Consider the following 57,671-nt stretch of genomic DNA (forward strand, 5'->3'; position numbering starts at 1 on the left):
TGCCCACCCGGATCTGCTTGAAGAGCACGGGGCCCGGGGAGTCCAGTTTGATGACCAGGGCCACCAGGGGCAGCAGCGGCGAGACCAGGACGATCCCGATCAGGGACAGGACGATGTCGCCGATGCGCTTGAAGAAGCGGCGCAGCCCCATCATCTTGAACCCCTTGGAGAAGATGAACCAGCTCGGGGTGATGTTTTCGAGCATGAGCTTCCCGTTGACGCGCTCGTAGAACTCGGGGGCGTCCAGGACCTCCATGCCGCTGAGCTTGCAGTTCAGGATCTCCTGCAGGGGGAAGGCCCCGCGGCGCTCGGTCAGGGAAATGACCACCTTGCTGGCCTTGGCCTTCTTGGCCCGCTCGAGGATCTCGCGGGTGGGGTTGTCCACCTGGGCCTCGGGATCGGACCACTGGCCGGGCACGCACTCGATGAAGTCGCGGAACTGGTAGCGGCCGCCAGAGGCCAGGGCCAGCCCCTTCATCTCCTCGGCCAGCTTGCCGTTGCCCACAATGACCACACGGTGCACCATGCCGGGGATCTTCTGCCAGTTCCTGGAGAGCACGATCCAGCTCGACTGGAACAGCCCGAACAGGCATAGGACCAGGAGGACCATCTCTTCCAGACGCATGAACAGGCCGGTCTGCCAGTAGACCAGAAAGGCCACGTTGGTCGCCAGGATCAGGCTGATGAACAGGCTGGGATATCCGTCCGTCTTGTCGCCCTTGGTGGCGTACAGGGTCATGTGCACGATGCAGGACGAGACCAGAACCACGGCGACCAGGGCCGCCAGGTCGTAGTAACGCCCGCGGAAAACCGTCAGGACCTCGCTGAAGTCGTTAAAAAACAGCAGCGAGCCGAAAACGAGCGCCAATGCCAGGGACAGGAAGTCCTTGAATACTCTAAGCGATGCTATTGCTACCATGATCGTCTCTCCCTCTTGATCAAGCGCACCTATTCGCCGTCAATAGACTTAAGCAGTTTGCGGGCGTCCGTGCTCATTTCGCACTGGGGGCAGTCGGCCACGGCCGTCAGCTTGGCCTTGGCCCGCTCCCTGTCGCCCGCCTTGTAATAGGCGTAACCGAGATGATAATTGATGTTCTGGTCCTCGGGCTGCGCCGACGCCGCCTTTTCGAGGACGGTGACGGCGGTGTCCGCCTTGCCGTTCACGGCCAGGGCGTAGCCGAAGGTATCCATGATCGAGGGGTTCCACGGGGCCTGCAGATAGGCCTTGTAGGCCAGGCGCAACGCCTCGGGGGCCGTCTTGGGATTCTCCACGTAGATCATGGCCAGGTTGTTCAGTGCCGGGATGTATCTGTCGTTCAGTTCCAGCGCCCTGTTGTAGCTGGTGGTCGCCTTGTCCCTGCGGCCGGTCGTCAGGTAGACGTCGCCCTGCATGGCGTGGGCCTGGAAGGATTTCTCATCGCTCTTGATGACCGAGTCGAAATAGGCCAGGGCCTTGGGGTAGTCGCCCAGGCTGGAGTAATAGCGGCCGAGTTGCAGCAGCAGGACCGGTTCGGGGCCGCACTTGGCCACGCCCTCGTCCAGGGCCTTGCCCCAGTCGCCGGTCCGCCCGGCGTTCATGTTCACGTCGGCCAGGATCAGGTACCCGCCCGGATTCTTGGGGTTGAATTCGCACATCTGGCGGGCCGCGGCCACGGCCTTGTCGTATTCCTTCATGAGCACGTAGGTCCGGGTGCGCAGGCTGAGCCCCGCCTCGCGGTTGATCTTTTCGATCTCGTTGCTCATGGTCAGCACATCTTCGTACCGCTTCAGGGCAAAAAGGATGTCGGCCTTCTGCTGGACCAGCCTGATGTTGTTGGCGGACTGGGCCAGTCCTTCATTCACGACGGCCAGCGCGCCTTCGTCATCACCGGCCTTCCGGAGACTGCCCGCATACGCCATGTAGGCGGCATCATCGCCGGACTTGATCGCTTCCTGGTAGACCGAGGCGGATTCCGCACCCTTGCCGAGGGTATCCAGGACCACCGCCTTGGCCAGCAGGGCCCTCATGTACCCGGGGCGCTGGGCGAGAAGGGCGTCGTACTCGGCCAGAGCGCTCTCGGTGTCCCTTTCGGCCAGATCCATGGACGCGAGCATCATATACGGGGCCGGGTTCTTTTCATCCAGGGAGCGGGCTTTGCCCAGGTACTCCCGCGCATCGGCGGAGTTCTTGTCCAGGAGGGCCATGCGGGCCAGTGAGACATACAGCGGCACGTCGTCCCTGGTATCCTTGAGGCCATCCTTCAGGACCTTAAGGGCCAGGTCCTTGTCTCCGTTGCGCAGATAGAAGCTGGACAGCACGAGACGGGGACGGATGCTGTCGGGAGCCGCGTTCATGGCGCCCTTGAGCGCCTCCTCGGTCTCGCCCATCTCGCCCTGCTCGTAGTACAACGCACCCATCTTGATGAAGGCGTTGGCGAAATTCGGGTTCTTATCCGTGATTTCCTTCAGCTCGCTGAGGGCCTTGCCCGGATCGCCCTTGGCGGTGTAGGCGTCGCCCAGAATAACCCGGGCCAGGACGTTGTTGGAGTCGACCTCGATGATCTTCTGGGCCTCGGCGATGGATTCGTTGAAGCGCCTCTGCTGGAAGAGGATAAGGCTGATCATCTCGCGGGCCTTGAGAAACCGGTCGGACCGGTCGGCGGCCACGCGCAGCTGGGAAATGGCGGTTTCCAGGTCGCCCATGCCGTAGTAGCTCATGCCGAGGTAGAAATAGCCTTCGACATCGGGCTGGATGGACACGGCTTCCTGGAAGGCGTTGACGGCCGCCTGATAGTCCTTCTTGGCATAGCTGACCATTCCCGTGAGCATCTTGCCGAACGGCATCTTGGGAGCACCGGACTGGAGTTCCTTGGCCAGGGCCAGAACGCCGTCGTAGTTGCCGTCGGCCATGAGCGTCTTGGCGTAGAGATACTTGGCGTAGCCGTCGGTGGGATGGGCCTTGACCAGGGCCTTCATGGTGTCGCGATACGTCTCCTGGTCGTTCTGCATGCCGGCGAGCTTGGCCTTGAAATACAGCCCTTCGCGATTGGTCGGGGAGGCGGCAAGCAGGTTGTCCACGAGTTCCTTGGCCCTACCCGGATTGTCTTGGGCCAGGGACAACTGCGCCAGGGCCAGTTCGGCCTCTTCCTGGTTGGGGTCCAGGGCCAGCGCCTTCTCGAACATGGCCTTGGCCTCGGCCTCCTTGCCCTGCGCCCATTCGGCACGGCCGAGCAGGCTGAACCCCTCGGCGGACTTGGGTTCCTTTTCCGTATACGCGGCCAGAGCCTCGGCGGCCCCCGCGTAGTCCTGGCTGAACAGCTTCAGGCGGCCCGTCTCGAGCAGCAATTCGGCGTCATAGGGGTTCTGTCGGGCGTACTTCTCGAAGCTCTTTTCGGCCTGGTCCAGTTTTCCCGTTCTCAGGTAGGCCTTGCCCAGGGCGAAGCGCGCCTCCATCTTTTCCGGAGACTGCTCGAGCAGTGTCTTGAAGATGACGATGGCCCCCTGATAATTCTTCTCCTGCATATAGCGCTGGCCTTCGGCCATGAGATCGGCTTCGGAGTTCTGTCCGCACGCGGGCAGCGCGCCGGCCAGGAAGAGTAGGAAAAATATGGATGCGACTCGAGCTTTCACAACAGCCTCCAGAGAGATGTCAATTGTCGTTCGCGGCCAGCAGTTCGGCCGCCAGGACGACCAGTATTGCGATAACCATGCCAAGTCACATTATAATGAGTATCATTCAGAAATTATTGACAGTATACTGTAAAACCCTCTCTCGAATAGGTGTTTGCATACGCCTTTTGTCCGGGAAACCCGGACACGATTACAATGGCAATCGGCCTCGAATTATTCCTGCTTGTTCCTGAAGCCGGGAGCACCTTGGACACCGCTTCGGGCGAAGGGCAACAACGGCCCATCGGTATCCCGACTTCCATGTTGGAGTTTTCCACAGCCTGCCCGATGGCGGATCATTTTTTCTACGGAAAAGGCCGAAACGCTTCATGCGCCGCAAGCCTCCCCAAAGTGGGGTCTGGCACCCCGCACCGAGCCCGTATTTTCACTATTTTCTCTATATTTTTTCTAAATATTAATAATCTGAATCTCTGCCGCTATAAACATCAAGCATATCAATATCAGTTCTTATTCCGATTTTTCCGGATTTCTCGGACAACCGTGCTCCGAGCATATATGAACGGCCCGGCCCGCATGTTGACATTGTGTTAAAATGCTGCGCCGGGCCATGGCGACGAGCCCCCTCGGCTCCCCGTAACTTCTTTGCGGCGCTGAGGAAGACAAAGAGCCGGTAACTTGATACGGATAGGGCTATATTCCAGAAGAGCGACCTTGAATGATATACCGCATAGCCAGACAAAATCTCTTTCACGACAGGGTGCGCCTGTGCGTGACCCTGACCGGTATCGTCTTTGCCGTGGTCCTGATCACGGTGGAGATCGGGCTCTTTCTCGGCTTCACCCGGACCATTTCGGCGGTCATCGACAATTCCGGCGCGGACGTGTGGGTCACTTCCCGGGGGGTCAAGAATTTCGACATCGCTCTGCCCTTGAAGGAGCGCAAGTATTACGAGGTTCTCTCCCTGCCCGAGGTCGGGGACGCGGCCAAGTTCATCATCCGGTTCGCGGACTGGAAAAAACCGGACGGGCTTCAGGAGTCCATCGAGATCATCGGCTACGAGACCGACAAGGACATGGGCGGCCCGTGGAACTTCGTGCGCGGCTCGGGCAAGATGCTCGACCTGCGGGACGCCATCGTCATCGACCAATTGTACATGGAGAAACTCGGCGTGACCCGGCTGGGCGAGCAGGTGGAGATCAACAGGAAAAAGGCGCGGGTGGCGGCCCTGACCCAGGGGATCCGGTCATTCACCACCTCTCCCTACGTGTTCGCCTCCCTGGACGCCGCCCGGAGCTATACCATTCTGGAGCCGGGCGAGTTCACCTACCTGCTGGTCCGGGGCAAGGACGGGGAGACCCCGGGACGCCTCAAAAAGGCCATTTCCAACAGGGTGGACAACGTGGACGTGTACACCACTCCGGAATTCAGCGCCAAGACCCAGCGCTACTGGATGTTCAACACCGGGGCGGGCACCGGGCTGCTCATCGCGGCCTTCCTCGGCCTGGTGGTCGGCATGGTCATCGTGGCCCAGACACTGTACGCCACCACCCTCGACCACATCGCCGAGTTCGCCACCCTCAAGGCCATGGGCGCGCCCAACAGCTACATATATTCGATCATCATCGTCCAGGCGACCATCTCCGCCCTGCTCGGCTACTCGCTCGGCATCCTGGCGGCCAGCATCATCTCGGACATGAGCGGTTTTTCGGCCATGGTCATCGTCCTCCCCTGGGGGCTCAAGCTGGCCATGCTCGGCCTGACCCTGTCCATGTGCATCGTGTCCGCGATCATCTCCATCCGCAAGGTCATGCGCCTCGATCCGGCGCTGGTCTTCAAGGGCAGATAGCATGCCGGATTCCCGAACCGTCATACGCATAAAAGGCGTCTCCAAGCATTTCGGCACCGGGGACAACCTGACCTACGCCCTGAGGGACATCTCGCTTTCGGTGGACCGGGGCGAGGTGCTGATGCTCATGGGCCCGTCCGGCAGCGGCAAGACCACCCTGCTCTCCATCATGGGGTGCATCCTGCGGCCCGACGCGGGGACCCTGGCCATCGACGGGATCGAGGCCACCGGGCTGAGCGACCGCAAGCTTGGTCAACTCCGTCTCGAGCACCTGGGATTCATTTTCCAGGAGTACAACCTCTTTCCGACTCTGTCCGTGGCGGACAACATCCTCGTGGCCCTGCACCTGCGGGGCATCACGGGCGCGGAGGCCCGCAAGCGCGCGCTGGCCGCCCTGGAATCCGTGGGGCTGGAAGCCAAGGCCGACTCCATGCCCGAGACCATGAGCGGCGGCCAGAAGCAGCGGCTGGCCATCGCCCGCGCCCTGGCCGGACGGCCGAGCATCATCCTGGCGGACGAACCCACCGCCGCGCTGGATTCCGCCAACGGAAAAATGATAGTGGAACTCATGACCGGACTGGCTCATGAGCGGAACCATTGCGTGGTCATGGTCACCCATGACCCGCGCACCATCGGCTACGCGGACCGGATGCTGACCATCGAGGACGGCGCCCTGGCCCCGAACGCAACCACGCCTACCGCCGGCGGATAGAAGCATGAAAACCGTTATCGCCATCATCGTCATCATCCTGGGAGCGGCCATGTTCGTCCATTGGCGGTACCCGCAATGGCTCGACGACTATCTGCCCGCCACGGACCGGCGGACCGAGACCTTCGGACAGATGCCGGAGATCGACAGGCAGTCCCCCTGGGTGGCCGGATTCGGCAAGGTGGAGCCCGTCTCCCAGAACCGCCGCCTGGCCTTCGAGATCAGCGGCCTGCTGGACCAGGTCCCGGTCAAGGAAGGCGACGCGGTGAAGCAGGGACAGGTGGTGGCCCGGCTCAGGAACGACGAATACGCGGCCCGGCTCGAAGCGGCCCGGTCCGATGCCCAGGCCCTGAAGGCGCAATACGACAAACTCATGGCCGGAGCGCGACAGGAGGAAAAGACCGAGACCCTGTCCGTGGTCCAGCGGACCAAGTCGGTCATGGAGAACGCCCGCGTGGAGATGAAACGGCGCAAGGAGCTGCTCGCCCAGAACCTCATCGCCAAGGAAGAGGTGGACCGCACCGAGACCGAATACCTGGTGGCCGAAAAGGAGTATGAAGAGGCCCGCCAGCGCTATCTGGTGATGAAGAACTTCTCGCGCAAGGAAGACATCGCCGCGGCCTGGGCGCAATACGAAGCGGCCGTGCAGCGGGCCGTGGACATGCAATCCCAGCTGGAGAAGACCCGACTCAGAAGCCCGGTGGACGGCAGGGTCCTGCGCGTGCACCGCCAGCCCGGCGAAAACGTGTCCATATTTTTCGAGTGCCCGGTGCTGACCGTGGCGGACATCAGCCGCTACCAGATCCGGGCCGAGATCAACGAGAAGTACGCCGCCCTCCTCGAACCGGGCCAGGAGGCGTACTTCACCTCGGAGGCCTTCGGCAGCCTCCGTTTCAAGGGCAGGATCGAACGGGTCGGCAGCATGACCGGCCCCAAGACCGTGACCCTCGACCTGCCGCAGGAAAAGGCCGACACAAAGGTCCTCGAGGCGATCATAGCCCTGGACGACCAGGACGGCCTGGTCACCGGGCTGACCGGAGACGTCTTCATCCTCACCAGCGAAAACTCCGGCCTGGTCAGAAACCAGGTAGGGGCCGGCGCAACCGACTAATAAAAATGAAACAGAGCAATTACGACCTGCTGGCGCGGGTCATTCCCTTCGGCCTGTACATGGCCTTCGTGGCCGTACTGGAGATCCCGAGCCTGCTCGGGAACGAACCATTGTCCCCGGCCTTCATCCTCGGCCTGTATCCGGTCAAGATCGCCCTGGTCTGCGCCGCGCTTGCGGCGTTCAGGAAATCCTACACCGACCTGGACTGGGGCTCGCTGCGCCAGGCGAGACCCACCGCCCTCAGCGTCGTCACCGGTGTCGCCGTCTTCATCCTGTGGATCAACCTGGACCTGCCGTGGGCCGTTCAGGGCGAACTGACCCCGTACGATCCCACCCAGGCCGCGCCGGGCTGGGCGTATGCGCTCATATTCGCGCGGGTGGCGGGCGCGGTCCTTGTCGTGCCGATCATGGAGGAGCTGTTCTGGCGCTCCTTCCTGGTCCGCTACCTGATCGACCGGAACTTCATGGCGGTCCGTGCCGGAACCTTCACCCTGTTCACCTTTACGGCCACGGCCGTGCTGTTCGGCCTGGAGCATCAGCTCTACCTCGCCGGCATCCTGGCGGGCCTGGCGTACAACGCCATCTACCGGAAAACGGCAAGCCTGATCCAGTGCGTCCTCAGCCACGCGGTGACCAACGGCCTGTTGGCCGCCTACGTTTTAACCACTCAGAACTGGCGGTTCTGGTAGGCCGAAAAACTGTAAAAACCACCCCAAAAACCTGTCGGAACCCTTAACACATTCCCCCTTCCGCCCAGCTCTTTCGATGCAAAATAACGCGAATTCAAATAGTTATAGTTTGGCACGTCTACTGCAACAAACAGGGCAACTTTGAACCTAATACCAAAAGGGGCCCGTTATGAAGAAGTTGTTTATGTATTTTGCACTGGCGCTGGCCGTGCTCGCCATGCCCGCCATGGCCCAGGCCGCCAACATCTACGGATGGACGCTGGATCTCTCCGCCTACGGTGGAAGCACTATCTCCGACATCGACCAGCTCAGTGTCTATGGACAGGGCTTGATCGACCAGAGCTACGGCGGTAACGGTCAGCTTGACGCTGGCGATCCCTTCAGCGTCAATTCTCTCCTCTACACCGTCGGTTATACCGACGGCAACGGCGTCTACTACAACAATCCCAATTGGGGCGGCGGGAACGAACTCTTCTTCGCCTCGGACAATCTTAAGGGTATCATCACTAACGTGGCTCCCGATGGGAGCTTCAACTACCAGTACCAGAGCGGTGACATCACCATGTACTTCGGCAACAGCAATGACCTTGCCGGATCGACCGCGCTTGCCAAGATGTCCCTGTCTTGGGGGCTGGGCGATTCCACCAGTGAGAACAATGGCGGCGCGGCCCTGGCTGGTCAGACCGACCTGGGCATCAAGATCCTTACGACGGTTCTCGCCAATGGGCTGATTTGGTTCGACAAGGCGGATTACCCGGAACTGGCTGGCGACTACCCCTGGCTGTCCACTTTCTTCACCTTTGACCTCTACAACAACCTGAACCCCAACATTAACCCGCCGAACCCGGATTTCGGCGCCGACGGCTTCACTGCTACCGTCACCACCGGTGGCGACATCACCCTGGTGGCCACTCCGGAACCGTCCACCTTCCTGATCCTCGGCTTCGGCCTGCTCGGCCTGGTCGGCTTCCGCAGGAAGTTCAGGAAGTAAGCAGTAAGTCTTACAACCCCCGATACGGTATCAAGCGGGTGTGGCGAAAGCCGCACCCGCTTCATACTTTTGGCGGCCTGACAGGCCGCCGCTTTCACGTCCAGCGCCTCTGCCCTGCTTCCCCTTGCCCGCGCCCACACGGCGAGTGTTTCTATATCCGACATCAACGGCACCTACCTGAATGGCCGCCCACCACGCCGATATTGCGTGTAACGAGAACCGGGCCAAGCGTTTTATGCATGAAAGGACACGAGCGCACGCTAAAAAACATGAGCGGCCAAGGCGAAAACGCCCCGGCCGCAGCGGAAGAACGGTGCCGGAATCCCCGGCTAGATACGGAAGGATTCCACGGGACGGCGGTAGGTGCCGAAGTGGATGGGCTTGCCGAATCCGGCCCGGAAGAGCATGACCGGCCCCTGGGCCCAGGCCTTGGGGAAGAGTTCGGCCAGGCTGGCCCAGACCGTGCCGAGCATCTCCCGATGCCTGGCGGAAAAGGCCTCGGGCCCTTCCAGCAGCCAGCGCAACCGGAAGAGCGTGACCGCGGTCATGGGCTGCATACGCAGATTGTAATGGGTCAGGGTCAGCCAGACCCGCTGCAGGGCGCGGCCGCCCCGGAGGAAGTCCGCGATGCCGGTGCCGGGCACGACCAGGAGACCGGCCCCGCCGCTATGGCGGATGCCCTTGGCGGCGATGGACGCGCCCACCCGGCTCGCGCCGAAGACATTGGCCACCCGCATGGTCTTCCAGGACTTGGTCGCCTTGAGGAACAATTCGCCCCCCAACCCCGCCTCCAGGTTCTTGAGCGGCAGGCCGTCGCGGGTCTCTTTGGCCGCCTCGGGCGTGAACCGGACCATCTTGACCAGGTGCTCATGCAGGTCCCGGCGCTCCATGCGGATGCGGTCGGCAAGAAAAATGGCGTCGGCCAGCTTGTTCAGCCGCTCCGGCGTGTTGATCCAATCGAGATTGCCGCCCGCTTCTGCCCCCACCACGGCGAGACGGTTGAATATCCCGGCCGGGATCTGCCGCTTGCGGTACGGTTTGCGGTTGGTATGCCGCCGCCAGAGGGCGTCCACCAGGATGTCCTCGCGCGGGGTCCCGGCCCGCGTAAGTTCGATGGCGGCAGCCAGGTCGGGACTGTCGGGGGTCGGGCCGAGGGCGACGGTCGGCGTCAATCCGCAGGCTTTTGCCGCGATGGCGATGTTCTCCACGGCCGCGCCCGAGGCGATGGCCGTGGCCAGGTTGCCCACATTGAAAAAGGAATCATCGGCCGCAAGGTCCATGCGCACTTCCACGCCATGGTCCCCGGCCTTGAAACGCCACGGCTGGACGTTGTCGCCGGACGGCGCCTGGACGCCCGCCTTGAGCAGGTAGTCGTACACCGGCCGCAGACTCTCCCCCTCGGCGGGCAGCTTGGGCGCGGCCACGGGCTCGCAGCCCACGCGCTTGGCCCGCTTGAGCATCACGTTTTCGAAGAGCCAGGCCTTGAGCCGCTGGCCGCAGGACTTGTTGCCCTTGCGCAGCCTGCCCCGGCAGACCTTCCGCAGATAAGGATCGAACTGGATGTAATACGGGGCCGGATGGACGCCCTTGCGCCCGAGCAGCAGCCGCACCACCTCGGTGGCGGCCAGGGCCGAACACATCTGGCAGCCGATGATCGTGGACGGGCCCTTGCCCAGGTCGAAATCGACCACCGAGGAGTCCATGTACCGGGCGTGGGAGGCCTTGGGCGCAAGCCCCATGGCGAAATGAAGGTATTTGCGGGTCTCCTCCATGTTGTCCGTGATGTCGAAATACTCGTCGAACGACATGCCGCCCGGCGTGAAGACCAGCAGGGCCGAACTGAAGCCCAGCGGCCCGGCGGTGATGACCGGGATGCCCAGTTCCTTGGCGCGGTTGAAAAGCATGCGCCGGACGTCGAAGACGAAAAAGTCCAGGCCGTCCACAACCACATCCACGTCCTTGAGGAACGCGTCCACGTTGTCCGCGTTCAGCCCTTCGGGGAACTTGGCGACCTCGATGTAGGGATTGACCGAGAGCGCCTCCCCGGCCATGACGTCGAGCTTGGACTTGCCGAAATGCTGGACCCGCGCCCCGAACTGGCGGTTCATGTTGGCGGGCTCGAAGGAGTCCATGTCGGACAGGTGGAATTTGCCGACCCCCAGGCGGGCCAGGGTGACGACGTGCACGCCGCCCACGCCGCCCAGGCCGGGCACGGCCACCCGCGCGTTGATGAGCCGGTCCATGTCCGCGGCGTCCAGGAAGCCGATGGTTCGGGAAAACGCCTCTTCGTTGTAGGCGTAAATGTCCCCGAGCCCCCACTGTTCGGCTATGGCCCTCAGAGCGGCTGCCTGATCCGTGTCGGCCATGGCTACACCGTCACCGGGTATCTCATCTGGATGTCTTCCGCGCTGTACAGGGCCTTGTGGTACAACGTCTCGACGTACTGCAGTTGCTCGCTGTCGAGGCTGTCCAGGATCTCGGGGCGGACCTGGAAGAAATACCGCGCCGCGTCGTAATCCAGGGGGATGTTCCGCGCGCCGCTGAATTTCATGTACTTGTCGACCCCGGCGTTGTGGATGCGCCGGAAGAAGGTATACAGATCGGTCTCGAACTCCTGGTCCCTGAACGTCTCTTCCAACTTTTCCCAAAAAATGTCGTAATTGATGCGCAACCCCACGGCCGGCGCGCCCACCGGAGCGTAGAACCGCTCCTCGGCGAACTCCTCGAACATGAAGATGGCCTTGTAGAAGGTGACGTGCTTGGGATTGACCATGATCAGGATGTCGTTGACCTTCGCCTCAAGGGCATACTGAAAATACGCTTTGCCCAGGAACATGAGCAGGTTGTGCCAACGCCCTTCGCTGGGGGTGGCCAGGGCGCAGATCTCCGCGACCTTGCGGCCCTGGGCGCGCAGTTCGTCGATCTCCGGCTTGTACAGCGAATCCATGGGCAGGCCGAAGAGCTCGGAATCCTCCACCTGTGTCAGGGTGGAGATGACGTCCTTGTAGCTCTTGAAAGTGAAGACGCAGGTGGTGGGCAGCAGGCTGTGGATGCCGTAGTGGAGTTGCGCCGGATGGGGCTTGGTGATGTACCCCACCAGGTCGTATTCCTTGTAGACGATATTGAACGCCTGCCGGTACTCGTCCAGAGTCTCGGCGATCTTGATGGCGGGCTTGTCGATATCGTCCAGCTTGTTCTTGGTCAGGGACGATCGCCTGATGCGGATCGTCCTCCGCTTTTCGATAGCCTTGACTCGCTCTTCGCGGCTCACCTGCTCAGCCACGGCCTTCCTCCTGTCTCAATGTATCGGATTGCACATTGCCGCGCGGATGCAGTGTTCACAATGACGGCACCGCACCGCAAACACCCCGTGGGCGTCTGAAAACATACTGCCAGATTCGGGTACGATTGGCTACCCGCACACATCCGTTTTACAATAAAAATACGTGATGTGCGAAGCCGTTTGAACAAATAATAACATGCGGAAAAAGCGATATATGAACAGGGATGCATCCATGGACAAGATATTTCTTGTCCAACGCCCACTTCAGCACAATGCTCGGCTTGAAAACGCAGTGAATCCGGGCAATAGCGATATCGCGCCGCCGAGTTCCCCGGACGGTTTCAAAAGACATCCTGTTTCGCTCACAGGGCACCTGCCGGCATGAGGCTTGTTTCGCCTCTTCCCGTCTGGCGACAGGACCGTTTCAATTGGTGTATCGGGGCAGACTGCCCCTGCCTTTTCGGCAACGAGCACATGCCTTGCGGCTTAGGGTCCCGCTTGCGAGGCAAAAGGCCGGTCAATCTCCACGGAACCAAGTTCCGAAAGCCTCGTGAACCGTTTCGAGCCCGGCCCCGTCAATCCTGCTCGGCTTCGGAGGCTTCGGCTTCCACCGGCCTCATGCTTATGTATTTATGCACTATCCAGCTTCCGACGGTGGTTAAATAGACGACGTATACCCAAGTGTAACGCATCATATTGTGCCCCGTCAGCCCCGCCACAAACAGAATAATGATCAATTGCTTAATCCCGACACCCGTCTTGGATACAAAATCCATGACGCGCACCTCGTTATCAAGTTCCGGGTGCCGACCGTATAGTACAGCCAACTTGCGTCCGGTTTTTGCAATCCAATTCGAGCGGAAGTAGCACAGGGAAAAAAGCAATGCGAACGGGATGGTACCCAGCAACCCGGTATCGGATAAAAGCTGTGCCACAAGATTATGCGATTGCAGTCCCTTAACACCATCCGGCCATGTAAATATCAGGTTATCCGGCCCGACCCCCATCAACGGATGTTCCTGCCAGACCCTTATACCCTGCTTAAAGCCCAATATCCGGCCTTCGGCCGACTCGTGCGCACTGCGGGCATTCGGCGCCACGCTGGGGTCGATCAGAGAATAATAGCGGTCACGCATCTCTTGAGGGATCACGTTCCAGACGACGAAAAACATCACGACAGCCAGCATGATGTACATGAACTTCCTTTTGCTTTTCCCGAAAAGCAAAAAAAAGAAGACGAAACATTGAACCAATCCGCTCCGCGACCCGGTCTGAAAAAGGCAGAAAAGGGATGCCGGAACATAGGCATATAAAACATAACGCATTTTTTTCGATATTACATCGGTCCGAAGAAGCACCCAAAGCATGGGGTAGGACAGGACCAATGTGGACGAAAACGAATTTGACTGCCCATAGGTATTGTCAAATCCTATCATCCTCGTCATTCCCATGGTGTATTGGAATCTGCCGCCCAGGAACTCCCTGAGCGACAAGAATACGTACAGCGCCGTGATGAGCGCCATTAATTCAATCATTTTCATATATCCGCGCTCATCATGAATGGCGAATATCATCATGATGAACACGATACACTCAGTCGTATATGTATAGACTGCGTTGTATGAATTGCTGAAGTCTATTCCGAACAGAGCACAAATCCACAGAGCCGAAAAATACAGCAGGAAAAGGACTACAATTGAATCAAGTTTTATCTTTTTACGGGGGAATATGGCGAAAGCCACAAGCACAATAATGAGATAAAATCTCTCAATGTGTAAATCACCAAGAAAAGTGAAGTGCTCATATGGACGAACGATAAGAAGAAAAAGACTGCCTGCCAGCAAGTATAGCATTATTCCAACCACATATGATCACACGTTTCAGATCGGAGAAGGAAGACCTCTATCCAACCGTCGGCTTCTGCATTCAATTCCGTTGCCGCGGTCAACGCACAAACAAATCGCAACATTGAATCAATCTCAAAGTGCGGCATTGGTTTTCCGAATAGCATAAGCCTACCTCCACGACAAACACCAACATCTGGATGAGATGTGTCGAATCGGCAAACCCGGCAAGGAGAAAGACATACCGCGATGTCCAACGACGAGAGTCCGCCCGGAAATCACTCCGGCGGCATCACCCGAATCATTTCCCGGCAAGCATTCGCATCGGTGTCTTGATCAATATCTTGGCCAGCTCCAGGACCTGCTCCATGTTCACTCCATATCTACAACTCTTGAAGACCTGACGGACGGCGGCAACCATCTGTCCTTCCTGCCGATGATAATAGGCGGCGAGCAGGTGCCTGTCGCGTAGCTGGCTATGGATTATCCCGGCCGCACTATTCGTCAGGCCATCATATCGGCTGCATTCTTCAAACACTTTGATCTGCGTGGAGAGCATGGCCAAGGCTTTGCCCGTGGCCGGGTCCGTCAGGCTGCCGGGCTGCCGGTAGTACACGCCTGTCTTTTCTCTGCTGAATGCGCACTGCAACCCTTGATCACGAAAAAGGTGAATGGCGAACAAGCGGTCTTCCGCCCATCGGTAGGCCTCATTGAAAAGCAACCCGTTGACGCTATCCCTGCGCATGAGAGCCGCCTGGAGATGGAAAAAACCTTCGCCGAGCAGGGCCTCATGCAGGTCGTCCATGACCCGGAAGAAGCCGTCTTCGATGGGCTCGGTCCTGAAATTCGGTATGGCTTTTCGGGTCGAGAACCAGTCGCCCAGCACCTCTTTGGTCTGGTAGTCGACGATGTCGAAGTTGAAAAACGCCATATCGAAATCCCGGCGTTTCTCAAGGAAGGACACTCCGCTCTCGAGGTGGTTGGGCAGCCAGACGTCGTCCGCGTCCAGAAAGGCGATGTACTCCCCGGTGGCGCGCTTCAGGCAGGTGTTGCGCCCGCCGCCCGGCCCCTTCGCCCCAGTGTTTTCGAGCAGGACGATCTGCGGGTGACGTTGCGCCAGGCGGGCCACCGTCTCTCTCGTCCCATCGGTCGAACGGTCGTCGGCGACCAATATCTCAAGGTCGTAGTCCCCGTCCTGCGCGAGGATGCTCGCGATCGCGTCGGGAATGACCTTCTCGGCGTTGTACGCCGGCATGACTACCGAAACTTTTACCGTCATATGCAACCGTTGCCGCCGAGGCGGCCGCCATGCGCATCCAAGCCGACATCGCGCCACAAAGCCCTGCGCCGCACAGACGCCACGGCTTTCAGGCCGCAGGATGATCACTTAAAACGCCCCCGGGCCGTAGCAAAACCTCCGCCTGCACGGGTCCTACAACATATCAAATACGCTAACGATATTCCGCTATACTGACAACAATAAAAACAGGAGGATCGCATCGGCCGTACCGCCGGAGCCGACCGGGCGCGCCGGATGCAATCCTCTCCACTGCCCAAAAGAAAACGGCGGCCCGGGACGTGGCGCCCCGATCCGCCGTTCAGATCCTCAGAGTCTCCAGGCCTTAGGTCCAGATCTTTTCAGGCATGTAGGGATGGGTGCCTTCGATGACCTCGAGGCCGGATTTGGCCTGGATCTTGGTGATCACGTCGTCGGCGTGGGTACAGTGGTCGGACAGGCAGGGGCCGATATGGATCTTGGTGGGCTGCTCGCTCAGGGGCACGTTCCAGAGCTTGACCTGGGCCAGCCGCTGGACGACGGACGCGCCCGGACAGCCGCCGCAGTTGAGGATGCCCAGGACCTCGGCCTCCTGGTCCTTGTAGCGCTCGAACTGGCCCTCGCGCCGGTTGAAGGCCACCAGGCAGCGGGAACAGCCGATGCAGACGTCGTCCATGGTATTGCGGCATCCGATGATGAGAATCTTTTCCATGCGAACCTCCGGTGTGTAGTTGTTCCTCCTCCTTGTTTCATTTGAACGTGTGCGTCAATATTCATACTATATTAGGGAATGAATGCCGCGCGGCGGCAGCACCCGTCATCGCCGCCTGTAAGCCGACCGCCGCGAGCGGTCCGTACTCCCGGCCCCGGCACCCCTGTAGGACGTTGGCGGGAAATCCTCGCCCACGTCATGAGGGCGGAAAAAAATCATCGGCACGGTCATGCCGACGCGACCTTCCCGGCCTGCGAAAAGCATTGCGGCGAGAGGCTTTTATCGCTCCTTTTTTTAATGATGCACAGATGTTGCACAAGCTTGAAAGGAGCCGCAAGTTGTGATGGACTGCTCAGCATGTCGGTGCTAGGTTGCATCCCCCGGCAAGATTGGAGGTCTTTCAATGTTCAGTTTCTTCACCAACTACAAAAAAGCGGCCATGAAATTTCTTTCCCAACACCAGGTCGGCCAGCGCCTCTTCTCCACCGGAGACGGCGGCCGCAAAATGCGCTTTTTGCGTGAAAAGGGCTACGTGATCTCCGAGCGCGTCTCGGAGAACCGTTGGGTCCACGAGATCGTGAAAAAGCCCTAGTTCCGCAAACTTCCGGCGGGCGGGCCCGACCTGCCGGCCGGACCCGCCACCTCCCGACCCAGCACCGCCGCTCCATCGGCCTGCCGCCCCTCCTCCCTGAGACAGGGAATTCTGCGCCCGTGCCCGGGCCGACCCCATTTTCCACTTTTTTCCGAGTCATTATCGCACATGTGAATTTCCTCGCAAACCCTTTGCCAGTTCTGGCTTGGGCCCCTCTCCTGAGAACGACTTTCAAATAACCTACCCAACAAGTTCCCATGTCTTTTTAATATATTACAAGGCTTCTGAGAACTGTTCCCACATCATAGTTTCTGCTTGACGTATACATGACATCTAACATACCGGGCAGGTAGGTATTAAAACCTCGTGACTGAGTAGGTATTTTAACCCACTCAACCAGGAGGAGTTTGAGACCGGATTTTCGCGCGGCGCAAGAAGCCGCGTTTGGGGGGCCGGAGGTGCCCGGAAACGGGACCAGGGGAACGGGCCGATGAGGCCGGTTCATTGCCATCAACGCTTTTGAGAAAGGGATCGACACATGGCAAACGGTAAACGGATACTGCGATTGACTGCCATCGTGATCGCGCTGGCCGGCGTGCTCGGCTTCCAGTTGGAAGCCATGGGCATGTTCGACACGGCGAGCGAGGCCGCCGGGCGACCGGACGTGATCATGATCGACACCATCGCCAAGCTGGAGTCACTTGAACAACCTGCGGCCGTGTTCCGGCACGACCTGCACACCAAGGCCCTGAAGGATCAGGGCATGAGCTGCGAATCCTGCCACAAGAAGGACGCCAAGGGGAACGTGACCCTGGCCTTCGACCGGCTGGAGGGCCAGGACCGGGCCGGCATGTCCGCGTCCGAACTCAAGGACATGTACCACAACGGCTGCATCTCCTGCCACGTTCAGAGCGAGGAGAAGGGGTTCAAGACCGGCCCCAAGGCCGGCGAATGTCGCAGCTGTCACCAGGAGCGGCCCGAGGCCGCCGACCGGGTCCCGGCGGGCATGGACAACATGCTCCACTTCGTCCACTGGGATTCCAAGGTCATCCCGGCCGACGCGGGCAAGGACACCAACTGCGGCGCCTGCCACAAGAAGGCGGGCGAAGAGGACAGCTGGCGTTTCTCCGAAGCGGCCAAGACCGAGCCCCTCAAGGACGTCTTTCACAGCCAGTGCGTGACCTGCCATGAGAGCCTGATCGAGAAGAAGGCCGACCGCTCCGGCCCGGTGCAGTGCGCCGGTTGCCACGGCGAAAAGGAAACCGCCGAGCGCGCGGTGGAGATGGCCAAGAACCTCAAGGCCATGGGCGGCACCCTGCCGCGCCTGCCGCGCAAGCAGCCCGACGCCGCGCTGATGTTCCACGGCGAACCCGGCAAGGTCGAAACCATCGTCGCCTTTGACCACAAGTCCCACGAGGCCGTGTCCGACAGCTGTCTGACCTGCCACGTGGACGGCGTGAACGCGCCGGTGGACAAAAGCTACGTGGCCATGCACGACGTCACCGTCGACACCTCCTGCGTGGGCTGCCACGTCAAGGAGCAGGCCAAGCCCGAGTGCGCAGGCTGCCACGCTGCCCGGTCCACGGTCAAACAGCCCGCCGAGGCCACCTGCGCCAGCTGCCACACCAAGGTCGGCGCCGACCTCGAGCCCGCCCTGACCGCCGAGGCTCCCAAGGAGATGAAGCAGGCCATCGCCCAGCGGTTCGTCGACGCCCGCGCGGGCAAGCAGCCCGAAACCGTGGCCATCGACGACATCCCCGAGTTCGTGACCATCGGCTCCATCTCCGACAAGTACCAGCCGAGCAAGATGCCGCACCGCAAGATCGTGCTCAAGCTCATGGACGGCATGAAGGACAACCGGCTGGCCACGGCCTTCCACACCGCGCCCAAGGCCATGTGTTCCGGCTGCCATCACAACAGCCCGGCCTCGGCCACGCCCAAGTGCAGCAGCTGCCACACCAAGACGGACGGCAACCGCCCGGGCCTCAAGGCCGCCTACCACGCCCAGTGCATGGATTGTCACAAGCAAATGAAGCTCGAAAAGCCCGCCTCCACCAACTGTGTCGCGTGCCACGAGAAGAAAACCAACTAGCCGAAGGAGCCTATGATGTTACGCAGAACCTTCCTCGGATTGTTGGGTGCCGCGGGCGCGAGCGCAGCGCTGGTCAAGCCGACCCAGGCCGGAAACAAGCACTTCGGCCCGCACCCCGACACCCACGGCGTGCTCTTTGACGCCACCCGCTGTATCGGCTGCCGCAAGTGCGAGCAGGCCTGCAACGAGGTCAACGAGCTGCCCGCACCCGATAAACCGTTCGACGATCTGACCGTGCTCGACACCGAGCGCCGGACCGACGAAAAGACCTTCACCGTGGTCAACAAGTACCAGACCGCGCTGAGCCCGGTCTTCCGCAAGCAGCAGTGCAACCACTGCCTGGAACCGGCCTGCGCCTCCGCGTGCTTTGTCCGGGCCTTCAAGAAGCAGCCCAACGGCGCGGTGACCTACGACGCCTCGGTCTGCGTCGGCTGCCGCTACTGCATGGTGGCCTGCCCGTTCTCGATTCCGGCCTACGAATACGACGAGCCGCTGACCCCCCGGGTCCGCAAGTGCACCATGTGCTATCCCCGCCTGCTGGAGGGCAAGCTCCCCGGCTGCGTGGAGAAATGTCCCAAGGAGGCCCTGGTCTTCGGCAAGCGCGACGAGCTGATCAAGATCGCCCGCCAGCGCATCGCCCAGTTCCCGGACAAGTACGTGGACCACATCTACGGCGAACACGAGATGGGCGGCACCAGCTGGATGTACCTGTCCGGCGTGCCCTTCAGCCAGATCGGCATGCGCGAGGACCTGGGCACCACGTCGGCCCCCGAGCTGACCGCCGGTCCCCTGGCCGCCGTGCCCATCGTGGTCGGCCTGTGGCCCGTGCTGCTGGGCGGCATCTACGCCGTGAGCAAGCGCAACGCCAAGGTCGCCAACGACGAACGCGTCAAGGCGGTCAAGGACGCCCTGAAACGGGCTGGCGAAGAGGCCGAGAAGAAGCTTCACGAGGAGCTGGGCAAGGCCGAGCAGGCCAGCCAGCGGCGCATCGAGGTCGAGGTCAAAAAGGCCGTCGAAGAGGCGCTCGCTCCCAAGGAAGAGGACGCCGGAACCAACGAGGAGGAGTCCTAGATGTCTGTCGAAACCACTGCGGTGGCGAAGAAATCCCTCTTCACCCCGTTCAATCTTATCGCAACGGTCATTCTCATCGCCGGGCTGGTGGTCACGGTGATGCGCTTCACCGGCGGCCTGGGCGCCGTCACCAACCTTGACCAGAACAACCCGTGGGGCATCTGGATCGGCTTCGACCTGATGTGCGGCGTCGCTCTGGCCGCGGGCGGATACACCACCTCCGCCGCCTGTTACCTCTTCGGACTGAAAAAATACCACGCCGGGGTCCGCCCGGCCATCCTGACCGCCTTTCTGGGCTATGCCCTGGTGGTCTTCGCCCTGGGCTACGACGTCGGCCGTCCCTGGCGGCTGCCCTACCCCATCTTCGTCCAGCAGGGCACCACGTCCCTGCTCTTCGAAGTGGGTCTGTGCGTCATGCTCTACCTGACCGTGCTGTTCATCGAGTTCACGCCCGCCCTGTTCGAGTGGCTGGGCCTGAAGAAGATCCGCAACATCGTGGTCAAGATGACCCTGGCCCTGACCATCCTGGGCGTGGTCCTGTCCACGCTGCACCAGTCTTCCCTGGGCGCGCTGTTCACCATCGCCCCCTCGAAGCTGCACCCGCTGTGGTACTCCCAGTACCTCCCGGTGTTCTTCTTCGTGTCGAGCATCTGCGCGGGCATGTCCATGGTCATCTTCGAGGGCACCCTCTCCCACAAGCCCATGCACCACTTGATGGACAAGGAGTACCTGGACAACCACGACGGCCTGATCCTGGGTTTCGGCAAGGCCGCTTCCCTCGTGCTGTTCGGGTACTTCGCCATCAAGCTCATCGGCCTGGCCTACGACAACAACTGGCACTACCTGACCACCGGCTTCGGAGCGTGGTACCTGGTCGAGATGCTCGGTTTCGTGGCCCTGCCGTCCTTCCTGTACGCCGTGGGCGTGCGGGACAAGAATCTGACCGTGATCCGCTGGGCCGCAGGACTGACCGTGCTCGGCATCATCGTCAACCGGTTCAACATCTCCATGGTCGCCTTCAACTGGCAGCTCCCGGCCGCGCAGCGGTACTTCCCGAGCTGGGGCGAGATCACCATCTCCCTGTTCGTGGTGACCATCGGCGTGCTGGTCTTCCGGTTCATCTCCACCAGGATGCCCATCTTCTACGAGCATCCCGACTACAAGGGCGAACACTAGGAGGTTGCCATGGAATTCTACACTCTCCAAGACTACTACACGTTCACCAAAGGGACCGTGTACCTGATCATGGGCGGCATCCTCGTGGCGGCGACCCTGTACTGGCGCTTCCTGATGGGCGGCAACAAAAAGGACGACTAGCCGCTAAGGCCATCGTTTCCAATTTAACGATATGACTATCAAGGAGAAGCGGAAATGTACGATTTCCTGACCGGGCCCATGCTCTGGCTGACGTTCATCGTCAGTTTCGGCGGCCTGCTCGTTCGCGCCGTGATGTATGTCAAGGGCCTCAGCTGGCAGCTCGACCGCGTGGCGTACCGTCCCAATATGAAATACGGAATCAGGGGGGGCGTGCGCTCCATCCTGGCCTTCATCATCCCGTTCAAGGCCCGGCTGTGGCGGACCCGCCCCGGCTTCACCCTCATCTTCTTCGCCTTCCACATCGGGCTGCTGGTCACCCCGATCTTCCTGGAAGCGCACAACGTGATGCTCCAGAACGCCTTCGGCTTCAGCCTGCCCGCCCTGCCCACCGGGATGGCCGACGGACTGGCCTGGGTCTGCCTGGTGGGCGGCCTGTTCCTGATCCTGCGGCGCATCGCCTTCCCCGAGGTGCGGATCATCACCACCTTCTACGACTACCTGCTGCTGGTCATCTCGGTGATGCCGTTCATCACCGGCCTGATCGCCCGGTACGAGATGGGGGACTACAACTTCTGGCTGGCCGCCCACATCCTGAGCGGCGAAATCTGGCTCCTGGCCCTGCCCTTCACCAAGCTCAGCCACGTGGTGCTGTTCTTCATGTCCCGCATGCAGCTGGGCATGGACTACGGCATCAAGCGCGGCGGCATGAAGGGCTCGGACATGGCCTGGTAACCGGGCTTTAGCCTACATTACGGAGAACCGAAATGCCTGAAGGTAAATTCTGCAATAAGACGCCGATCACCACCGACGAACAGCTCAAGGCGACGCTCGGTGACAAGGGCGGCAAGCAATACTACGAAGAGATGAACCATCTGGACGTGGACTCGGACAAGCTCTGGGCCACCATCCAGAAGACCATGAAGTCCAGGACCAAGACCTGGCTCGAGATCTGCGCCCACTGCGGCCTGTGCGCCGAGTCCTGCTTCCTGTACCAGGTCAACGGCCGGGTGCCCGAACAGGTCCCGTCCTACAAGATCCAGTCCACCCTCGGGGTGATGGTCAAGAAGAAGGGCAAGGTGGACAACGAGTTCATGCAGATGTGCATGGAGACCGCCTGGTCCAAGTGCACCTGCTGCAACCGCTGCGGCATGTACTGTCCCCACGGCATCGACATGGGCGTCATGTTCAGCTACCTGCGCGGCCTGCTCTACTCCCAGGGCTTCGTGCCGTGGGAGCTGAAGATCGGCTCCGGCATGCACCGCGTGTACCGCGCCCAGATGGACGTGACCACCGAGGACTGGGTCGAGACCTGCGAGTGGATGGCCGAGGAGAACGAAGAGGATTGGCCGGGTCTTGAGATCCCCGTCGACAAGGAAGGCGCGGACATCATGTACACCTGCAACGCCCGCGAGCCCAAGCACTACCCCGAGGACATCGCCGAGGCGGCCATCCTCTTCCACGTGGCGGGCGAGAACTGGACCGTGCCCTCGGAAGGCTGGGAGCAGACCTCCCTGTCCATGTTCGCGGGCGACTGGGAATGCTGCAAGGACAACGTCCTGAACGTCTACTCCGCGCTGGAGCGCCTCAAGCCCAAACGGGCCATCGGCACCGAGTGCGGCCACGCGCACCGCGCCACGGTCATCGAAGGTCCCTACTGGGCGGGCCGCCCCGACGGGCAGCCGCCGGTCCCCTACATCCACTACGTGGAGTGGCTGGCCGAGGCCCTGCGCGAAGGCAAGCTCAAGATCGATCCCGCCAAGCGTATCAAGGAGCCGGTCACCCTGCAGGACTCCTGCAACTACGTGCGCAACCAGGGTCTCAAGGACGTCACCCGCGAGATCATCAGCTACATCGTGGAACCCGGCTACTTCGTGGAGATGGCCCCGAACAAGGAGCACAACTACTGCTGCGGCGGCGGTGGCGGATTCAACGGCATCGGCAAGTACCGCGAACAGCGCAACGTGGCCCTGCTCAAGAAGAAGGAGCAGATCCTGGCCACCGGCTGCAAGCTGGTCATCGCGCCCTGCCACAACTGCTGGGACGCCATCCGCGACCTGGAGGAAGAGTACGAGATCGGCATCCGCTGGTCCTTCCTCAAGCCGCTGGTCATCGGTATGCTCGACGTGCCCAAGCATCTGCTGCCCCCCGAGGAATAAACCGGAGACCGTGTAACCAAAGGACGAGGTGATCTATGTTCAAGAAGATTCTACTGGCGACCAGCGGTGCTCCGTCCACCTTCGGCGCCGCGCGGGTGGCCTTCGACATGGCCAAACGCTACGGAGCCGAGGTGGTGGTGTTCAACGTCATGGGCGTGCCCACCAAGGCCTTTTCCCAGGTGGTCAACGACGTGCGCACCGGTGAGGAGATCGAGGTCGACGACGAATACCGCGCCTGGGTCGAAGAGGAGCTCAAGTCCACCTTCGAGAAGCAGATCGAGTCGGTCGAGTTCGCCAAGATCGTGACCACCACGGGCGTGCCCAGCCGCGAGATCCTGCGCGCAGCACGGGCCGAGGACGCCGACCTGATCGTCATGGGCGCGAGCTCCGGCGATTCGAGCGCCTACCGCAAGGGCTACCCCGGCTCCACGCTCCAGCGCGTGGCCAAGGCCGCCCGCTGCCCGGTCATGACCGTACACCGCGAGACCGCCTCCTACTGGGGCGGATTCGGCAACATCGTGTTCGCCACCGACTTCTCCAAGCAGGCGGAGAACGCCTTCAAGTTCGCCCTCAACTCGGCCAGGGAGCTGGGTTGCGACCTGACCCTGTTCCATGCCCTGGACATCAGCGGCAAGGTTCTGGACCAGAACGCCATCGAGGACAAGCTCATCGCGGCCCGGGCCCGCATCCGCGAGACCTACGTGCCGCTCATGGGCGACTTCAAGGACTTCGACATCGAGGTCTGGGAAGGCGTGCCCTACGTGGAAATAGTCAAGATCGCCCGCGAGCGGTCCGCCGACCTCATCGTTCTGGCGCACCACTCCCGCGAGCTCGATCCGGAGCTGGCGTCCATCGGTTCCACCCTGGAGCAGGTCATCCTGCGCGCCGGGTGCCCGGTGGTCAGCGTGAGCAAGCCGGACAAGGTTTAGAACAGAAGAGCGGCGCGCCCGGCGGGTGCCGGGCGCGCCTTGAAGAATATAAATGCCGCAGTCGGCCTTGGCGGGAGCGACTGCGGCAAATCAAGAATCAAACGCATTGATTCGTGAGTACCAGGAGGAACGTTATGTCCAAGAAGATTCTCATAGTCGACGACGACCAGGAAATCCGTTCGTATCTGTCCGAACTGCTCGGCGACAACGGGTATGAAACCGTGACCGCCAATGACGGCGCCGAGGCCGTGGAGATCGCCAAGGCCGAAAAGCCCGATCTCATCACCCTGGACCTGGAAATGCCCAATGAATGGGGCCCGAGGTTCTACCGCAAGATCAGCCAGGACGACGCACTCAAGCGCACTCCGGTGGTGGTCATCAGCGGACTCAACGCGATCAAGTACGCTATTCCCAAGGCGATCGCAAGCCTTACCAAGCCTTTTGAGCCTGCCCAGCTGCTGAAGATCGTCAAGGACGCCATCGGTTAGCAGCCCGACGGGTTGGTTTTTACCGGCCCGCGGATCGGTTGCGGTTCGCGGGCCGAATTTTCCGACTTGAACTCGCGCGCGGGTTGAGTATACGTTGCAGGCGTTGCGGGGTAACCCCGCCACTTGAAACCAGGTTGAGCTCATGCCAAAGAAAATCATGGTGGTGGACGACGATCCGGATATCGTCGATTACCTCATCAGCGTATTCGAAGACCACGGATACGACACCTGCCGCGCTTCCGACGGGATTTCAGCCTATGAGGTGGCCATGGCCGAAAAGCCGGACCTCATCACGCTGGACATCGAAATGCCCCACGAGTGGGGGCCTCGGTTCTACCGTCGGCTTACCAGTGAAGAGGAGTTCTCCGACATTCCGGTGATCGTCATCTCCGGGCTTTCGGGAATCCATCTGGCCATTCGGCGGGCCGTGGCGACCATCAAGAAGCCCTTCGACCCGGCGGATGTGATCCAGATCGTACGAGAGGCACTGGGCGAATAGCCCGGTCCGCAATCCTGGACTGAGGAGAGCCCCCGCAGGGAAGCGGCCGCCCGGGGCGGTCGGCGGCGAGACTCTCCCGGAGGGTGTGATGGATTTCAAACGACTGTTGCTCGTGGACGACGAGGAAGGCGTACGCCGGTTCCTCGGCCTCTCGCTGATGGACCTGGGCTATGAAGTGGAAACCGCCGCCAACGGCCGGGAGGCCCTGGAGGTCTTCGACGCCTTCAGGCCCAACATCGTCTTCACCGACATCAAGATGCCCGTCATGGACGGCATCGACCTGCTCAAGGCCATCAAGGAGCGCTCCCCGGACACCGAAGTGGTCATGATCACCGGCCACGGGGACATGGACCTGGCCATCGAATCCCTCAAGTTCGACGCCTCGGACTTCATCACCAAACCGATCAACAACGACGTTCTCGAGGTCTCGCTGGAACGCGCCCGCGAACGCTACAGCATGAAGCTGCAGCTGCGCGAGTACACCGAGAACCTGGAGAAGCTGGTCCAGGAAAAGACCGACCGCATCGTGGAGCTGGAGCGCCAGAACGCCGCCTGCCAGGTGGTCCAGGGGTTGTCCTCGGCCCTGTCCGACGCGGCCCAGGAGGTCGAGACCGGCTACGGCGTGTTCAACGAGCTGCCCTGCCTGGTGTCCATCCACAACCGCTACCTCGAGATCGTGGCCCACAACCGCCTGTTCGAGGAGCGCCTCGGCAACCAGGTGGGCAACAACAGCTTCGACATCTATTCCGACCGCACCTCGCCGGGCAACGCCTGCCCGGTGCAGCGCACCTTCGAAACCGGCAAGGGCCAGCGCAGCAAGGAGAATTTTCTGACCAAAGACGGCGAGGAGATACCGGTCACGGTGTACACTGCGCCGCTGCCCAACAAGGACGGCGAGATCGAGCTGGTCCTGGACATCTCCGTGGACATGACCGAGCTCAAGCGCCTCCAGGACGAACTGTATACCACCCAGTACAAGTACCAGCGCCTGTTCGACGAGGCCCCCTGCTACATCACCGTGCAGGACGCGGACCTGAACATCGTCGAGGCCAACCGGCTGTTCAAGCGCGACTTCGGCGAGGTCGAGGGGCACTTCTGCTTCGAGGCCTACAAGCACCGCAGCGAGCCGTGCGAAGGGTGCCTGGTGGACAAGACCCTGCTGGACGGCGAGTCGCGCCAGCGGGAGACCGTGGTCACCACCCTGTCCGGCGAGCAGAAGCACATGCTCGTCCAGGCCGCGCCCCTGCACGACGCCTCGGGGCGCATCTTCCAGGCCATGGAACTGTCCACGGACATCACCGAGATCCGCAGGCTCCAGGACCACCTGACCTCGCTGGGCATCATGCTCGGGTCCATGTCCCACGGCGTCAAGGGCATGCTGACCTCGCTGGACGGCGGCATCTATCGGCTGGAATCCGGCCTGAAAAAGGGCGACGAAGAGCGCGTGGCCGCGGCCACCCGGACGCTCAAGTCCATGATCGGCCGGGTCAAGAAGATGGTCCTGGACATCCTCTACTACGCCAAGTCCCGCGAACTGGAGACCGAGGCCGTGGACGCGGCCGGGTTCCTCAGGGACACTGCGGACATCGGCGCGGCAAGGGCCGCCTCGGGCAAGGTCGAGTTCGTCCGCGACATCCCGGAGGACCTGGGGACCATCCAGGCCGACACCGCCGCCCTGTCCGCCGCCCTGGTCAATTTCCTGGAGAACGGCGTGGACGCCTGCGAGGGCCGCAAGGACGGACGCCTGTCCCTGTCCGCCGAGCGCACGCAGTCCGGCCTGGTCATCACCATAGCGGACAACGGCATGGGCATGGACCGCGAGACCCGGGACAAGATCTTCACCCTGTTCTTCTCCTCCAAGGGCAAGCGCGGCACCGGCATCGGCCTGTTCATCTCCAACCAGACCATCGAGCAGCACGGCGGATCCATCCGGGTGGAATCCGCCCCGCACGAGGGCTCGACCTTCGTCATCACCCTGCCCGACAGGGCCGGGCAATAGGGGGCCGGGCAACGGCCGAGAACCGGGAAAGCCGGTACAAAAACGGCCGCCGATTGATTGTCGCGGTGTTTTTCCCTATGCTTTCGGGACGCGCGCCGCGCGCCCACCACTTTCACAGCCGGGGACAAAGACAATGAAACTGACCACACGCAGCCGATACGGCACCCGATTGCTCCTGGACATCGCCCTCCATTCCGAGAACGGCAGTCCGGTCCCGAGCAAGGACACGGCCGAGCGTGAGAAGCTGTCCCTGAAATATCTCGAAAAACTGATCAAGATGCTCAAGCAGGCGGGCTACGTGAAGGGCAAGCGCGGCCCCAACGGCGGCAACGTCCTGGTGCGCGAGCCCGAGGACATCTCCATCGGCGAGGTGGCCCGCATCCTGGACGGCGAGGAGCAGGTCCTGGGCTGCGAGGGCGACCCGTCCACCTGCCCGCGCGCAGCCGTCTGCCTCAAGCGCTCCATCTGGGACGACGCCTCCCTGGCCATGTACAGGATGCTCGACTCCTACTCCCTGGCCGACCTGATGAAGGACGCGTACCTGTGTCCCGAGAACCCGCCCAAGAGCGACGGCTAGCCCGGACGGACCGGCCGCCCGAGAGGAAGGTGCCAAGGTGCTGAAGCGGTTCCGCGAGAGCCTGATCGCGAAGATGATCCTGTCGGGCGGGGTGACGCTCATCCTGTGCATCTTCCTGTGGACCGGGTTCAACGTCTATTACTTCAAGAACAACGTGGTCTCCAACGTCATGTCCGACATCGAGATGGTCTCGGACACGATCATGCTCGCCCTGCACTACGCGATGATGCTCGACAACGAAGAGGACATCAAAGAGAACATCAACAACATCGCCAAGCAGGAAGAGATCGAGAACATCCGGGTCTACAACAAGCAGGGGCGCATCGTCTTCTCCAACATCCCGGCCGAGATCGGCACGGTCATCGGCCAGGAGACCCCGGCCTGCCGGGCCTGCCACCAGTATGCGCCGCCGCCTCCGGCCCTGCCCCTGTCCAAGCGCACCCGGATGATCGAATCCGGCGGCCGCCAGCTCATGGCCATCATGACCCCCATCGCCAACTCCGAGGGGTGCTCGCCCGGCCCCTGCCACGTCCACTCGGGGGACGAGCAGGTCCTCGGCCTGTTGGACGTGACCGTGAACATGGACGACAAGAACTCCATGATCATGATGTTCGAGCGGGCCAACATGGGCATCTCCGTGGTCGTGTTCGCGGCCACCTTCCTGGCCCTGTTCGCCTTCACCTACCGTTTCATCTTCCGGCCCATAAAGCGGCTGATCACGGCCACGCGCGGCATCAGCGGCGAGACCGACTACACGGACATCGACATCGAGCAGGTGGACGAGATCGGCACCCTGGGCCAGGCCTTCAACATGATGGGCCGCCGCGTCTCGGACAAGCACCGCGAGCTGCTCGATCAGCGCGAGGAATACCGCAACCTGTTCGACAACGTGCCCTGCCTGGTCTCGGTGGTGGACACCGACTACCGGGTCATCCGCCACAACTCGGCCTACGAGGGGCATTTCGGCCCGCCCGGCGGCAAGCACTGCTGGCAGGTGAACAAGGGCCGCCTGGAAAAGTGCGAGGTCTGCCCGGTCGCCCGGACCTTCGTGGACGGCAAGGCGCACATGTCCGAGGAGTCGGGCATGTCCAAGGACGGCCGTCCGATCCACTGGATCGTGTACACCTCCCCGGTGCGCGACGAAAACGGCAAGGTGGTGGCCGCCATGGAGATGATGGTCGACATCACCCACCGACGCGAGCTGGAATCCAAGCTGGCCGCGTCCGAGCACCGCTACCACGCCATCTTCGACTCCATCCCCAATGCGGTCTTCGTCCTGGACCGCAAGACCCTGGAGATCCTCAACTGCAACGAGTCCTCCCAGGAAATGTACGGCTGGGGCCAGCTCGAGATGCGCGGCCGCAGCTTCATGGAGTTCTTCCGCGAGGACGAGGCCGGGGACTGGGAGGAGGCCGTGCGCTCGCAGTCCGAGATCGAGCTGTGCACCCACGTGGACAAGACGGGCAGGCCGTTCTTCGTTTTCCTGAGCATCTCTCCGGCCCGGTTCGAGGGCCGTGACACGTTGATCGTCACCTGCACGGACGTGACCCGCAAGATCGAGATGGAGCAACAGCTCATCCAGGCCAGCAAGATGACCACCCTGGGCGAGATGAGCACCGGCGTGGCCCACGAGTTGAACCAGCCCCTGACCATCCTCCAGGCCATCTCCAACCTGCTGACCCGCCGGGCCGAGAACGGCGCCGAGGTCTCGCCGGAGATCATGCGCGAGATGGCCGAGGGCATCTCCACCCACGTGGACCGGGCGGCCAAGATCATCGAGCACATGCGCGAGTTCGGGCGCAAGTCCGACCTGCGGACCATGCCAGTACAGGTCAACGAGGTCCTGGAGCGCGGCTTCGAGTTCTTCAGCCAGCAGTTGCAGGTGCACAACATCCGGGTGGACTGGGAGCTGGAGGAGAATCTGCCCCTGATCATGGCCGACTCCAACCGGCTGGAGCAGGTGGTCATCAACCTGCTGCTCAACGCCCGCGACGCCATCGAGGACCGCTGGAAAGACGACAAGACGGGCGCGGACAAGCGCGTCCTGCTGCAGTCCTACAGCACGCCCGAACGCGTCGTCTTCCGCATCTGCGACACGGGCGCGGGCATCCCGCCGGCCATCCGCGAGCGGCTGTTCGAGCCGTTCTTCACCACCAAGATCGTGGGCAAGGGCACCGGGCTCGGCCTGTCCATCTCCTACGGCATCGTCACCGACTACGGCGGGAAGATCAAAGCCGATTCCTGGGAGGAGGGCGGCGCCTGCTTCGAGATATCCTTCCCCCGGGCCGAGTGCGAGCTGTAGGCCCCCTCACCGCGACGCCTTTCGGGCCGGAAAGCGATTCCCGGCCCTTTTTTGTCCCTTTTCACCTCCGAATCGGACGGATACGTCGATCGCGGCTAAAAAATAACGCGTCTCCCCTGCCCTTTTTTCGCATTTCCTGCTAACGGGTTGTGGAACCCCTCCCCTGTCCGGACCGGGGGCAATGGTCCGAGGGGAGGGGGAAACAACCAGGAGGAGGTATGCAGCGAAAAAGCAAATCCGTTCTGTTGGTCCTGTTCGGCATCCTGATCGCCTTCCCGATCTTCAGCATGACCTATTACACCATGGTCAGGACCTCGACCCCGGAGTTCTGCGGGTCCTGCCATGAGATCCGCCCGGCGGTCATGGCCTGGGAGAGCTCGACGCACCACAACAACGCGCAGGGGTTCGTGGCCGACTGCATGGACTGCCATCTGCCCGCGCCCCAGGACACCGTCGACTTCTTCTTCACCAAGACCATGCACGGCATGAAGGACGTCTTCTCCCACTTCACCGGGGGTGACGAGCGGTACGACCGGGCGGTCATGCGCGAGCGGATCTGGGCCACCATGAAGAACGACCAGTGCATGAAGTGCCACCGGAACATCCTGCACATGCCGGGCAAGAGCGGGGCCATGCTGGCCCACCGCAGGGTTCTCTACGCCGGAAACGGCCGGGAGTACCGCTGCACCGACTGCCACCGGCATCTGGTCCACAACGACAGGCAATTCTACGAGTACAAGCAGTTCAGCGCCCCCTACCGGGCCAGCGGGCTGCCCAATCTGGGTATCTAGGAGGTTGGTTTATGTATCGCAAAGTGACGTTCACCCTTGCCGCCGCCATCGCCGTCGTCGCCCTGACCGCGCTCGCGGCCGGAGCGCAGAATTTCCCCAAGGTCCGCGAACTGCGCATGGACCGGGCGACCCCGCCCCAGGGCACGGCCTGCATCGAGTGCCACAAACAGGAGACCCCCGGCATCTTCGCCGACTGGGCCATGAGCCGCCACGCGGCGGCGGGCATCACCTGCCTGGACTGCCACCAGGCCCAGCCCGGCGACGGGGATATCAGCACATCCCATGAGAAGTACTACTCCATGGGCGACCTGCCCATGGGCGAAAAGCAGTACTTCGTGCCCGTGGCCTCGGCAGTCACGCCCAAGGACTGTTCCCGCTGCCACCCGGACGAGGCCATGCAGTACTCCAAGAGCAAGCACGCCAACACGCTCGAGATCATCTGGAAGATCGACCCTTGGCTCAACGGGGGCATGAATTCCGACAACGAGCGCAAGACCGGCTGCTTCTACTGCCACGGCACCGTGCTGAAGATGAAGGACGGAAAGCTGGACAAGGACACCTGGCCCAACGTGGGCGTCGGCCGCCTGAACCTGGACGGCTCGCTCGGCTCCTGCACCAGCTGCCACACCCGGCACCGTTTCTCGGTCATGGAGGCGCGCAAGCCCGAGACCTGCGGCCAGTGCCACCTCGGCCCGGACCACCCGCAGATCGAGATCTACAACGAATCCAAGCACGGCGACATCTACCAGGCGTTCAAGCAGGAGTACAACTTCGACTCCGCGCCCGGCGCATGGACCCCCGGCGTGGATTACCGCGCCCCGACCTGCGCCTCCTGCCACATGTCCGGCTCAGGCGACGTGGCCACCACCCACGACGTGACCGAACGCATCTCCTGGGAGACCCAGGCCCCGCTGACCATCCGCCCGTCCGAGTTCAAGCCGCTGCCCGCGGCCACGGACTGGAAGGTGGAACGCGACAAGATGAAGAACATCTGCAGCCAGTGCCACGGCCAGGCCTGGATCGACGACTTCTACACCCAGCTCGACACCTCGGTTGAGGAATACAACGAGGTCTACTTCAAGCCGGCCAAGAAGACCCTGGACGAACTCTATGAAAAGGGGTTGCTCGACAAGACCAAGTTCTTCGACGAGCACCTTGAGGTGCGCTTCTACGAGCTGTGGCACCACGAGGGCCGCCGGGCCCGCATGGGCACGGCCATGATGGCCCCGGACTACGCCTGGTGGCACGGCTTCTACGAGTGCAAGCACCAGTTCAACCAGTTCATGGAGGAGGCCAACCACCTCATCGAGACCAATACCAAGGCCTACCGCTATCCCGACTTCCCCAACGCCACGGGCGATACCACCCGCCCCGAGCAGCTGTTCGGCAAGAAGTAGGCGGTCATTCGGCAAACCGATACGGGGGGCGTTCGCGCCCCCCTTTTCTTTGCCGCCCCGCCCTGTCCGGACCAGCGCCGCCAAACATTGACCTTCCGCAGAAAAAACGCGATATTAGAAATTGAAATAGGGTTCCCCGCACACCTCGGCGGCCTTGGCGGACATCCCCCCGCACGGGAGACATGACATGAGCGAAACATCCCTGCGCAAGCAGCTTGAACAGGCGCAACGGCGCATAGATGAACTCGAAGAGTCCCTTGGCGAGGCCGCCAGGGCGACCTGCGAGGACCGCTACCGCATGGTCTTCGAGAACGCGCCCGGCGGCATGGCCATCGTCACCGAGCAGGGGAGAATCCTCCTGTCCAACGCCGAGGCCAAGCGGTTCCTCGGCCTGTCCGGCGACGACAGCGAGCGCAACGTCGAGAATTTCTACGTCAACGTGGAGGACCGCAAACGCCTCCTGGCGCTGATCCGCGAAGAGCGGCACATCCGCAACCACCCGGTTCTCCTGCACCGCGACGGCGGGCCCTCCATGTGGGTCAGCCTGAGCGCCCGGGCCATCGACTACGGCGGGGAGCCGGCCAACCTGATCTCCTTCACGGACATCACCGAGCACCGCCGGGCCCTGCGGCGGCTTGAGCTGGACGAACTCCGCTTCGAACGGCTCTACGCCCTGTCCGAGATGACCCAGCACACCGAGAAGGAAATCCTCGACTTCGCCCTGGAGGCCATCACCGAAGTGACCGGCAGCGAGATCGGGTACATATATCAGGTCAACGAGGACCAGACCGAACTGACCCTGCACGCCTGGTCCGAAAACGTCATGAAACGCTGCACCATCAAGGACGCCCCGGAGGTCTATCAGATCTGCGAGACCGGGCTTTGGGGCGAACCCCTGCGCCAGGGCAAACCGGTCATCATCAACGACTACCCGAGCCTGAAGAAAAAGAAGGGATACCCCGACGGCCACATCCCGGTGCGCAACCATCTGGGTGTGCCGGTCTTCGAGGAGAACCGCGTGGTCTTCCTGGCCGGGGTGGGCAACAAGCCCGAGGACTACACCGAGGACGACATCCGCCACATGGAGCTGATCATGAACGGCACCTGGCGCATCGTCCAGCGGCGCCGGTCCAGGGCGGAACTCCGCGCGGCCCATGCCGAACTCGAGGAAAAGGTCAGGCGGCGCACGGACCGGCTGCAGCAGGTCAACCGCGAACTGGCCGGGCTCAACCTCCAGCTGATGAGCAAGGACCAGGAGCGCGAACAGGCCCGCATGGAGCTGTTGCGCTACCAGCGGATCATCGAGACCAACCCGGACCTCATCTCGCTGATCGACGGCCACTACCGCTACGTCATCGTCAACGAGTCCTACTCCAGAATTTTCGGCCTCAAGCGGGAGTCCATCGTGGGCCAGCCCGTGAGCATCCTGTTCGGCTCCGGCGCCTTCGAGGAGCGGTTCAAGCCCGCCATCGACCGGGCCCTCAAGGGCGAGACCCTGACCGAGGCCACCTGGCTGCACCTGCCCGACGCGGGCGAACGCTACATGTCCATCACCTACCAGCCGGTCCGGGTCCAGGGCGACGAAACCGAATACGTCTCGTTCGAGGCCCGGGACATGACCGACCTCAAGCGCAGCGAGGAAAACCTCAAGGCCATAGCCGAGCGCCTCGACCTGGCCACGGACGCCGCCCACATCGGCATCTGGGAGTGGGACCTGCGCACCGACGACCTGCTCTGGGACCGTAAGATGTTCGACCTCTACCAGGCCGAGCCCAGGCCTTCCAAGGAACTGTTCGACTTCTGGCGCAGCTGCATCCACCCCGAGGACCTGGCCGCCACCGAACAGCAACTGGCCCGGTCCATCGAGACCAAGGAGCCGCTCTACCTGGAGTTCCGCATCGTCCGGGCCGACAAGGCCGTCCGGCACATCCGCATCGAAGGGCTGGTCCAGATGGACGACAAGGGCATGCCCATCCGGCTCATCGGCATCAGCATGGACGTCACCGAGCAGCGCAAGATGGAAGACGAACTGCGCACCCTGGCCTCCACCGACCCCCTGACCGGGGCGAGCAACCGCCGCCAGTTCATGTCCCGGCTGGGCGAGGAGTTCGAGCGCTGCAAGCGGTACAACACCTCCCTGGTCCTCCTGTCCCTGGACATCGACCACTTCAAGCGCATCAACGACACCTACGGCCACCCGGCCGGGGACGACGTGCTCAAGGAACTGGTCGCCCTGTGCCGGAACACCCTGCGCACCACCGACCTCTTCGGCCGCGTGGGCGGCGAGGAGTTCCAGGCCGCCCTGACCCAGACCCGCATCGGCGCGGGCGAGAACACCGCCGAGAGGCTGCGCCGCCGTGTGGAGCAGTGCGAGGTCAGGACCCACGACCAGATCATCACCTTCACCATCAGCATCGGAGTGACCGCCCTGGCCCCGGAGGACGAGTCCATCGAGGGGCTGCTCAAGCGGGCCGACGACGCCCTGTACCAGGCCAAGCGCAGCGGCAGGAACCGAGTCATCGTCCTCTGACCCCTTGACGCGCCGCGCCCGTCTCCCTACCCTTTTCGATAACGAATACTGCGACCACTGCGAGGTTCCCCCCATGTCCCTTTTCAAGAAAGACAAGAAAGAAGACTGGTTCCTTCCCGAAGACGTCCGCAAGCAGCTGACCGAAACCTTCCAGGCCCTCAAAGAGCCCGTGCACCTTGAACTCTTTGCCCAGCCCGGCGTCAACGACGAGTTCGCCGACTACACCGCCAAGTTCGGCGCGGACCTGGCCCGGCTCAACGACAAGATCACCTTTGAAAAATTCGACATCCCGTCCGACCGGGCCACGGAACTGGGCGTGACCGCCTCGCCCACCCTGTGCCTCAACCCGGACGACTACCACATCCGGTTCCTGGGCGCGCCGCTGGGCGAGGAGGGCAAGTCCTTCATCACCTCCATCATGCTCGTCTCCCTGCGCATGAACGGGCTGTCCGAGGCCTCCCTCGCCCTGCTCAAGCCCCTGGACGAGGAGCGGCTGGTCCAGGTCTTCGTCTCCCCCTCCTGCCCGTATTGTCCCGGCCAGGTCATGCACGCCGTGAAGTCCGCCATCGCCCGGCCCGGCCTGGTCAAGGCCGAGTGCGTGGAGATGAACGAGAACCGGGAACTTACCGAAAAGCACAACGTCGGCTCCGTGCCGCACACCATCTTCGACAACGGCGCGCACGACGGACTGGGCCTCATGCCCGAGGAGCGCTTCGTGGTCGAGATGGTCTACCTCAAGTCCGCCGAAGAGCTCCTGGACGAGGGCAAACTGCCCGGCGTGGAAGGCTTGCAGACCGCTACCGGCTACGGGACCATCGAGCCCGGAGCCGTGGACCTGGTCATCATCGGCGCGGGCCCGGCCGGGCTGACCGCAGGCATCTACGCCGTGCGCGCCGGGCTCAAGGCCGTGGTCCTGGAGAAGTCCATCGTCGGCGGCCAAGTCGCCCTGACCCCGGTGGTCGAAAACTACCCCGGTTTCACCAACGTACCCGGCAAGCAGCTCATGGACATCATGAGCGAGCACGCCCGCCAGTACGTGCCCGTGCACGAAGGCGAAGGCGTGGAGTCCATCACCATGGGCGACCCGGCCAAGGACGAGCCCATCGTGGTGACCACGGCCCGGGGCGAGTACCCGGCCAAGGCGGTCATCCTGGCCACGGGCGCGAGCTACCGCAAGCTCGGCGTGCCCGGCGAGGAGACCTATTTCGGGCGCGGGGTCAACTACTGCGCCTCCTGCGACGGCTACCTGTACAAGGGCAAGTCCGTGGCCATCATCGGCGGCGGCAACACCGCCCTGACCGACGCCCTGCACCTCAAGAACCTCGGCGTGAACGTGACCATCGTCCACCGCCGCGACGCGTTCCGCGCCCAGCAGTCCCTGGCCGATTCCGTGGAGCGCGAAGGCATCCCCGTGCTCTGGAACACCGTGGTCGAATCCATCGAGGGCGACGGCAAAAAGGCCACCTCGCTCAAGCTGCGCAACGTCAAGGACGACGCGCAGACCGAGCTGCCCCTGGACGGCGTGTTCATGGCCATCGGCCAGAAGGCCGCCACCGAACTGGCCAAATCCATGGACGTGAAGCTCAACGCCGACGGCTACGTCGAGGCGGGTCCGGACATGCGCACCAGCGTGCCGCGCGTCTACGTGGCCGGCGACCTGACCGGCGGCCTGCAACAGATCGTCACCGCCATCGGCGAAGGCTCCGTGGCCGCCATGTCCGCCTTCGAAGACATCTCGCACCCGTACTGGAAAGAGTAGGATCGCCTCCGGCGGCCGGGGGAAGGGGAGAAGGAAACCCTTTGAAAAGGGCTTTCCTGTGCAACCGGAAACATGGGTAACACTTCTGCCCGGGTACATGGGTAACACTTTTATTGTTCGTCTACCGGTTCCGGGGGCCTGATCAGGCCCCCGGAACCGGAGGCGGGCAAGATGCCGAGCAGGACTGATCCGGCGTAGATGTTCAAGTCGCCGGCGCGGTTTTCCAGAAGGCCGATCAGACTGCCGGCCAGGCCCTGGCTGATGTACCGCCTGCGGCCCCTCCACTTGATTTCCCCGGTGTTTTTGACCCGCCGGACAGTGTGCTGTGCGGCGTATTGAAAGTCCGGTATTTCAGCTGGATATCTTCTCTCCGATCGGACGTAGACCTGGGCTGGGACGGCCATGCCCAACGCTTCATGGGGCCTGTTGTGGTTGTAGTGCCGACGCCAGGCGCGGAAGCGGCGCTGCTGTTGCCGCAGCCCTCTGCCCAGGCGGATTTCCCGCTTGAGGCTGCGGTGCATCCGCTCGTGCGCCCCGTTTTGTTGCGGCTTGCCCGGCTCGATAAACTCCACGTCGATCCCCAACCGCAGCCAAAGAGCACTCAGCCGGGACAGGCCGCCCGCTCCCGCCCCCGCGAACGGCGTTCCGTTATCCACGCGGATTATTTCGGGCAGGCCGAATCGGGCGAAAGTCCGGTCGAAGGCCTCCCGCGTGGGCGCGAAGGCGGGCCGGGACAGGGCCTCGCACCCCACGAGAAATCGGCTGTAACTGTCCATAATCGTTAATGGATAGCAGGTGCTTCCGCAAAGCATCCTGAACCAGCCCTTGTAGTCGACGCTCCAGACGTGGTTGGGATGCTCGGCTCCGTCAGCGTGTCTGGCCATTGCCGAAACCGGGCGTTGCGCCGCCTGCGCGCCTTGACCAGCCCCGCGTCCTTGAGGATGAGGGCGATGGTGCTGTGGGAGGGAGGCCGGAGCCCCCGATTGCGCAGCTCACCGGCGATCTTGCGCGGCCCGATGCCCGGCCACGCCTTGCGCAGGGCCACGACGGCCTCCCGCATTTCAACAGGCGTCCTATGCGGACAACCGCGCGGCCTCCTGGTCAGCTCCATGAATCCGAACTTGCCGAGTTCATGGTATCGTTTCAGCCACTTGTATCCTGTTTTTCGACTGATGCCGTACTTGCGGCACAATGCCGACAGGGCCTCGGCGCCAAGCTGCGCCTCCATCACAAACAGCCATCGTTGATCCATAGGTCTGACCTCATTCCAGGGCATGGGCACCTCCAGGCTCTCATGCCCAAAGTGTTACCCCTGTTCCCGGGCTAATGTGTTACCTATGTACCCGGGCTGTACCTCCTTCTCCCCTTCCCCCGGACCCCCATCCCCTCATCCTTCCTAAACTTTTTGGAGCCGCTTCGCGGGGTGCGCCATGGCGCAAGCCTGCCTGCCTTCGCGCATGGGGTTGTTCCTGTTTCGGTAAAACGGGCTTGACTCCACAAGGCCCCACTGCTACCCCTGAACTCTCCGATGTGACCATCGGTCACTTTTTGACCGGAAGTCGCAAAACGACCGATGGTCGCAATAAAAATCTTGCGATTCCGGGGAACGAGGACAGGGTATGGCGACCAGACAGCAGGAAAAATCCCGGCAGACCATGCAGGAGCTCATGGCTTCGGCCATCGCGTTGTTCGGCACCAAGGGGTTCGCCTCCACCTCGGTGGCCGAGATCACCGAGCACGCGGGCTACGCCAAGGGCAGCTTCTACCGCCACTGGAACTCCAAGGACGAACTGTTCCTCCAGATCGTGGAGCAGAAGTTCAAGGAGTACCGGGCCACCCGGCACGACCGGGTGCAGCGGGCCGCCGACCTGTCGGAGGCCATGAACATCATCTGGGATTTCCTGGAGACCATCGTGGCGGACCGCAACTGGTCGGCCATCTTCCTGGAGTTCACCATCCACGCGGCCACCAACGAGTCCCTGCGCCGCCTCCTGAACCAGTCCGACTACCGGCTCTCGGACCGGGTCTTCGCCGACCTGGTGCGCGACCACGTGACCAGCGACTTTCCCCCCGAGAAGATCGGGGCCCTGAACACCGCCCTGTTCGAGGGCTTTCTCATCCACCGCGCGCTCGGCACCGAGACCCTGTCCCTTGCCGAAGTGCGCCAAGCGGCCATCGACCTGGCCGTGAGGAACGGAACCAGGCGGGACTGATCCCGCTACGACCATATCACTTCATTACAAGCGAGATGCACCATGCGTAAGATCCTGCTGACCCTGACGGCACTGGCCCTGATCGCCGCCGGCCTGGCCTCCCCGGCCTGCGCCGAGTCCGTGCGCCTGACCTATTCCAGCTTCTTCCCGCCCACGCACATCCAGTCCAAACTGGCCGAGCAGTGGTGCAACGAGGTCGAGACCCGCACGGGCAAGGCGGTCATTATCGACTTCTACCCCGGCGGCACCCTGAGCCCGGCCAAGCAGTGTTACGACGGCGTGGTCGAGGGCATCTCCGACATCGGACAAAGCGCCCTGGCCTACTCGCGCGGCCGCTTCCCGGTCATGGCCGCCGTGGACCTGCCCATGGGCTACCAGAACGGCGTCCAGGCCACGGCCGTGGCCAACGCGGTCTACGACAAGTTCTCGCCCGCCGAATTCAACGACGTGGTGCCCATGTACTTCCACGCCCACGGCCCGGGCCTGCTCTTCACCGTGGACAAGCCGGTCAAAACCCTGGCCGACCTCAAGGGTCTCAAAATCCGCTCCACCGGCAACTCGGCCAAGCTCATCGAGGCGCTCGGCGGCACCCCGGTGGCCCAGCCCATGCCCGCCTCCTACCAGTCCCTGCAGAAGGGCGTGGTCGACGGCTCGGTCCACCCCATGGAATCCAACAAGGGGTGGAAGCTCGGCGAGGTGGTCAAGCACTGCACCCAGTCCCAGTGCGTGGGCTACACCACCACCTTCTTCATCGTCATGAACAAGGACAAATGGAACGAGATTTCGCCTGAAAACCAGAAGATCATCCTGCAGATCAACCGGGAATGGTCGGTCAAGCACGGCCAGGCCTGGGACGCCTCGGACGCCGAGGGCAGGAAGTTCCTGGCCTCCAAGGGCGGCGACTTCATCGAGCTCGATCCGGCCGAGGCCGACCGCTGGGTTCAGGCCGCCCGGCCCGTGCTCGACGGCTACGCCGACGGCGAGGGCAAGGGTGTGGACGGCAAGGCCGTTGTCGAATTCATTCAGGCCGAGATGGCAAAGACCCCGTAAGCCGCCAGGCGGAACGGCTTCTCTGCGGACATGCGCCCCGGTTCCAAGCGGCAGTACGGAACCGGGGCCGCCCCGCGGAGGCCATGTTTCACGGGCAGGGCTCGGGGCATTCCATATACAAGGGGGGAGACTGCGGACTCCTCCTCGGACCCCATGCAACCATCCGGAGGGAGACAATGAAGAAACTTTTAACCACGGTCCTGGCCGTCGGACTGCTCTGCGCCGGGTTGACCGCGCAGGCCCAAGCCGAGGTCAAGCTGACCTACTCCAACTTCTTCCCGCCCGCCAACCACCAGTCCCAACTGGCCGAGGCGTGGTGCAAGGAAGTGGAAAAACGCACGGGCGGCAAGGTGGTCGTCGAATACTATCCGGGCGGCACCCTGTCCAAGGCCGCCCAGTGCTACGACGGCGTGGTCGAGGGCATCTCCGACATCGGCCTTTCCTGCCTGGCATACTCGCGCGGCCGCTTCCCGGTCATGGCCGCCGTGGACCTGCCGCTGGGCTACACCAGCGCGGCCCAGGCCACGGCCACGGCCAACGCGGTCTACGAGCACTTCAAGCCCGAGGAACTGGCCGACGTGGAGCCCATGTATTTCAACGGCCACGGTCCGGGACTGCTGTTCACCGTGAGCAAGCCGGTCAGGACCCTTGAGGACATGAAGGGCGAGAAGATCCGGGCCACCGGCAACTCGGCCAAGCTGGTCGGCGCGCTCGGCGGCACCCCGGTGGCCAAGCCCATGCCCGAGAACTACCAGCTACTGCAAAAGGGCGTGGTCGACGGCTCCATGCACCCCATCGAGTCCAACAAGTCCTTCAAGCTCGGCGAGGTCTGCAAGTTCGGCACGGACTCCTACTCCGTGGCCTACACCACCGTGTTCTTCATCGTCATGAACAATGACAAATGGGCCTCCATCGACCCCGAGTCGCAGAAGATCATCCGCGAGATCAACAAGGAATGGGCGGCCAGGCACGCCGCGGCCTGGGACGAAGCCGACGCGGACGGACGGCGGTTTTTCCTGGACAAGGGCGGCGAGATCGTCCAGCTGACCGCCGAGCAGTCGACGGCTTGGGCCGAGGCGGCCCGGCCCGTGCTGGACGGCTACGTGGCCGAGGTGGCCGAGAAGGGCCTGGACGGCGAGGCCATCCTGGAATTCACCCGGTCCACCCTGAAATAACCGATTACAAGACGGGGCGGGACCGATTCCCGCTCCGCTCATCGTGCAAAGGATTGAAAATGGAAGAAGCCAAGCGGCCGCTCCACATCACTGAAAAGATCATGCGCATCGTCGCGGCCGTCTGCCTGGCGGGCATGGCGGCCATGACCGGCGCGGACGTGTTCCTGCGCGGGGCGTTCAACACCCCCATCTTCGGCTGCGAGGAGATCGTGGCCATCCTCGGCGTGGTCGCCGTGGGCTTCGCCCTGCCCTACGCCCACTACCAGAAGAGCCACATCGGCGTGGAAATCCTGGTCCGTCGCCTGCCCAGGCGGGTCCGCGAGGGTGTGGAACTGGCCACCAACCTGGCCACATTGGCCCTGGTCTCGGTCATCACCTGGCGCATGTTCCTCTACGCCGGGACCCTGGCCGAATCGGGCGAAGTCTCCATGAACCTAGAGCTGCCCGAGTACTACGTGGTCTACGTCCTGTCCTTCGGCTTCTTCGTCTACGCCCTCTGCCTGCTCGCGGACGTCGTCAAATTCTTCGGGAAACGGGGGGCCTAGCCATGGATCCGACCACAGCCGGAATCATCGGCATCTGCATCATGGTCATCCTGTTCATGACCAGGATGCCCGTGGCCTTCGTCATGATGCTCGTGGGATTCGTGGGCTTCTCGCTGCTGACCTCCTGGCGGGGAGGTCTCAACCTGATGAGCCGCAACGTTTACGACGCCTTCGCCTCCTACGAACTGTCGACCATCCCGCTGTTCATCCTCATGGGCCAGATCGCCTTCAACTGCGGCATCTCCCGGCGGCTGTACCAGACCGCCTACCGTTTCCTGGGCAACACCCGGGGCGGCCTGGCCATGGCCACGGTCTCGGCCTGCACCGCCTTCGGCGCGGTCTGCGGGTCCAGCCCGGCCACGGCCGCGACCATGTCCACGGTCGGCATCCCGGAGATGAAGCGCTACGGCTACGCCAACTCCCTGGCCGCCGCCTCGGTGGCCTCGGGCGGAGGGCTGGGCATGATCATGCCGCCCTCGGTGGTCCTGATCATCTACGGCGTGCTCACCGAGCAGTCCATCGGCGCGCTCTTCGTGTCCGGCATCCTCCCGGCCTTCCTGCTGACCTTCCTGTTCATCGTCGGCATCTACATCCAGTGCAAAATCAATCCGGCGCTGGGCCCCAAGGGCGACACCTTCACTTGGGCCGAGAAGTTCCGCTCCCTGGCCAACCTCATCGACACCCTGCTCATCTTCGCCCTGGTCATCGGCGGCCTGTTCTGGGGATGGTTCACACCCACCGAAGCCGCGAGCATCGGCGTCATCGGCGTGCTCGCCCTGGCCTTGATCAAGCGCCAGCTCACCTGGCAAGCCTTCGTCAACTCGCTGTACGAGACCCTGCGGACCTCGTGCATGGTGCTGGTGCTCATCGCGGGCGCGGTGGTCTTCGGCAAGTTCCTGGCCGTGACCCGCATCCCGTTCGACATCGCCAACTGGGTGTCCGCCTTCGACATGCCGCCGTTCGCCATCATGGGCACGATCATCCTGATCTACTTCATCGGCGGCTGTTTCATGGACTCGCTGGCCTTGATCATGCTGACCATCCCGGTCTTCTACCCGGTGGTCACGGGCATGGGCTTCGACCCCATCTGGTTCGGCATCATCATCGTCCTGGTCACCGAGATGGGGGTCATCACCCCGCCGGTGGGCATAAACGTCTACGTGGTCTACGGCATGTGCCGGAAGATCGCCCCGGACGTGACGCTCGAGGACGTGTTCAAGGGCATCCTGCCGTTCATGCTCTCCATCGTCATCGGCATCGGCCTGCTCTTCCTCTTCCCGCAGATCATCCTGTTCCTGCCCGGACTGATGTACTGACGGACCGGACGAGCCGACGCGCGTAAAAAAGCCCCGGACCGAGTCCGGGGCTTTTTTTTTGCGCACAACACGGCTCGGATCAATAGCGTTCGAGCCCGCCGTCCTGGCCGCCTTCCGGCCCAGGTAACGCCTTGGGCCGGACGCTTGCGCGGTCGCCGCGCCCCTGTCCGCAGTCGAAGAACGCCATCATCTCCTGCAGGCTCTCGCCCTGTCCGGCCAGTTCCTCGGAGGTGGCGGACACCTGCTCGGCGGCCGAGGCGCTGCTCTGGGTGGCGTCCGAAACCTGGTTCACGGCCGTGCCGATCTGCTTGATGACCAGGTCCTGCTCCTCGCAGGCGGAACGGATCTGGTCCATCAATTCCGAGGTCCTCTCGATATCCGGGACCAGTTCATCCAGCATGTGCACGGCCTCGTCCGAGGCCATGACCGTGGATTCGGAGAGCTGGCTGATCTCGCCCGCCGCCTTTCCGCTACGCTCGGCCAGTTGGCGGACCTCGGCGGCGACCACGGCGAACCCCTTGCCGTGCTCACCGGCGCGGGCCGCCTCGATGGCCGCGTTGAGGGCCAGCAGGTTGGTCTGCCGAGCGATATCCTCGATGATCGAAATCCGCTCGGCGATCTCCTTCATGGCCCCCACGGCCTGGGCCACGGTCTCGCCGCTCCGGGCGGCCTTGCCGGCAGCCGTGGCCGCGATCTCGGCGGTCTCCCGGCTGTGGCCCGCGTTGCCAGCGATGGAACGGGTGATCTCGGAGATGGACGAGGCCAGTTCCTCGGCGCTGGCCGCCTGCTCGGTAGCCCCCTGGGACAGGGTCTCGGCCGTGGCCGAGAGCTCCTCGCTGCCCGAGGCCACGTTCTGCACGGCCCCGTTGACCCCGAAAACCACATCCCGCAGCCGGACGATCATCTCGCCCATGGCCCCGAGCATGCGCCCGATCTCGTCCTTTCCCGACGCCCGCACGTCCCGGCTCAGGTCGCCTCCGGCCATGGCCGAGGCCACATCAAGGGCCAGGGAAACCGGCCTGGTGATCATCCGCGCCAAAAGCCAGCCGATCAGCAGGGCCAGGATCGCGGACAGGCCGACGCCGCCGATGACGGCCAGCTCGGAGTGGAGGGAGTCGGATCCCATGTCCCTGTCCGCGTCGTGCCCGATGGTCTCCAACGCGGCCATCAGCTCCCGGCCCACCTCGTCGACCCGGGTGTCCGCGAGGTCGATCTCGCGCAGCAGCTTCTCGTAGTCGGCCTGAGCGGCCATCACCTGGCCGGCCGCGCCGCGAAAGCCCTCCTCGTGGACCCGGTTCAGGTTCCTGATCCGCTCGATCAGTTCCGGTTCGTCCACGGCGACCACTATCAGGCCGTCCAGGCTGCCGCCCTCGAGCAGGAGGCCGACCAGCCGGTCGAACGCCTTGAGGGTGGCCTCGTATTCCTTTGCCAAAACCGCCTCGCGCTCCACGGTCCCCGGCTGGACATACTCCTCCATGACGATGCGGGACCGGCCGATGTTGATCTTGATCTCCATGGCCATGTCCGCCCAGGATATCTCCCGCGAAAGGATGTCGAAGGCGTCGGCCCCGGCGATTATCCGCCGGTCGATGAGCTCGTCCACGCCCTTCTCGAATTCATCCAGGGCCAGGGCCACCGATTCGTGAGCCGCCTCCAGGGTCTGCATGGCCGCCGCCCGGCGCTCCATGGCCGCGAATGTGGCTTTCTTGAGTTCGTAAACGCTGCGGACGACGGGGGTGAATTCGTCCTTGTGCCGGGTCCGGACCCGGGTGGTCAGGTCGCGGATAACGGGATTTCGCGCGGCCCGGATCTTGGCCCGTTCATCGGACACGCCCTGCAGGACGCCGCCGGCGAAATAATCGAAATCGCCTGCGACCTTTCCATGCTCGGCCCAGCTTTCGTCCAGCGCCTTCCCGTCCGAGGCGTCCAGAAACTCCATGACCATCTGCATGTCCGAGCGCACGGCGTACTTCATCTCCAGGGCGGCATCCACGATGTGGCTCGAGGCGACCATGTCGTCCTGAGCCACTTTGACGTAGACTCCGGTGGCCAGAAAAAGCACCACGATAATCAAGAATCCGCCGATGATTTTCGTCCCGACGGGGACATCCGACAACCTCATTCGATCCTCCAAAAGCGTCTGTTCCATCCACAGGGAGGAAGACTCCTCCCATCTATAGATGATTAGGAGAATTTGGCGGTCGTTTGTATTATAAAAACGGAGAGTGCAGTCCGTCGCGGGCTCAGCGGGCCCGGATGCGCGCGGCGTTGAGCCGCCCGTCCACGTACTGGGCCAGGGCGGCCACGGCCTGGTCCGAGGTGCGGAAGGTGCACAGCCCGGCCTCATTGAGGCGGTCCACCAGGGGGTCGTACTGGCGGCCGCCGTCGACCACCCCGATGACCGGGGTATCCAGGGTGGGCAGCGACTCGGCCAGGAGCGCGGCGATGGAGCGCTCGTCATCCATGGTCATGGGCGTGTCCGGATCGGCCAGGGTGCGCATGACCGGGGACATGGGCACGAGCCCGGCCACCACCGCGTCCACGCCGGGGTCAGCGGCCAGGAGCCGGATGGCCTCGGCATGGACATGGTCGTCGGCCCCCGGCGTGACGTCCAGGGGATTGGTCACCGTGACCAGCCCGGACAGGCGGTTGTCTTCCACCAGGCCATGCAGGGCCTCGCGGGTCCTGTCCGACAGCGGGGCCAGGACCATGGAGTAGTCGTCGGTCTGGATGGAATCGGCCATGCCCACGGCCTCGAATCCCGCGCCCGACATGGCGGCCAGCCGGTTGCCGCCGATGGTCTTGCCGCTCAAGCGCTCGGCCAGCATGAACAGGTTCTCGAACTGGGTGAAGGAGTGGGCCACGATGGCTCCCGCCTGGCGCACGCAGGACTCGCAGACCGCGTAGTCCCCGGCCAGGGAGGCGGTGTGGCCGCTGGTGGCGGACTTGCCCTCCGGGGTCCTCCCCGCCTTGTAGAAGATCACGTCCTTGCCCGCGCGCACCGCCCGGCGCACGGCCCGGCAGAAATTCAGCCCGTCCATGTCGTTGAACCCTTCCGCGTACACGGCGATGACATCCACATCGTCGGCCTCGGCGAAATGAGAGACCATGTCGCCCAGCGTCAGGTCGGTCTGGTTGCCCATGGAGACCATGTAGGCCGGGTTCAGGAAGGGGCATTGGGAGAGCCGGGTCAGCATGAACGCGCCCGACTGGGAGATGAAGGCCGCCCGATGGTGATCGCCGGGGGCCAGGGGAGGCAGTTTCTCCTCGGGGATGAACCAAGTGTCGTACCGGCCGGGGCGGGAGACCACGCCCATGCAATTGCCGCCCAGAAAAACCGGGCCCGCGCCCTGCTCATGGGCCTCGTTGATGCGGGCGATGACGCCTGCCGCGCGTTCACGGCTCTCCTCGGTCTCGCCCATGCCGCCCGGAATGAGCATGACCGACTCGGCGCAGTCCAGGGCCACCAGATCGTCCACCAGGGCCGGGACCTGGTCCGCGCCCACGGCGACCACGAACAAGTCGAGCCGCCTGTCCAGGGACTTCAGGTCCGGCACGCAGGCCACCCCGTCTATCTCGGTCTCGCCCGGCTTGAGCAGACGCACGTCCTCGGCCGGGAAGCCCGCCTCAAGCACGTTCTTGAGGATGATCCGCCCGAAATTCATGCGCGAGGCCGAGACCCCGACGATGCCTATGGAGGAGGGCTTGAGCAGCTTGGCGATGCGCTCCACCGGCCGGGGCGCGCGGACCGACGTCGGGCTCGAGAACCGGCACAACCCGTCCAGAGGGACCATCAGGTAGTCGGCGTAGGCGAACGGGTTGATCTCCAACTCCTCGATGTGAAACGGCGCGTCCGGGTTGTCCGGGGAGTAGTGGTTGGCCATGTTGATGAACGAGGAGAAGCACTCGATGAGCTGCTCGTCGGTGACGATGCGCCGCTGCCCCCGGGTCAGCCCGGCCAGCTTGCGGTAGGAGATGGTCTTGCGGAAGAGCTCGAAGAAGCGCCCCCCGTCGGTCAGGGCCGTGGAGGCGATGGTCATGGCCTGGCCCTTGCGGAAGCGCCGGGCGTAGAGTTCGGTGTCGGTGCCGCCCAGCCCGGCGGTGAGGACCATGCCGAACTCGCGGGTCTTGCGAATACCGACCAAAAGCTCGTTGCCGAACGCCGTGGAGTCCGGCTCCATGAACTGGACCATGAGCACTCCGCGGAGGTCGCGGGCCGCGGCCGTGACCAGGGGCTCGCCGGTCAGCCCGCGGTACGGGCCGGGCGCCGAGCCGGGCGCGCGCTCCAGGGCGGCGGCGAAGTTCTCCGGGACCTCGTAGAGCATGCGCCGCACGGCCGAGCGGATGGCGTCCGGCCGGTTCTCGACCACGCGCACCCCGCCCGCCTCGGTCTTGTGCACGATGGACGGCGAGACGATCTTGAGGACGACCTTGTCCCCGGGCAGGACCGAAAGCTGCTCATCCGTAAACCGACCCGAGCGCGGCAGGAGCACGCACCGGGGCGGGGTCTCCGCGCCCGAGGCCTTGAGCAGGTCGTAGACCTCGTACTCGAACAGGGAATCGCGCCCCTGGTCGCGGGCCTGCCCGAACAGGGCGTCGATGGCCTCGAAATTGATCTCCACCTGAACCGAACCAAAGGCATAATGGGCATTCGCCATGCCGCTCTCCGTATATTCATCGGGCTCAAAAAGCCCGGCTGCTGGTTATTTGACGAACTCCGCCCGGCCATAGGCCCGGACGATCCGCTGGAAGCTGCCGCTCTCCCGGATGGCCGCCATGCCCGTGTCGAACTCGCCGCACAAAGGCTTGTCGACAAAGACCACCTGCCGGTCCTGGGCCGGAAAAATCGGGTGGAAGGTCACGGCCTGATCCAGGTCCACGGCCCGGCCCGCCGGGGAACCCTTGAGCCGGTTGCGCCAGTAGAGAAAGACGCGCCGCTCGGAGATGACCACGTCCACCCGCCCGGAAAAGAGCATGCGCACCTGCAGGGACTGGTCGCCGAGCTCGCTGTACAGGTCGTTGTCCCGGGTCATGGCCTTGAACTCAGGCCCGAGATAGCTGGCCGCGTCCTGGAAGCCCAGGACCATGTACCCCGAAAGATCGGCGACGGAACGGATGCGCAGCTCGCGGACGGCCAGGGTCACGGCGTAGTTCCGAAAGGTCAGGGTGGGCGCGGAATAAAAGACCGGTCGCCCGGTGCGCTCGGCCATGTCGTAGCCCACGCTGCTGGCCAGGCAGTCCACGTCCCCCTGGGCCAGGGCCATGGGCAGGCGCAGGTTGGGCAGAAAGACGAACCGGGCCTCCAGCCCGGCCGCCCGGAAGGCGGCGCGGATGACGTCCACTTCGAGCCCGGCGTCCTGCTCCCTGAGGGCGTAGGGCGCGATGGCGAAGCCCACGCCGACCCGGACCTCGCGCGCCCGGGCCGAGGCCGGGGTCGACAGGACCGCGACCAATGCGGCCGCGATGAGCAAGGGGCGCAGACTCCATATCATGCCGGGACCTTACATTGACTCCACAGTGGAGTCCAGCCGGGGGCCATCGGTCACAGCCAGTCCACCGTCGGGGCCGGGCGCGGGGGGATGGCCGCGTACCGCCGCGCCGGTCGGCCGAGCATGAGCGCCCCGTAGACCGATTCGCCGTCCTTCAGGCCGAGGAACCCGCGCACTCCGGCGTCGTGCGCGGCGGCGGCCACCAGGTAGCCGCACCAGCACGCGCCCAGCCCGGCGGCCGTCAAGGCCAGTTCCAGGTAGGCGGTGGCGATGACCCCGTCCTCGCGCGGGGTGATGCCCTGCCCGGGCCCCACGGCCACGGCCAGGGCCGGGGCGTTGCGGCAGATGATGTCCGTGCCGTTGTCCCAGGCACGGACGATGCCGGGCAGATGCAGGGCGGCGGCCAAGCCGGACTCGGCCTCGGACTCGGCGCGCATCCATCCGGCCACGGCTCCGGCCACCTCGGCCACCCGGTCGCGCCCCTCGGCCACGATCCATCGGGTGGGCCGGGCGTTGTGGCCCGACGGACAGTATTCGGTCACGGCCAGAACCCGGCCGAGCAGATCGCGGTCCACAGGCTCGTCGCGGAAGGCGCGCACGGACCGCCGCGCCTTGAGGAACTGTTCGGCCTGGTCATAGGAAATGTTCAGCGAGCGGTCCACGGGCTCGCCGCCGTCCGCAAAGCGCGTGAGCCGGATGGCGTCGGCCGGGCAGACGGCCATGCAGTGGCCGCAGTCCAGGCAGTAGGCCTGTTTTTTCTCGTGGGGTTCGGGCAGCCCGCCCTTCTCGAAAACGATGCACCCGGCCGGGCAGTCGGCGGCGCACAGTCCGTCCCGCTTGCAGCGGGTCTCGTCGATGGTGAACAACGGCATATTCTCTCCTTTGCGGGGTGGTCCGCGCAGTGTGGCCTGTCGCGGCCTTCCCGGCAAGCATTGCGTTGACCGGCAAACGGTTTTACCGTATTTCCTGTGCCACGGGCAGGATGGGGAATCTTGCCCTCTTTACGACGATTCGGCCGACAAACGGTCCATTCATACCACGAGGTTTTTTCATGAGCAGCAATCCCGAGGCCCCGGAAAAGGGCAAGGACTTCATCCGCCAGATCATCGACAGGGACATGGAAAGCGGCAAGTACCACGGCCGCGTGCACACCCGGTTCCCGCCCGAGCCCAACGGCTACCTGCACATCGGCCACGCCAAGTCCATCTGCCTGAACTTCGGCCTTGCCCGCGACTATCAGGGCAAGTGCAACCTGCGCTTCGACGACACCAACCCGGTCAAGGAGGACGTGGAATACGTGGACTCCATCCGCGAGGACGTCCATTGGCTGGGCTTTGACTGGGACAACAACTTCTACGCCTCGGACTACTTCGAGAAGCTCTATTTCATCGCCGAGCTGTTCATCAAGATGGGCAAGGCCTACGTGGACCACCAGTCCGCCGACGAGATCCGCGAGAACCGGGGGACCCTCAAGGAGCCGGGCAAGGAGTCGCCCTATCGCGGCCGCACCGTGGAGGAGAACTTGGCCCTGTTCCGGTCCATGCGCGCGGGCAAGCTCAAGGACGGCGAGTGCATCCTGCGCGCCAAGATCGACATGAGCGCCCCCAACGTCATGCTCCGCGACCCGGCCCTGTACCGCATCAAGCACGCCGACCACCACCGGACCGGCGACGCGTGGTGCATTTACCCCATGTACGACTTCACCCACGGGCTGTCCGACGCCATCGAGGGCATCACCCACTCCATCTGCACCCTGGAGTTCGAGAACAACCGCCCCCTGTACGACTGGTGCGTGGACACCCTCATGGAAGGGCTGAAACAGCCCGAGCTGTTCGGCGAGCACGCCGCCATATATAATGAACTGGCCGCGCTCCCCGGCTTCACCGACCGCCCCCGGCAGTACGAGTTCGCCCGGCTGAACATCACCGGCACCGTGCTCTCCAAGCGCAAGCTCATCCAGCTGGTCCAGGAGAAGTTCGTCACCGGCTGGGACGACCCGCGCATGCCGACCATCTCCGGTTTCCGGCGGCGCGGCTTCACGCCCGAATCCATCCGCGACTTCTGCGAGCGCATCGGCGTGGCCAAGGCCGACTCCATGGTCGAATACGCCTTGCTCGAGGCCTGCCTGCGCGAGGACCTGAACAAGCGCGCCGCGCGGTACATGGGCATCATGGACCCGGTCAAGCTGGTCATCGAGAACTACCCCGAGGATCAGGAGGACGTCTTCGAGATCGCCCTGAACCCCGAGGACGAGTCCTACGGCGCGCGCAAGGTGCCGTTCACCCGCGAGCTCTGGATCGAGCGCGACGACTTCATGGAGGAGCCGCCCAAGAAGTTCTTCCGCCTGGGCCCGGACCGCGAGGTCCGGCTGCGCGGGGCGTACTACGTCAAGTGCACCGGCTTTGAAAAGGACGCGGACGGCAAGGTCACCGAGATCCGGGCCACCTACGACCCCGAGTCCAAGGGCGGCTGGCTGGAAGGCGGCCGCAAGGTCAAGGGCACCCTGCACTGGGTCTCGGCCAAGCACAGCCTGGACGCCGAGGTGCGCAACTACGGCCCGCTGTTCACCAGGGAGAACCCCAACGCCGTGGAAGAGGGCAAGACCTTCACCGACTACGTGGACCCCGACTCCCTGACGTCCCTGACCGGCTGCAAGGTGGAACCGGCCATGGCCGACATGGCCGCCGGGACCAACTTCCAGTTCGAGCGCACCGGCTACTACTGCGCGGACCTGCGCGACCACAAGCCCGGCCAGGCCCTGGTCTTCAACCGGACCACCACCCTGCGCGACACCTGGGCCAAGATCCAGAAAAAATCCAGCTAGTTTCAGACTGCAAATCACCAATGAAAAGGCCGCCTTGCGCGGCCTTTTCTATTGCACCGGCGTGGTCGTGCGAAAAAATAACCATTTCCCGCTTGACACTGATTGCCCGATCAATCTATACCCGAATCAACGACTGATTGCACAATCAATCGATACGAGGAAACCAACGAAATGACCAAGAAGGAAGCGATACTCAAAGCAGCCCAGGAGGCCTTCGGGCAACTGGGTTTCCACGCAGCCACCGTCAAGGACGTGGCCGGACGCGCGGACGTTTCCTTCGGCCTGGTTTCCCACTACTTCGGCAGCAAGCAGGAGCTCTTCCTGGCCGCCGGGTTCGACATGGCCGACCGGCTGATCCTCCGCCTGAGCGAGGCGACCGCCAAGGCCAAGAACGGCATGGAGGCCATCCGGGCCTACATGACCGCGTATTTCGCCTTTACCGAAGAGCACCGGGTCGGCTTCCCCGTCCTGCTGCGCTGTTCTCCCTTCAGCCACATGGAGCCCGGTGTCGACGGCGCCAAGGTGATGGAGAAGTTCAGCATCTTCATTGACGAATTGAAACGCTGCGTCGCCCTGGGCATCGGAGACGGAACCATCCGCTCCCTGCCCCTGGAACAAACCGCGCTGATCATCTACGGCAACATCGTCGGCTCCGTCCGTACCAGCCTCCTGTCCCCCTACGAGTCGACCGGGCTGTTTGCCGAGACCATCAACCACGTGGAACGCAGCATCACCATAGACGCCGAGCAGACGGAAGGCCCCCGGACATCGACCAGCCTGCCGCTGGCGCAATAAACGGATCAAAAGCGACTTTCAACGAGAGAGGTAAAGAACATGTTCAAGAATCTTACCGCCTCCAGAATAGTGGAAATCATCCTGGGCAGCCGTGCCTGGCTGAACTACATTGATTCCTTCAAGTCCTGGTCGGAAGACTGGGCAAAGACACAGCACCCTTAGTCCCGAACGCATCAAACACCTCCTAAAGGCGCACAGAAATGGACCGCAACCCACACCTGACAGCCTGACAGATACGTTTCGGACACCCCGGCACTGCCGGGTATCTGGGAGCCGCGCAAGCGGCTCCCTTTTTTTGTGCTGCTTCTCTGTCGCATATGCAACATATATGTCGCAACATGTCGCATAGTGCGACACATGCAACATCAATGCGACACCACCCTTTCCAGGTTCATTTCTTTAGACTTTTTATAACCCATAGAAATAGCATATTATAATAGATATAAAACAATTTTGGCACGCCGGTTGCTATATAGCTCATAACGTTTCACCAGCAATCAACAAACTCTGCGGGAGGGCACGATGTTTGAAAAGAACGTGACCAAGGTGGTTCAGGACTGCATTCTCGACAGTGGTATTCAGGCCAAGGTCGTCGCACAGAAGATCAACAAGCCGTATTCGACCCTGATGCGGGAGATCAATCCCTTTGACGCCAGCGCCAAGCTGGGAGCGGAAACCCTGCTCGAAATCATGAAGGTGACCCACGACATCCGTCCGCTCCAGTTCATGGCGTCCGAGATGGGCTTCAGCCTGGAGACCGGCAACGCCTAGCCGATTCCGGGACCGATTTTCGGCCGGGCCTTGCGCCCGGCCTTTTTTTTGCCCTTCGCAGGCACTGCGGAAACATGCCTGACGCCTTGCCAATGTCGCCCGTTCGGCTTAGAAATACAAAGGTATCTCTCAACCGGAGGATGACGAGCGACACATGAGCATACATCCCGGAGCCAGGCTTCCCAGAGCCGACTCTCTCGGCCGTCGGGCCAAATTCGCGCAGCTGGCCTTCATCTCGGCCATCGTCCTCGTCTTCTCCTGCGCGCTGATCCTATTTAACGCCTACCGGCTGCACGTCCGGCTGTCCGAGCGCACGGACAGCATCGCCCATCTGGCCCGGACCAGCCTGGCCAGCGCGGTCTGGCAGGTGGACTACGCCTCGGCCCGAGACTTCATCGACGCCGTGCTCCAGGACGACACCGTGGCCTTCGCCCAGGTGGTCACCGGCCGCGAGGTCATGGCCGCCAAGAGCCGCCCCCGCTTCACCGGGCACGACTTCGACTATTTCACCAAGGACCGGCGGTTCATCACCAAGTCGGTGGAAATCCGCAAGTACGGCGACTGGATAGGCTCCTTCAACCTGGCCGTGTCCACCGAGGGGTATGTCCAGGAGATGGCCATGTACGTGGGGTTGACCTTCGCCATGGGGCTGCTCCTGATCCTGACCCTGACCCTGGCCGCGGTCCGCTACATGCGCAGGCACTTCCTGACCCCGCTCATGGACCTTGAGGAGGCGGCCACGACCATCGCCGACGGCGACCTGGACGCGCCCGTGGACACCTCGGCCTCCAACGAGCTGGGCAGCCTGGCCCGGGCCATCGACGACATGCGCCAGTCCGTGCGCCACCTGATCAACGACCTGCAGGAGGCCAACGCAAAACTGCAGAACCACCAGAATCAGCTCGAGACCAAGGTCAAGGAGCGCACCGAGGAGCTCAAGCGCAAGAACGAATCTCTGAACGGCGCATTGGACCAGGTGCGCCGGGCAAAGCGGGCCGCTGAGATGGCCAACGCGGCCAAAAGCAGCTTTCTGGCCTCCATGAGCCACGAGATCCGCACGCCCATGAACGCCATCCTGGGCATGGCCGACATCCTCTGGGAGACCGAGCTGTCCGACGACCAGGCGCGCTACGTGGACGTCTTCCGCACCGCGGGCGAGAACCTGCTCGAAATCCTCGACGACATCCTGGACCTGTCCAAGATCGAGGCCGGGCACCTGACCCTGGAAAAGACCTGGTTCCAGCTGGACGACATACTCGATCGCTCCTGTGACGTGATCCAGTCCAAGGCCGCCAAGAAGGGGTTGGCCCTGAGCTGCAAGAGCGGCCCTTCGGTCCCGGCCCGGCTCAACGGCGATCCCACCCGGCTGCGCCAGATACTCTTCAACCTGATGGGCAACGCGATCAAGTTCACGGACTCGGGCTCGGTGGCCCTGAAGGTGGAGCTGGCCTCCACCGACGGCGAGACTGCCCTGCTGCACTTCTCCATCGCGGACACCGGGGTGGGCGTGTCCGGCGACAAGCTCGGGGCCATCTTCGACGCCTTCACCCAGGCGGACAGCTCCACCACCCGCCAGTTCGGCGGCACCGGCCTGGGGCTGGCCATCAGCAAGGAGCTGGTCCACATGATGGGCGGCCGCATCTGGGCCGAATCCATGCCGGGCAAGGGCAGCATCTTCCACTTCACGGCCCGGTTCGGCGCGGCCGGCGGGTCCGAGGCCGTCCAGCCCGCCCCCCCGGCCAAACCCGCCGAGGAGCCGCCCCTGCCGCCCCTGAACATCCTCATGTTCGAGGACTCCCGGTACAACGCCTTCGTGGCCCAGACCTATCTCGAATCCACCCCCTGCTCCATGACCGTGGCCGAGGACGGCGCAAGCGGCCTGGAGCTGTTCAAGCAAGGGGGCTGGGACCTGGTCCTCATGGACATCCAGATGCCGGGCATGGACGGCTTCGAGGCCACCCGCGCCATCCGCGCATGGGAACGGGAGCAGGGTCTCGACCCGGTCCCGGTGGTGGCCATGACCGCCTATGCCATGAACGAGGACGCGCGGCGCTGCATCCAGGCGGGCGCGGACTCACATCTGCCCAAGCCGGTCAAGAAGAGCACCCTGTTCGAGACCCTGCGCAAGCTGGCTCCCAAACGTCCGGCCGGGCCCGAGGAAACGGACGATGCCTGATTGCCGACTGTTGTGGTGTCACGGCTCCCTGAGCCAACCCTGGGGGACCAAGAGTATGGCCCTGGCCGACGCGGCCGGGGAGTTCGGCCTGACCATGGAGGGCCCGGATTTCAGCGATCTCGAAAATCCCGACGAGCGGGTGGAGCGCCTCCTGTCCATCCTGGCCGAGGACGACCGGCCCGCCATCCTGGCCGGGTCGAGCATGGGCGGCTACGTGGCCGCGGCCGCGGCCATGCGCGCCCGCGTCCCGGCCGTCTTCCTCCTGGCCCCGGCCTTCTATTTACCTGGCTACGCGGTGCACGTCTTCCCCAACCTGCCGGGCCGCGTCACCGTGGTCCACGGCTGGAACGACGACGTGGTCCCGGTGGACAGCGCCATCCGCTTCGCCAAGACCCACAAGGCCACCCTGCACGTGCTGGCCGACGGCCACCGGCTGGAGGAATCCACCGAGACACTGTGCATCCTGTTCGCCCGGTTCCTGGCCCGGGCCCTGGCCGATCTCGGGGAAATCGCATGATCCGCGCCCTGTCCTCCCTGTGCCTTGCCGTCCTGTGCGCGACCTTCGCGCTCCCGGCGCTCCAGGCCCGGGCCGAGGACTTTCCCCTGCGGCCCTACTATCCCGAGGTGCCGTACATCACCACCGACCAGCTCCGGGCCGAGTACGACACCGCCGTGGTGGTGGACATCCGCTCCCGCCTGGAATACGAGGTGGCCCGCATCAACAAGGCCGTGCTCCTGCCCCTGGGCCAGGAGGATTTCGCCCAACGGCTCGAGGAGCTGCGGGCCAAGCCCGCGCCCGAACCCCTGGTCTTCTACTGCAACGGCCACTCCTGCGCCAAGAGCTACCAGGCGGTCCAGCTCGCCCTGTCCCTGGGCTTCAGCCGGGTCTTCGCCTATGACGGCGGCATCTTCGACTGGATCATCGCCGCCCCGGACCGGGCCACGCTCATGGGCGAGACCCCGGCCCGCCGGGAACGGGTCCTGTCCGCCAAGGCCCTGGACCGACGGCTGCTCTCCTTCGAAGAATTCGAGCGCCAGGCCAAGGACCCGAACACCCTGGTCATCGACATCCGCGACCCGTTCCAACGGGACGTGGTCCCCCGCCTGTCCTCCATCCGGGCCATACCCCTGGACCCGCTGCTCGACCTGGTCACCTCGCGCATCTGGACCGAAAAGCGGCTGCTCTTCTTCGACGCGGTGGGCAAGCAAGTCGGCTGGCTGCAATATTTCCTCAAGGCCTACGACTACTTCGACTACGGATTCCTGGACGGCGGCGTGCGCGCCATCGCCGACGACCCCGCCCTGGTCCGCCCGGTGATCGAGGCCGACCGGACCGTGGCCAGCGACCAGGCCATGCTCCTGTCGCTGACCGCCGACCAGCGGCTGGACAACGCCGACCGGCGGGCGGTCAGCTACCTGCTGGCCAACATCAAGTTCAACAACTACGTGGTCATCGACATGGACCGGCTCCGCGGGGACACCGGCCTGGCCGCCCCCATGTTGCTCAACTCCGTCAGGAAGCTGTCCTCCCTGGGCTACGCCGACCATTCGCTCATGCAGGGCATGCTCATCGTCCGGGTGGACCCGAGGCTGGCCTGGAAGGGCCGGACCGACACCGGCCTGTGGAAGGACAAGGTCCGCGAATTCAACACCGCCAAGGGCAAATAGCCATGCGCACCGGTTCTCCGACACGGCCCGTTCCGTTTCTCATCACGCTGATTCTCCCGCTCGTTCTGCTCTCGGCCGTAACTCCGGCCCAGGCCCAGGAAAAGGCGTCCATCATCCTGCAATGGCTGCCCCAGGCCCAGTTCGCGGGCTACCTCGTGGCCAAGGAAAAGGGATTCTACGCCGAGGAGGGCATCGACCTGACCATCCTGCCGGGCGGCCCGGACATCCTGGCCAGCGACTGGCTCGAAGACGGCCGGGCGGACTTCGCCACCCTGTTCCTGACCACCGGCCTACAGCGGCGCGAGTCTCTGCCCCTGGTCAACATCGGCCAGATCGTCCAGCACTCGGCGCTCATGCTCATCGCCAAGAAGTCGTCGGGCATACGGAGCTTCAAGGACCTGGATGGCCGCAAGGTCGGGCTGTGGGCCAACGAATTCCAGATCCAGGCGCGGGCCCTGTTCCGCAGGCAGGGCATCGCCGTCACCGTGGTCCCACAAACCTCGTCGCTGGACCTGTTCATGCGCGGGGGCGTGGTCGCCTGTTCGGCCATGTGGTACAACGAATACCACACCCTGCTGACCTACGGGCTGGACGAGGACGACCTCCAGCCCCTGTTCTTCAACGACGCGGGGCTGAATTTCCCGGAAGACGGCATCTACTGCCTGGAGAAGACCGCCAATGAGCGCCCGGAGCTGTGCGCCAGGCTGGTCCGGGCCTCCCTCAAGGGATGGAACTACGCATTCGCCCACAAGGACGAGGCCCTGGACATCGTCCTCGCGCGCATGGCCGAGGCCAAGGTCCCGGCCAGCCGGGCGCACCAGCGTTGGATGCTCGACCGCATGGAGGACGTGACCATGGCCGACGACGGGGCCATGGGCGTGCTGCGCCGCGAGGACTTCGACCGGGTGTCCAAGGCCCTGACCGACACCGGATTCATGGACCGGCCCCCGGCCTACGAGGATTTCTACAGGGGGATGGCGCGATGAAACGGTACCCCATCGCCTTCAAACTGACCTTCCTGATCCTGTCCTGCGCCCTGGTCATCGTGGCCGCCATCGTGGCCTACAACTACATCTCGTC

49 protein-coding genes (2 of these 49 cut by a window edge) are annotated in these 57,671 nt (G+C 63.2%); 36 read left to right on the forward strand and 13 right to left on the reverse strand.

Going from position 1 to position 57,671, the window contains the following annotated elements:
- Both ACR42D_RS15605 and prsT read right to left on the reverse strand, forming a co-directional pair.
- Window positions 1-919 carry the 5' portion of a TIGR03013 family XrtA/PEP-CTERM system glycosyltransferase gene (locus ACR42D_RS15605; RefSeq protein WP_484567715.1) on the reverse strand. The gene continues 440 nt to the left of window position 1, outside the view, so 919 of the gene's 1,359 nt are visible here — the first part of the coding sequence; it begins with the start codon at window positions 917-919; the stop codon falls past the left edge of the window.
- A 29-nt stretch (window positions 920-948) separates the two neighbouring features.
- Window positions 949-3,609, reverse strand: a complete 2,661-nt coding sequence (prsT, locus tag ACR42D_RS15610; RefSeq protein WP_484567716.1) for an XrtA/PEP-CTERM system TPR-repeat protein PrsT — start codon at window positions 3,607-3,609, stop codon at window positions 949-951.
- A gap of 195 nt (window positions 3,610-3,804) precedes the next feature.
- On the opposite strand from prsT, the gene ACR42D_RS15615 reads away from it, so the two are divergent.
- The 6 genes from ACR42D_RS15615 (at window position 3,805) to ACR42D_RS15640 (ending at window position 8,955) form a co-directional block, all read left to right on the forward strand.
- A complete protein-coding gene (locus ACR42D_RS15615) occupies window positions 3,805-4,200 on the forward strand; it encodes a hypothetical protein (protein WP_484567717.1) in 396 nt (131 codons plus the stop codon).
- Window positions 4,201-4,324: 124 nt separating this feature from the next.
- Window positions 4,325-5,455, forward strand: a complete 1,131-nt coding sequence (locus ACR42D_RS15620) for an ABC transporter permease (protein ID WP_484567718.1) — start codon at window positions 4,325-4,327, stop codon at window positions 5,453-5,455.
- A 1-nt stretch (window position 5,456) separates the two neighbouring features.
- Window positions 5,457-6,167 (forward strand): ABC transporter ATP-binding protein, encoded by a 711-nt coding sequence (locus ACR42D_RS15625; protein ID WP_484567719.1) that lies wholly within the window; start codon window positions 5,457-5,459, stop codon window positions 6,165-6,167.
- A gap of 4 nt (window positions 6,168-6,171) precedes the next feature.
- Complete coding sequence (locus ACR42D_RS15630) at window positions 6,172-7,275, forward strand: HlyD family secretion protein (protein WP_484567720.1); 1,104 nt, start codon at window positions 6,172-6,174, stop codon at window positions 7,273-7,275.
- 5 nt (window positions 7,276-7,280) lie between these two features.
- The gene (locus tag ACR42D_RS15635) at window positions 7,281-7,964 is read left to right on the forward strand and encodes a CAAX prenyl protease-related protein (protein ID WP_484567721.1); all 684 of its coding nucleotides are present in this window, start codon (window positions 7,281-7,283) and stop codon (window positions 7,962-7,964) included.
- A gap of 169 nt (window positions 7,965-8,133) precedes the next feature.
- Complete coding sequence (locus tag ACR42D_RS15640) at window positions 8,134-8,955, forward strand: PEP-CTERM sorting domain-containing protein (protein WP_484567722.1); 822 nt, start codon at window positions 8,134-8,136, stop codon at window positions 8,953-8,955.
- Window positions 8,956-9,284: 329 nt separating this feature from the next.
- Here the strand turns inward: ACR42D_RS15640 and ACR42D_RS15645 are convergent, their stop codons facing one another.
- The 5 genes from ACR42D_RS15645 to ACR42D_RS15665 all read right to left on the reverse strand — a co-directional run bounded on the left by ACR42D_RS15645 (window position 9,285) and on the right by ACR42D_RS15665 (window position 16,070).
- Complete coding sequence (locus tag ACR42D_RS15645; RefSeq protein WP_484567723.1) at window positions 9,285-11,321, reverse strand: ThiF family adenylyltransferase; 2,037 nt, start codon at window positions 11,319-11,321, stop codon at window positions 9,285-9,287.
- Between the two features lie 2 nt (window positions 11,322-11,323).
- On the reverse strand, window positions 11,324-12,238 hold the full coding sequence (locus ACR42D_RS15650; RefSeq protein ID WP_484567724.1) for an N-acyl amino acid synthase FeeM domain-containing protein: 915 nt from the start codon (window positions 12,236-12,238) through the stop codon (window positions 11,324-11,326).
- Between the two features lie 575 nt (window positions 12,239-12,813).
- A complete protein-coding gene (locus ACR42D_RS15655) occupies window positions 12,814-14,091 on the reverse strand; it encodes an O-antigen ligase family protein (RefSeq protein WP_484567725.1) in 1,278 nt (425 codons plus the stop codon).
- A 292-nt stretch (window positions 14,092-14,383) separates the two neighbouring features.
- Window positions 14,384-15,361, reverse strand: coding sequence for a glycosyltransferase family 2 protein (locus ACR42D_RS15660; protein WP_484567726.1), 978 nt, complete (start codon window positions 15,359-15,361; stop codon window positions 14,384-14,386).
- 343 nt (window positions 15,362-15,704) lie between these two features.
- Window positions 15,705-16,070, reverse strand: a complete 366-nt coding sequence (locus ACR42D_RS15665; protein ID WP_484567727.1) for a CGGC domain-containing protein — start codon at window positions 16,068-16,070, stop codon at window positions 15,705-15,707.
- Window positions 16,071-16,473: 403 nt separating this feature from the next.
- On the opposite strand from ACR42D_RS15665, the gene ACR42D_RS15670 reads away from it, so the two are divergent.
- The 17 genes from ACR42D_RS15670 to ACR42D_RS15750 all read left to right on the forward strand — a co-directional run bounded on the left by ACR42D_RS15670 (window position 16,474) and on the right by ACR42D_RS15750 (window position 36,569).
- Window positions 16,474-16,662 carry a hypothetical protein gene (locus ACR42D_RS15670; protein ID WP_484567728.1) on the forward strand — a complete coding sequence of 63 codons (189 nt, stop codon included), beginning with the start codon at window positions 16,474-16,476 and terminating at the stop codon, window positions 16,660-16,662.
- A gap of 538 nt (window positions 16,663-17,200) precedes the next feature.
- Window positions 17,201-18,754, forward strand: a complete 1,554-nt coding sequence (hmcA, locus tag ACR42D_RS15675) for a sulfate respiration complex hexadecaheme cytochrome HmcA (RefSeq protein WP_484567729.1) — start codon at window positions 17,201-17,203, stop codon at window positions 18,752-18,754.
- 15 nt (window positions 18,755-18,769) lie between these two features.
- The gene (hmcB, locus tag ACR42D_RS15680) at window positions 18,770-19,825 is read left to right on the forward strand and encodes a sulfate respiration complex iron-sulfur protein HmcB (protein WP_484567730.1); all 1,056 of its coding nucleotides are present in this window, start codon (window positions 18,770-18,772) and stop codon (window positions 19,823-19,825) included.
- Window positions 19,826-21,001: a sulfate respiration complex protein HmcC gene (gene hmcC, locus ACR42D_RS15685; RefSeq protein WP_484567731.1), complete on the forward strand. Its 1,176-nt coding sequence runs from the start codon at window positions 19,826-19,828 to the stop codon at window positions 20,999-21,001.
- A gap of 9 nt (window positions 21,002-21,010) precedes the next feature.
- Entirely contained in the window at window positions 21,011-21,142 is a 132-nt protein-coding gene (hmcD, locus tag ACR42D_RS15690; RefSeq protein WP_207261567.1) for a sulfate respiration complex protein HmcD, read from the forward strand.
- Window positions 21,143-21,196: 54 nt separating this feature from the next.
- The gene (gene hmcE, locus ACR42D_RS15695) at window positions 21,197-21,874 is read left to right on the forward strand and encodes a sulfate respiration complex protein HmcE (RefSeq protein ID WP_484567732.1); all 678 of its coding nucleotides are present in this window, start codon (window positions 21,197-21,199) and stop codon (window positions 21,872-21,874) included.
- 32 nt (window positions 21,875-21,906) lie between these two features.
- Window positions 21,907-23,298, forward strand: a complete 1,392-nt coding sequence (gene hmcF, locus ACR42D_RS15700) for a sulfate respiration complex iron-sulfur protein HmcF (RefSeq protein WP_484567733.1) — start codon at window positions 21,907-21,909, stop codon at window positions 23,296-23,298.
- A 35-nt stretch (window positions 23,299-23,333) separates the two neighbouring features.
- Window positions 23,334-24,227 (forward strand): universal stress protein, encoded by an 894-nt coding sequence (locus tag ACR42D_RS15705; RefSeq protein WP_484567734.1) that lies wholly within the window; start codon window positions 23,334-23,336, stop codon window positions 24,225-24,227.
- 134 nt (window positions 24,228-24,361) lie between these two features.
- On the forward strand, window positions 24,362-24,715 hold the full coding sequence (divK, locus tag ACR42D_RS15710) for a DVU0259 family response regulator domain-containing protein (RefSeq protein WP_484567735.1): 354 nt from the start codon (window positions 24,362-24,364) through the stop codon (window positions 24,713-24,715).
- Between the two features lie 142 nt (window positions 24,716-24,857).
- Entirely contained in the window at window positions 24,858-25,214 is a 357-nt protein-coding gene (gene divK, locus ACR42D_RS15715) for a DVU0259 family response regulator domain-containing protein (protein ID WP_484567736.1), read from the forward strand.
- Window positions 25,215-25,302: 88 nt separating this feature from the next.
- Window positions 25,303-27,213, forward strand: a complete 1,911-nt coding sequence (locus ACR42D_RS15720; protein WP_484567737.1) for a response regulator — start codon at window positions 25,303-25,305, stop codon at window positions 27,211-27,213.
- Window positions 27,214-27,346: 133 nt separating this feature from the next.
- Complete coding sequence (locus ACR42D_RS15725; RefSeq protein WP_484567738.1) at window positions 27,347-27,790, forward strand: RrF2 family transcriptional regulator; 444 nt, start codon at window positions 27,347-27,349, stop codon at window positions 27,788-27,790.
- A 37-nt stretch (window positions 27,791-27,827) separates the two neighbouring features.
- The gene (locus tag ACR42D_RS15730; protein ID WP_484567739.1) at window positions 27,828-30,092 is read left to right on the forward strand and encodes a PAS domain-containing protein; all 2,265 of its coding nucleotides are present in this window, start codon (window positions 27,828-27,830) and stop codon (window positions 30,090-30,092) included.
- Window positions 30,093-30,310: 218 nt separating this feature from the next.
- Window positions 30,311-30,883: a NapC/NirT family cytochrome c gene (locus tag ACR42D_RS15735; protein ID WP_484567740.1), complete on the forward strand. Its 573-nt coding sequence runs from the start codon at window positions 30,311-30,313 to the stop codon at window positions 30,881-30,883.
- A gap of 11 nt (window positions 30,884-30,894) precedes the next feature.
- The gene (locus ACR42D_RS15740) at window positions 30,895-32,280 is read left to right on the forward strand and encodes a multiheme c-type cytochrome (RefSeq protein ID WP_484567741.1); all 1,386 of its coding nucleotides are present in this window, start codon (window positions 30,895-30,897) and stop codon (window positions 32,278-32,280) included.
- Between the two features lie 187 nt (window positions 32,281-32,467).
- A complete protein-coding gene (locus tag ACR42D_RS15745) occupies window positions 32,468-34,810 on the forward strand; it encodes a diguanylate cyclase (protein ID WP_484567742.1) in 2,343 nt (780 codons plus the stop codon).
- A gap of 73 nt (window positions 34,811-34,883) precedes the next feature.
- Window positions 34,884-36,569 (forward strand): FAD-dependent oxidoreductase, encoded by a 1,686-nt coding sequence (locus tag ACR42D_RS15750; RefSeq protein WP_484567743.1) that lies wholly within the window; start codon window positions 34,884-34,886, stop codon window positions 36,567-36,569.
- A 110-nt stretch (window positions 36,570-36,679) separates the two neighbouring features.
- On the opposite strand, the gene ACR42D_RS15755 is transcribed toward ACR42D_RS15750, so the two are convergent.
- Both ACR42D_RS15755 and ACR42D_RS15760 read right to left on the reverse strand, forming a co-directional pair.
- Window positions 36,680-37,453, reverse strand: a complete 774-nt coding sequence (locus ACR42D_RS15755; RefSeq protein ID WP_484567744.1) for an integrase core domain-containing protein — start codon at window positions 37,451-37,453, stop codon at window positions 36,680-36,682.
- The gene (locus ACR42D_RS15760; protein WP_484567745.1) at window positions 37,351-37,821 is read right to left on the reverse strand and encodes a helix-turn-helix domain-containing protein; all 471 of its coding nucleotides are present in this window, start codon (window positions 37,819-37,821) and stop codon (window positions 37,351-37,353) included. Before ACR42D_RS15760 ends, ACR42D_RS15755 begins: the two co-directional genes overlap by 103 nt.
- Before the next feature lie 367 nt (window positions 37,822-38,188).
- Here ACR42D_RS15760 and ACR42D_RS15765 point away from each other — a divergent pair, with 367 nt between their 5' ends.
- The 5 genes from ACR42D_RS15765 to ACR42D_RS15785 all read left to right on the forward strand — a co-directional run bounded on the left by ACR42D_RS15765 (window position 38,189) and on the right by ACR42D_RS15785 (window position 42,868).
- A complete protein-coding gene (locus ACR42D_RS15765) occupies window positions 38,189-38,782 on the forward strand; it encodes a TetR/AcrR family transcriptional regulator (RefSeq protein WP_484567746.1) in 594 nt (197 codons plus the stop codon).
- Between the two features lie 42 nt (window positions 38,783-38,824).
- Window positions 38,825-39,832 carry a TRAP transporter substrate-binding protein gene (locus ACR42D_RS15770; protein WP_484567747.1) on the forward strand — a complete coding sequence of 336 codons (1,008 nt, stop codon included), beginning with the start codon at window positions 38,825-38,827 and terminating at the stop codon, window positions 39,830-39,832.
- A 176-nt stretch (window positions 39,833-40,008) separates the two neighbouring features.
- Window positions 40,009-41,007, forward strand: a complete 999-nt coding sequence (locus tag ACR42D_RS15775; protein WP_484567748.1) for a TRAP transporter substrate-binding protein — start codon at window positions 40,009-40,011, stop codon at window positions 41,005-41,007.
- 59 nt (window positions 41,008-41,066) lie between these two features.
- Window positions 41,067-41,552: a TRAP transporter small permease gene (locus ACR42D_RS15780; RefSeq protein WP_484567749.1), complete on the forward strand. Its 486-nt coding sequence runs from the start codon at window positions 41,067-41,069 to the stop codon at window positions 41,550-41,552.
- A gap of 2 nt (window positions 41,553-41,554) precedes the next feature.
- A complete protein-coding gene (locus tag ACR42D_RS15785) occupies window positions 41,555-42,868 on the forward strand; it encodes a TRAP transporter large permease (RefSeq protein ID WP_484567750.1) in 1,314 nt (437 codons plus the stop codon).
- A 79-nt stretch (window positions 42,869-42,947) separates the two neighbouring features.
- Here ACR42D_RS15785 and ACR42D_RS15790 read toward each other — a convergent pair whose 3' ends face one another.
- The 4 genes from ACR42D_RS15790 to ACR42D_RS15805 form a co-directional block, all read right to left on the reverse strand.
- Window positions 42,948-44,990, reverse strand: coding sequence for a methyl-accepting chemotaxis protein (locus tag ACR42D_RS15790; RefSeq protein ID WP_484567751.1), 2,043 nt, complete (start codon window positions 44,988-44,990; stop codon window positions 42,948-42,950).
- 121 nt (window positions 44,991-45,111) lie between these two features.
- A complete protein-coding gene (locus ACR42D_RS15795; protein WP_484567752.1) occupies window positions 45,112-47,526 on the reverse strand; it encodes an acetate--CoA ligase family protein in 2,415 nt (804 codons plus the stop codon).
- Window positions 47,527-47,571: 45 nt separating this feature from the next.
- Entirely contained in the window at window positions 47,572-48,360 is a 789-nt protein-coding gene (locus tag ACR42D_RS15800) for a substrate-binding periplasmic protein (RefSeq protein ID WP_484567753.1), read from the reverse strand.
- 50 nt (window positions 48,361-48,410) lie between these two features.
- Window positions 48,411-49,229: a nitroreductase family protein gene (locus ACR42D_RS15805; protein ID WP_484567754.1), complete on the reverse strand. Its 819-nt coding sequence runs from the start codon at window positions 49,227-49,229 to the stop codon at window positions 48,411-48,413.
- A 179-nt stretch (window positions 49,230-49,408) separates the two neighbouring features.
- On the opposite strand from ACR42D_RS15805, the gene ACR42D_RS15810 reads away from it, so the two are divergent.
- From ACR42D_RS15810 to ACR42D_RS15845, 8 genes are all read left to right on the forward strand, one after another.
- Window positions 49,409-51,181 (forward strand): glutamine--tRNA ligase/YqeY domain fusion protein, encoded by a 1,773-nt coding sequence (locus ACR42D_RS15810; protein ID WP_484567755.1) that lies wholly within the window; start codon window positions 49,409-49,411, stop codon window positions 51,179-51,181.
- Window positions 51,182-51,352: 171 nt separating this feature from the next.
- Window positions 51,353-51,976, forward strand: a complete 624-nt coding sequence (locus ACR42D_RS15815) for a TetR/AcrR family transcriptional regulator (protein ID WP_484567756.1) — start codon at window positions 51,353-51,355, stop codon at window positions 51,974-51,976.
- Window positions 51,977-52,498: 522 nt separating this feature from the next.
- Window positions 52,499-52,747: a phage regulatory CII family protein gene (locus ACR42D_RS15820; RefSeq protein WP_071544753.1), complete on the forward strand. Its 249-nt coding sequence runs from the start codon at window positions 52,499-52,501 to the stop codon at window positions 52,745-52,747.
- 154 nt (window positions 52,748-52,901) lie between these two features.
- Window positions 52,902-54,923, forward strand: a complete 2,022-nt coding sequence (locus ACR42D_RS15825) for an ATP-binding protein (RefSeq protein WP_484567757.1) — start codon at window positions 52,902-52,904, stop codon at window positions 54,921-54,923.
- Window positions 54,916-55,440, forward strand: coding sequence for a YqiA/YcfP family alpha/beta fold hydrolase (locus tag ACR42D_RS15830; protein ID WP_484567758.1), 525 nt, complete (start codon window positions 54,916-54,918; stop codon window positions 55,438-55,440). The genes ACR42D_RS15825 and ACR42D_RS15830 overlap by 8 nt, the downstream gene beginning before the upstream one ends.
- The gene (locus ACR42D_RS15835; protein WP_484567759.1) at window positions 55,437-56,591 is read left to right on the forward strand and encodes a rhodanese-like domain-containing protein; all 1,155 of its coding nucleotides are present in this window, start codon (window positions 55,437-55,439) and stop codon (window positions 56,589-56,591) included. Before ACR42D_RS15830 ends, ACR42D_RS15835 begins: the two co-directional genes overlap by 4 nt.
- 2 nt (window positions 56,592-56,593) lie before the next feature.
- Window positions 56,594-57,577 (forward strand): ABC transporter substrate-binding protein, encoded by a 984-nt coding sequence (locus ACR42D_RS15840; protein ID WP_484567760.1) that lies wholly within the window; start codon window positions 56,594-56,596, stop codon window positions 57,575-57,577.
- Window positions 57,574-57,671, forward strand: the 5' portion of a protein-coding gene (locus tag ACR42D_RS15845; protein ID WP_484567761.1) for a SpoIIE family protein phosphatase. Its footprint extends 1,837 nt past the window's final position; the window shows 98 of its 1,935 coding nt (coding positions 1-98); its start codon is at window positions 57,574-57,576; its stop codon lies off the right edge, out of view. The genes ACR42D_RS15840 and ACR42D_RS15845 overlap by 4 nt, the downstream gene beginning before the upstream one ends.

Origin of the sequence: Pseudodesulfovibrio sp. lm2024 (genome assembly GCF_051175575.1) — a bacterium.
GTDB classification, from domain to species: domain Bacteria; phylum Desulfobacterota; class Desulfovibrionia; order Desulfovibrionales; family Desulfovibrionaceae; genus Pseudodesulfovibrio; species Pseudodesulfovibrio caledoniensis.

What these genes read in the sequence shown, in the direction of transcription:
- ACR42D_RS15830 (WP_484567758.1), top strand. Translation starts at nt 54,916, where the DNA reads ATGCCTGATTGCCGACTGTTGTGGTGTCACGGCTCCCTGAGCCAACCC.
- ACR42D_RS15735 (WP_484567740.1), top strand. Translation starts at nt 30,311, where the DNA reads ATGCAGCGAAAAAGCAAATCCGTTCTGTTGGTCCTGTTCGGCATCCTG.
- ACR42D_RS15725 (WP_484567738.1), top strand. Translation starts at nt 27,347, where the DNA reads ATGAAACTGACCACACGCAGCCGATACGGCACCCGATTGCTCCTGGAC.
- hmcB (WP_484567730.1), top strand. Translation starts at nt 18,770, where the DNA reads ATGTTACGCAGAACCTTCCTCGGATTGTTGGGTGCCGCGGGCGCGAGC.
- ACR42D_RS15660 (WP_484567726.1), bottom strand. Translation starts at nt 15,361, where the DNA reads ATGACGGTAAAAGTTTCGGTAGTCATGCCGGCGTACAACGCCGAGAAG.
- ACR42D_RS15705 (WP_484567734.1), top strand. Translation starts at nt 23,334, where the DNA reads ATGTTCAAGAAGATTCTACTGGCGACCAGCGGTGCTCCGTCCACCTTC.
- ACR42D_RS15620 (WP_484567718.1), top strand. Translation starts at nt 4,325, where the DNA reads ATGATATACCGCATAGCCAGACAAAATCTCTTTCACGACAGGGTGCGC.
- ACR42D_RS15840 (WP_484567760.1), top strand. Translation starts at nt 56,594, where the DNA reads ATGCGCACCGGTTCTCCGACACGGCCCGTTCCGTTTCTCATCACGCTG.
- hmcE (WP_484567732.1), top strand. Translation starts at nt 21,197, where the DNA reads ATGTACGATTTCCTGACCGGGCCCATGCTCTGGCTGACGTTCATCGTC.
- ACR42D_RS15640 (WP_484567722.1), top strand. Translation starts at nt 8,134, where the DNA reads ATGAAGAAGTTGTTTATGTATTTTGCACTGGCGCTGGCCGTGCTCGCC.
- divK (WP_484567735.1), top strand. Translation starts at nt 24,362, where the DNA reads ATGTCCAAGAAGATTCTCATAGTCGACGACGACCAGGAAATCCGTTCG.
- ACR42D_RS15750 (WP_484567743.1), top strand. Translation starts at nt 34,884, where the DNA reads ATGTCCCTTTTCAAGAAAGACAAGAAAGAAGACTGGTTCCTTCCCGAA.
- hmcF (WP_484567733.1), top strand. Translation starts at nt 21,907, where the DNA reads ATGCCTGAAGGTAAATTCTGCAATAAGACGCCGATCACCACCGACGAA.
- ACR42D_RS15745 (WP_484567742.1), top strand. Translation starts at nt 32,468, where the DNA reads ATGAGCGAAACATCCCTGCGCAAGCAGCTTGAACAGGCGCAACGGCGC.
- ACR42D_RS15780 (WP_484567749.1), top strand. Translation starts at nt 41,067, where the DNA reads ATGGAAGAAGCCAAGCGGCCGCTCCACATCACTGAAAAGATCATGCGC.
- hmcD (WP_207261567.1), top strand. Translation starts at nt 21,011, where the DNA reads ATGGAATTCTACACTCTCCAAGACTACTACACGTTCACCAAAGGGACC.
- ACR42D_RS15835 (WP_484567759.1), top strand. Translation starts at nt 55,437, where the DNA reads ATGATCCGCGCCCTGTCCTCCCTGTGCCTTGCCGTCCTGTGCGCGACC.
- ACR42D_RS15665 (WP_484567727.1), bottom strand. Translation starts at nt 16,070, where the DNA reads ATGGAAAAGATTCTCATCATCGGATGCCGCAATACCATGGACGACGTC.
- ACR42D_RS15775 (WP_484567748.1), top strand. Translation starts at nt 40,009, where the DNA reads ATGAAGAAACTTTTAACCACGGTCCTGGCCGTCGGACTGCTCTGCGCC.
- ACR42D_RS15760 (WP_484567745.1), bottom strand. Translation starts at nt 37,821, where the DNA reads ATGGATCAACGATGGCTGTTTGTGATGGAGGCGCAGCTTGGCGCCGAG.
- ACR42D_RS15655 (WP_484567725.1), bottom strand. Translation starts at nt 14,091, where the DNA reads ATGCTATACTTGCTGGCAGGCAGTCTTTTTCTTCTTATCGTTCGTCCA.
- ACR42D_RS15815 (WP_484567756.1), top strand. Translation starts at nt 51,353, where the DNA reads ATGACCAAGAAGGAAGCGATACTCAAAGCAGCCCAGGAGGCCTTCGGG.
- ACR42D_RS15810 (WP_484567755.1), top strand. Translation starts at nt 49,409, where the DNA reads ATGAGCAGCAATCCCGAGGCCCCGGAAAAGGGCAAGGACTTCATCCGC.
- ACR42D_RS15615 (WP_484567717.1), top strand. Translation starts at nt 3,805, where the DNA reads ATGGCAATCGGCCTCGAATTATTCCTGCTTGTTCCTGAAGCCGGGAGC.
- ACR42D_RS15720 (WP_484567737.1), top strand. Translation starts at nt 25,303, where the DNA reads ATGGATTTCAAACGACTGTTGCTCGTGGACGACGAGGAAGGCGTACGC.
- ACR42D_RS15805 (WP_484567754.1), bottom strand. Translation starts at nt 49,229, where the DNA reads ATGCCGTTGTTCACCATCGACGAGACCCGCTGCAAGCGGGACGGACTG.
- ACR42D_RS15670 (WP_484567728.1), top strand. Translation starts at nt 16,474, where the DNA reads ATGTTCAGTTTCTTCACCAACTACAAAAAAGCGGCCATGAAATTTCTT.
- ACR42D_RS15630 (WP_484567720.1), top strand. Translation starts at nt 6,172, where the DNA reads ATGAAAACCGTTATCGCCATCATCGTCATCATCCTGGGAGCGGCCATG.
- ACR42D_RS15740 (WP_484567741.1), top strand. Translation starts at nt 30,895, where the DNA reads ATGTATCGCAAAGTGACGTTCACCCTTGCCGCCGCCATCGCCGTCGTC.
- ACR42D_RS15795 (WP_484567752.1), bottom strand. Translation starts at nt 47,526, where the DNA reads ATGGCGAATGCCCATTATGCCTTTGGTTCGGTTCAGGTGGAGATCAAT.
- hmcC (WP_484567731.1), top strand. Translation starts at nt 19,826, where the DNA reads ATGTCTGTCGAAACCACTGCGGTGGCGAAGAAATCCCTCTTCACCCCG.
- ACR42D_RS15790 (WP_484567751.1), bottom strand. Translation starts at nt 44,990, where the DNA reads ATGAGGTTGTCGGATGTCCCCGTCGGGACGAAAATCATCGGCGGATTC.
- ACR42D_RS15820 (WP_071544753.1), top strand. Translation starts at nt 52,499, where the DNA reads ATGTTTGAAAAGAACGTGACCAAGGTGGTTCAGGACTGCATTCTCGAC.
- ACR42D_RS15785 (WP_484567750.1), top strand. Translation starts at nt 41,555, where the DNA reads ATGGATCCGACCACAGCCGGAATCATCGGCATCTGCATCATGGTCATC.
- hmcA (WP_484567729.1), top strand. Translation starts at nt 17,201, where the DNA reads ATGGCAAACGGTAAACGGATACTGCGATTGACTGCCATCGTGATCGCG.
- ACR42D_RS15635 (WP_484567721.1), top strand. Translation starts at nt 7,281, where the DNA reads ATGAAACAGAGCAATTACGACCTGCTGGCGCGGGTCATTCCCTTCGGC.
- ACR42D_RS15825 (WP_484567757.1), top strand. Translation starts at nt 52,902, where the DNA reads ATGAGCATACATCCCGGAGCCAGGCTTCCCAGAGCCGACTCTCTCGGC.
- ACR42D_RS15765 (WP_484567746.1), top strand. Translation starts at nt 38,189, where the DNA reads ATGGCGACCAGACAGCAGGAAAAATCCCGGCAGACCATGCAGGAGCTC.
- ACR42D_RS15755 (WP_484567744.1), bottom strand. Translation starts at nt 37,453, where the DNA reads ATGGCCAGACACGCTGACGGAGCCGAGCATCCCAACCACGTCTGGAGC.
- ACR42D_RS15625 (WP_484567719.1), top strand. Translation starts at nt 5,457, where the DNA reads ATGCCGGATTCCCGAACCGTCATACGCATAAAAGGCGTCTCCAAGCAT.
- ACR42D_RS15645 (WP_484567723.1), bottom strand. Translation starts at nt 11,321, where the DNA reads ATGGCCGACACGGATCAGGCAGCCGCTCTGAGGGCCATAGCCGAACAG.
- ACR42D_RS15800 (WP_484567753.1), bottom strand. Translation starts at nt 48,360, where the DNA reads ATGATATGGAGTCTGCGCCCCTTGCTCATCGCGGCCGCATTGGTCGCG.
- divK (WP_484567736.1), top strand. Translation starts at nt 24,858, where the DNA reads ATGCCAAAGAAAATCATGGTGGTGGACGACGATCCGGATATCGTCGAT.
- ACR42D_RS15770 (WP_484567747.1), top strand. Translation starts at nt 38,825, where the DNA reads ATGCGTAAGATCCTGCTGACCCTGACGGCACTGGCCCTGATCGCCGCC.